Below are 55796 nucleotides of genomic sequence, written 5' to 3' on the forward strand. Positions count from 1 at the left end.
GTCCATCGCGATGTCGGGCGTCGCCCGCTTGCCGTGGGCGACCGCGTCCGGCACGACGCCCTGCTGGTACCACGGCTGGTCGAACAGCACCGACACGCCGCCGCCCGCGCCGTAGGCCCAGTCGCCCGGAGGCGTCGGATCCCAGCTCGTGCCGTCGGCCGAGAGCTTGCTCGTCCCGGTGGCCCATCCCGTCTCGAACAGGTAGTCGTCGTCCTGGCCGACGCCCAGCGACGTGCCGCCGACGGCGGTCACCAGCGGGTCGGTCGACGGGAAGTCCGCGGCGGGCGTGCCGTCGGCGGTCTGGGTGCTGTCGTCCCCCTCGTCGCCCGAGCTGAAGAACATGCCGATGCCCTCCAGGTCGGCCTGGATGAACGTCTGCTGGTAGGCCTTCAGGTAGTCGGCGGGCTCGTCCTCGCCGAGCGACCCCCAGGAGTTGGTCACGATCGTCGCCAGCTTGTTGTCCACGACGGTGTTCAGCGCGCCCTCGAGGTCCCCGTCGTCGCAGGACCGGCCGGCGACGTAGACGACCTTCGCGCCCGGGGCCATCGCGTGCACGGCCTCGACGTCGAGCGTCTCCTCGCCGTACCAGCCCTGCTCGCCGCAGAGGTCGCCGTTCTTCTTGTCGTTGTAGCCGTAGAGGTACTTCTTCGGCGTCACCTGCGAGAACTGGCCCTGGGCGAACGGCGCCTGGCCGTGGGCCTGGGCGTAGGCGTTGGCGTCCTGGAGGATCGTCGGCGCGGCGTACGCGTCGGTGATCGCGACCGTGATGCCGCTGCCGTCCAGGCCCTTGGCGATGGCCTGGTCGTTGCCGTAGGCGCCCTGGAACTGCGCGGGCGTGTAGCCGCACGGCGCGTAGGGCTGCTTGGACCCGTAGGCGTCGGGGAGGTCGGAGGCGATCTTCGCGCCGAAGTACTCCGAGCACGGCGGCGCGTTGACGAACGCGGGCGGCGGCGGGGCGCCCTGGCCGGCCTTCGCGCCGTTGTTGGTGTGCTTGGTGGCCGGAGCGGCGGGCGCGTTGGGCTTGGTGCCCTGGTAGAAGGCGTCGTCGCCGCGCGGCGGGACGCTCGCGGGCCGCGTCAGCGCGCCGGACTGGTCGACGCCGGACACGGCGAGGACCTTGCCCTGCAGCGCGGACGGGATCGTCAGCGGCGCGGTCGGGGCGTTGAGGACCTTGCCGCGGTAGGCGTACCGGTGGACGTCGACGCCGAAGGCCTGCTCGACCTGGGCCAACGAGCCGGAGGCCGCGATGCTGGTGTGGTTGGCGGGGACGTCGCCGACCGAGAGGCCGGCGCCCTTCAGGAACCGCTCGACCTGCGCGACGTCGGCGTCCGACGGCGCGAACCGGGAGCGGAAGTCCTGCGGCGAGAGGTACTGGCCGTAGGCCGCGCTCTGGGGATCCGAGACGTCGTGGACCATCGCCAGCGCCGTGTCGGCGTCGCGCAGCGGGAGGTAGACCTTGATGTCGACCGGGCTGCCGTTGTCGGCCGCGCCCTGGTCGCGGCCGGGCTGCGCCCAGCTCGGGGCGCTGCCATCGATGGTGGCGCGACCCGCGGGGGCCGCGTGGGCGGGGACGGCAGCCGCCGAGAGGGTGGCCGCCGTCGTGGAGGCGAGCAGCGCTCGCTGGAGTACTCGGTGCATGGCGGCGGGCCCGATACCCAGCCTCGCTGAAGGCAGAAACCGGTGAGCGTCGCGATTTGGCGCGATCGGACACCACCGCCGCGCCGATGCTCGGTCGATCGTCGGATCGCGTGCGGACGATTGCCGCGGGCCCTGTCCGGGCACTGACGAGCCATGCTCGCCGCGACCGACGTGCGCCTGAACACGAACGCGTTGGACTTCGCGATCCTGGGCGTCTACTTCATCGTCGTCCTCGGCGTCGGGTTCGTCGCCCGTCGCTACATCAAGACGTCGCTGGACTACTTCCTGTCCGGGCGGACGCTGCCGGCGTGGATCACGGGCCTGGCGTTCGTGTCGGCGAACCTGGGCGCGACCGAGATCCTGGGCATGGGCGCCAACGGCGCGCAGTACGGCGTCGCGACGGTCAACTACTACTGGATCGGCGCGGTCCCGGCGATGGTCTTCCTGGGCCTCGTGATGATGCCCTTCTACTACGGCGCGCGCGTGCGGTCGGTGCCCGAGTACCTGCTGATGCGCTTCGACAAGCGCTCGCACCTGTTCAACTCCTGGACGTTCGCGCTGGCGACCGTGCTGATCGCGGGCGTCAACCTGTTCGCGCTGGCGCTGGTGCTCCAGCTCCTGCTCGGCTGGCCGATCATCGTCGGCATCCTCGTCGCCGCCGTGATCGTGTTGGCGTACATCACGCTCGGCGGCCTGTCCTCGGCGATCTACAACGAGGTGCTGCAGTTCTTCGTGATCGTGGCGGCGCTGCTGCCGCTGACGATCGTCGCGCTGCACGACGCCGGCGGCTGGGGCGGGCTGAAAGGCCACCTCAAGCACTCCAAGATCGGCGAGGCCGGGCTGCACGCGTTGCAGGGCACGGGCGTCGGGAGCGTCACCAACCCGATCGGGTCGACGTGGATCGGGATCGTCTTCGGCCTCGGCTTCGTGCTGTCGTTCGGCTACTGGACGACGAACTTCGCGGAGGTTCAGCGAGCGTTGAGCGCCCGGGACCTGAGCGCCGGCCAGCGGACGCCGCTGATCGGCGCCTACCCGAAGCTGCTGATCCCCGCCATCGTCGTCCTCCCGGGCATGATCGCGCTGTGGAAGATCCCGGGCCTGGGCGGCAGCAACTCGGACCTGGCCTACAACAACGCGATCCCGCTGTTGATGAACGAGTACCTGCCCAACGGCATGCTCGGCATCGCGCTGACGGGCCTGATGGCGTCGTTCATGGCGGGCGTGGCGGCGAACGTGTCGGCGTTCAACACGGTCGTGACGACCGACATCGTCGAGCCGTACATCGCGAAGGACCGGGATGACGCGTTCTACATCAGGGTGGGTCGCTATGTGACGGTCGGCGGGATCGTGGTGGCGATCGGGACCGCGCTGATCGCGTCGGGCTACCAGAACCTGATGAACTACCTGCAGGCGCTGTTCTCGATCTTCAACGCGCCGCTGTTCGCGACGTTCATCATCGCGATGTTCTGGAAGCGGGTGTCGTCGACGGCGGGCCTGCTCGGCCTGGTCTCCGGCACGGTCGCGGCGCTGGTGACCTACGTGGGGTACAAGTGGCTCAACTGGTTCAACTTCGGGTCGGACCTGGACGAGTCGTTCTGGGGCGCGGGCGCGGCGTTCGTGGTCGACGCGATCGTGACGGTCGCCGTGACGCTGGTCACGAAGCCCAAGCCGGTGGAGGAGCTGCAGGGGCTGGTGTGGGGGATGGCCAACGAGGAGGACGCGGCGACGGCGTCGCTGCACCGAAGTTGGTGGGAGTCCCCGAAGCTGCTGGGGTTCGGGGCGATCGCCCTGGGCCTGGTCCTGACGATCATCTTCTTCTAGGGGTTGGTGACGATGAGCGATGAGTCGCGAGACAAGCGAGCGAACGAGTCCGAGGACCAGGGCACCGGGACGCGCGAGGCGCAGGCGGCGAACCTCTTCGACCTGCGCCGGATCATCGGCGGGCTGTTCGTGCTCTACGGCGTCGTGCTGACGATCGTGGGGCTCGGGGACAGCCAGGCGGAGGTCGCCAAGGCGGCGGGCGTGCGCATCAACCTCTGGGCCGGGTTGGGGATGCTCGTGCTCGGGCTGCTGTTCATCGCCTGGTCGCTGTGGCGGCCGCTGGGGCGCCAGCTCCAGGAGGAGGAGCGCAAGCGCGAGGAGCTGGGCGGCTCCTCGTCCTAGAGGAGCCGGGCCCCGGGACCGGGGCGGACCTCGTGCGCGTCGTCCGGGAGGGGCGCGCCGGGCGGGAAGAGCGCCAGGACGTGGCCGCCGAAGCCGCCGCCGACCATGCGGGCGCCGAGGGCGCCGGCGTCTTTGAGTCGCTTCACCGTCTGCTCCACGCGGTCGGTCGAGGCCTCGTAGTCGTCGCGCAGCGACCGGTGCGAGTCGTTCAGCAGCCGCCCGACCTGGGGCAGGTCGCCCGCGGCCAGCGCGGCTACCGTGGCGTCCACGCGCGCGTTCTCGGTCAGCACGTGGCGCACCCGCCGGCGCAGCGGCTCGGGCAAGGCGGCCGCCTGCTCCTCCGTCGCCTCGCTGATCGTCGCCACCCCGAGCCGCTCGGCCGCCTCGTCGCACTCCGCCCGGCGCTCGTTGTAGCCGTTGGCCGCGGAGAGCGAGTGGTGGTCGCCGGAGTCGACGGTGACCAAGACATGGTCCTTGAGATCGAGCGGGACGCTCGTCGTCTCCATGGTGGCGAAGTCGATCCGCAGCGCGTGGCCGTCGGTGGCGAGCAGCGAGGCGGTCTGGTCCAGGAGGCCGGTCTGGGCGCCGACCCAGTTGTTCTCGACGCGGGAGCAGAGCCTGGCCAGCTCGTCGCGGGGGATCTCGCGGTCCTCCAGGCCGAGCAGCGCGAGCGCGAGCGCCACCTCGAGCGCGGCCGAGGACGACAGCCCGGAGCCCTGCGCGAGGTCGCCGCGGATCTCGAGGCGCGCCGCGGTGGCGATCTCCAGCTCCGCCACGATCCCGCGCACGAACGGGCGCCAGCCGTCGGCGCCGCGCGGCGGGTCGGCGACCGGGAACGTGTCGGTCTCGCCGTCGAAGTCGTGGGCGACCGCGGTCACCTCGTCGCCCTCCGCCGCCTCCGCGACGACGGTCACCCCCTCGGCGATCGCGAAGGGGAGGGCGAGACCGCCGTTGTAGTCGGTGTGCTCGCCGATGAGGTTGACGCGGCCGGGCCCGAAGGCGGTGATCCTGGTCATGCCTCGACCTTCCGGTCGCCGCGCACGGCGACGTCCGCGCCGAACGTGACGTCGCCGGTGACCGTGAAGCTGCGGGCCTCGCGGAGGGACGGCGGGCCGTGGGGGAAGCGCTGCTCGAGATCCGACAGCGACTTGTAGAACTCGGGGTCGAGCGAGACGACCGGGGGCGGTCCGTCGAAGGTGGGGCGCATGGTGCCGTCGTCGTGGAGCTCGTAGGCGTCGGAGCGGACGACGAGCAGGTCGTCGGTGGTCTTGACCGGCGCGAAGCGCGAGCGCGGGACGAGGACCGCGCGGGCGCCTTCGATCGCGCCGATCGCCGCGCCCATCGCGGTCTCGAGCTGCAGCACCGGGGTGGATCCGGGGTCGCGCGGGTCGACGGTCTTGCGGTTGACGATCAGCGGGAGGCGCGGGCCGGCGGGGTCTTGTCGTAGGAGTTGCCGGAGCGCGCGGAGATCCACCCAGAGGTTGTTGGTGTTGTAGTAGCGCCACCGCTCGACGTCGGTGAACGAGTCGTCGTCCGGCGGCGTCTGGGCGGTCTCGCGCAGGACGATGCGCCCGTCGTCCCGCCGGCGGGCGACGTGCCCGCCCTTGCGGTCGGCCGGCGTGCCGCGGACGACCTCCATGACGAACGGGACGTCGTGCGCCTGCGCCCACGCCGGGATCCGCGCGTCGGGCGTGGCGCCCAGGTTGTCGCTGTTGGAGATGAACGCCCACGCGACGCCGTCGGCCAGCAGCTCGTCGAGCATCCCGGACGCCGCGAGCGAGACGTACACGTCGCCGTGGCCCGGGGGACACCACTCCAGCGTGGGGTCGGCGGGCCACGCGACCGGGGCGTGGTCGTCCTCGCGCAGCTTCGGCTCGCGCGACTGGAGGAACGTGCGCGCGTCGACGCCGGCGGCGCGGGTCGCCTCGTCGGTCGAGAACGAGTTCATGAGGACCAGCGGACGGCCGGCCGCTTGGCGCGCGATGACGTCGAGGAAGGAGTGGCCGGGCTTGACCTCGATCAGCGACTTCGGGCCGCGCAGGCCCATCGAGGTGCCCAGGCCGCCGTTGAGCTTGAGGACGGCGATGGCGGGCGCGCCGGGGTTGGCGTTGGCGTTGGCGCTGGCGTCTGGGTCGGCGTCGGCGTCCGGGAGATCCTCCAGCGCCGGCACATCCTCCACCGGCTCCAGGTCCGTGCCGCGCATGAACCCGGCCTCGGGATCGTCGAGCTGCGCGAACCGCCGCTCGAACGCGGCGACGACGCCCTCATCCGCGCCATCCGCGCGCAGCTTCTGCACGGCCTGTTCCAGAGCTGTGTCCGACACGTCCGGTGAAGGTACCCTTCAACGCGCGTTGTCCCCCAAGACCCTCGCCATCCTCTCCGTCGGGCTGATCATCCTCGGCTGCGTCATCGCGGCCATCTTCACCTCGACCACCCTCGACTTCATCGGGATCACCATCGGCGGCATCGGCGGCGTCGGCCTCATCTCCGCCGCCTTCTACGCCATCGGCCTCTCCGAGGACCGCGCCCGCGAGCGCGACGCTTCCGGCCCCTACCGCTAACATCCACCGCCCCGTGGCTGGGTAGCTCAGCTGGTTAGAGCGCACGACTCATAATCGTGAGGTCGGGGGTTCGAGTCCCCCCCCAGCTATACGTCGCGCTTGCAGGGCTTTCCGGGCCGCTCGTTCGTCCCGGATCGTCCCGCCTCCGGCCCTCGTCGCAAACGGGGTGCAAACGGGGCGCAAACAGGCCTCTGCCGGACACCGCTCGGCCTCGCGCCCCGGCGGTCACATGTCCGCTTCTCCTGACGGTCTGGCCGTCGTCCTGCCAGACGCCCTCGTAGACGAGCTGGTCGCGCGCATCGCCCGTCCCGCCGCGAGCCCTGAGTCGGCCGTCGCCGTCGCCGCGCATCTCGGACGCCGGCGCCAACCCATCTACGACCTCATCTCCCAGCGCGACCGCCGCGGTCGCCGCATCCCGCACCGCAAGGACGGCTCCCGGCTGTCGTTCCGGCTCTCCGAGATCGACGCACGGCTCGCACCACCGCGTCGAAGAGGCGCCTCCGGCTCGTCCCGACTCCACCAAGGAGATCGAGATGGCTAAGACCACGTTGGTCCACACCGACACGCCCGGCGTCTACAAGCGCGGCAAGAAGTACACCTACGTCTAACGCGTCGAGGGACGCCAGAAGTGGGCACCGCACCGACCCTCGCGGCCGCCCGGAAGGCGAAGCGCCAGGCCGACGCCGACGCCGACCGCGGCCTGATCTTCGACACCGAGGACATCAAGTTCGGCGACGACGCCACAACTGGATCGACAGCTAGCAGGGGAAGACGTCGGGCGGCTTCCGCGAGCCGACCCGCCGCTGGTATCGCCAAGTGCTGGAACAACGGATCATTCCGTACTTCGACTCCCGCCAGATCCTTCCCGGCGACATCCGTCCCACACCATGAACGCCTTCACACCGCGGCTGCTGGAGCAGGAAAGACCAGCGCCGCCCCGGTCGCAAGCTCTCCAAGGCCTCATTCCGACAGCACATCGCCGCGCTGCGCGATGCTCGCTGACGCGTCCGAAGACGACATGATCCGCACCAATCCGGCCAGCGGCGTCCGCGTGGCCGTGCCCGAGGGAGACGGCACCGGGCGCCCGCACTTCGAGGACAAGCGGCGATGACGGTCGTCCAGCTGGGCGCGCCGCTGGACGAGATCCTGCCGGAGCGGCGGCTGTCCTCGGGTTCATGGCCCACCCCGGCCTGCGGATCGGCGAGATGATCGAAGTCCGCCGTAGGCGCGATCTCGTCGTGAGCGCCGCGCCCGTCCTCCGCGTCCGCCGGCAGTTCGCAGACGGCCAGGTCCGGGAGCCGAAGGCCCACGGTAAGCGCGGCATCCCGACCTCTCCGCGCCTCCTCGGACGCCTGCTCGTCCCGGTCAACGCCAACCCGATCGACGGCGATCTCGTCCTCAGGACCAGCACCGGCACTCGCGTCGACCGCCCCAACATCTACGACCACGTCCTCGGTCCCGCCGCCAAACGCGCCGGCTCGACTGGATGACCCTTCCACACGTTCCGCCACACCTACGCCTCGCTCCTCTTCGCGCCGAGGACTGCGGGGGAGGAGAGGAGAGCGTGAAGCAGGTCCAGGCCTGGCTCGGGCACCACTCCGCTGCCTTCACGCTGCATCAGCACGTCCACTTCGTGGACGCCGGGATGGGGGAAACGGACTTCTTCGATGACTTGCTCAGCAGCTAGCAAACGAGCCCGCGCCGAATCCACCAAACCAGCCGACCCAACCGGTAAGGTTGCAGCGACATCCTTAACAAATCGCCCCCGCGCCGTTGGAGCGGCCGGGGGCACGGCCCAAGGAGCCTTACCTCCATGAGCACCCAGCAGCGTAATCGCGCCTGCGTGGTTCGCGTCGACCCGTCCACGGCCGACGTCCTCCGCACCCAGACCCTCGTGGTCCTGGAAGCCAACCACTACTTCTTCGAGGAGATCCTCGAGTTCGGCCCCGAGGCGCAACACGCGCTCTCGGTCATCTACCGCGACGCCTTTGCCGTCCTCGACGCCATCGGCTGGTCTCCGACCCCCGCCGCCGGCTCCATCGACGTCCCGCTGACCGACGGCCACATCGACCAGCTCCGCCGCTGCAGCTACGACCTCCGCGTCACCAACATCAATCGCAGCGACCAACTCGACGCCGTCACCGACCAAGAAGCCGCCGCCATCCGCGACGACCTCGCCGCCAACCTCGCAGCCGTCCACACCCTCGATCACCTCATCTCCAACTACGCCCAAGCCACCTCCGACTGACCCGTAACCCGTCCCACTCAGGCCTCTAGCTGCCGCTCGCCCAGCAGATCTGAACCTCAGGTCCGAGCGAGGCCGACCACCCGCTCTCGCCATCGCTACGAAGTACATGGTGTGAGTGGGTGGTCGGGCTCGCGGAGGGCCTGAGAAACCGTCGATTTGCAGGGCGAGCGGCAGCGCTATCCCTTCAACGGCCGAAGGGGGTGCTGAAGGGATAGAAACACGCCCCGAGGAACGGATAGCCGGCCGATCCCGCCGCCCGCGGTGACGCCCGACCGGCGGGGTCCAGGGGCGCAGCCCCTCTTAGCCGCCCTCACAGCGGAGGCGGTGCTGGTCGGTCAAGGGAAGTCCGTCAGGACCGCGCGAAGCGTGCCCGAAGGGTGACCTTGACGGACCACCACCGCCGGAGCTACAGCGCTCTCGCCAACGAGCTGAATCTCGGCTTGACCTGTTGACGACCAATGTTCTTGGACGCTTGTTGCCCGCGAGCTTTCAGACGAGTTACGGTCGCGCAGGACCGCTTGGCGGTGCCTCACGGAGGAGATAAGCGTTGTACTGCTGCCGCAGTTCCGGTTGTGGCACGATCCACGTGAGCAAACGATCACCGAGATGATCGGAGCAAGATTGGGCGCCTTTAGGCGGACTCAGGCGCTCGAACGAGTCGGGCGGGGCGCCGTAGCGCTCGATCCAGTCCTGGCGATACTTCGCGACAACTGTCGCCTGCTTGACAGGGACCTCGGTGTAGAACCAAACCGAGTCATGGCCGTTCCTTCGCAGTGGTGCGGCCATGTTGGACCATCGCAAATCTATGGACCACTCGCGTGTGTGACCAGGCTCAATCGGGGGGTCGAAAAGCACTAGGCCAGACCAGAATCCGTTGTCGTCGTCTAGTTCGAGCAATACCGCACCGCCTGATACCAGTTGCGGCTGAATCGCGGCTTTCTCGTTAGACGTCGAACCAACACGGATTCGTCGCCACCGGCACCGCTGGGTCCCGGTCGGGGTGGTGACGGCGCGCATCATGTAGTGGTCGGAACCGTCACCCGTGAGGGTCACGACGATCTCCTGTGTTTCCTCGACCTCGACGTCGTCCGCAAAGAAGCTCGTCAGAGCCGCGCGGTACTGCCGGGACGTCGTCAGAGCCGCCTCAGCCTCTTCCTGCTGCTCCTGCAGCCGGCGCAATGTCTCCTCTTGTCGTCGAGCGACCGCCGCCGCCGATCGGCGGACCAGCGACAGTGTCGCGACGGAGAACACTGCTGTCCCACAGGCAATTCCGGCCGTCGCTGACCAGCCGAGCCCGAGGCCAATGAGTGATGTCACCAAACCGATAAAGCCGACGGCGTAGGCAGACGTCTCGACCGGGGAGATCGTTGTGAACCTGCTGATCCGGGTGGCGAGTGTGGTTCTGGGCATGGTTCTGACTAGGTCCTTAACATGACTGGCGCGACGGCGCAGCCAACGACGAAGAAGCTTGGGATCCCGAGGCCGAACGCGACGAACGCCTGGAACATCATCGCGACGATGTACCACGCACGTCGTGCGTCGCCGCCCGCGACTGTGACGACGGCTCCAAGTTGGACAACTATGACGCTCCACGCTGCGGCCTGAGCGACGAGCGGTCTCCAAGAGCGAACCCAACTACTCAGCGCGCTATCTGATCCAGCGAGAATGTGGCTGAACGCTAAGCCATTGCGCCACACACTTGACCGAATCTTGTTCAGACTGGCGAAGAGGTAGACGAAGGACAGTGACGCGATTATTGCCTTGACTGCGGCTGAGGCCGCGGACGGCGACGCGGCCCCTAGAGCACAAAGCGTGACGAATACCCATAGCTCGGCGTCTGCGGTATCCAGGCCTTCCGGAGCATTGTGATACAAGATCGCTAGGCCGCATGACAGCGTCGCACCAGCAGCCGCAGCTGTTGGCCACGTCGGGGCGACGACCGTCCCGAGGGCCGCGACACAGACGAGAAGGCGAGCGCCTGTCGACGTTGGCAACCCAAGACCACGTCGAGCTGCGACGTGTTCCGACTGAATGACGAGAGCGGCAACACCAAGGAGAGCCAGCGAGAGACGCAGTGCGTCTTCAGAGCTGTCCATGTTTCCTTGACCGCGCGATATCGCGCTCGATGTGGTGCATGCGGATTCGGGGCCTGCTCAGGGGCCAGGTTCCGCCTGTCTTGGCCACGGTCCGCGGATCCATCGGCGGGTACCGAATCGCCCCGGGGTTGGGAGAAAAGACGTGTGAGTTCGGGAGTAGCGTCCTAAGCCAACGCGCGCGGAAGTCCCAGTCGAAGACTAGAAGGAGGTGGCGCAGCAGTTGAATTCCGACTAGAAGGCACGCGACACCGCCTCCGGCGTGCGTCACTCGAGGCCGCCGCGGCCGCCACCGCCTCCGCCGCCACCTCCGCCGACCTGACTCGAAGAGTCGGCGAGCGGTCCAACCACTCGCAAGATTGCCCGGCGCAACTTAGAGGTGCCGCCGCCGTCTGTGCCAGCCGGCGGGTTTTGAGACGTGCCTTGTGTCGTGCCCCCGCCGCCACCACCAACCTGATCCATGAGAACCCTCTCGTGTCGAGTGCGCTTCCAATATTACGGTGCAACGATTCTGTATGCGAGAGCGTTTCTGGAGGCGTCGCGGATTCGGTCCCGGTGCTGGCCGCTATCGCTGCGCGAGGCGGTGGTGCGACGCAGGTTCGTTAGCCCGGGCCGGACGCAATCTGAGTCAACGAACTTGGAAGCGGCACATGAGACGCCGCTCCCCAGGTGCTGCACCCATTCGATCAATCGCCGATCTGGCGTGGGGGCTCCTAGGCGCTGATGATCGGGCTTGAGCGGGTCGATTGGTCCGTGCGCACTAGCGAAGGCTGATCATAGTTGACTAGGATGCCGATCGATGGTGGAGACGGTCGAGGTCACAGCGGACCTCATCAGCGATGGGCTGGGGGCTTTCGACGAACTTGAGTTTCTCGGTCGGGGAACCTTCGGGACCACGTTTCGTGCGCTGAGGGGGGAGTCTGAGACGGCGATCAAGGTAATTCACCTTGTCGATATGCCTGCGTACTTGTGGGAACGCGAACTCACCTCGCTGGCTACTGTCGACCATCCTAATGTTGTCGGTCTCATTGGTTCCGGCACGTTCAAGGCCCTGGGGCGAGAGCTGTCGTTTCTTGAATGCGAGTACGTCAGTGGCGGTTCCGTCGAGGCGCGGGTTCGGACCGGAGAGCGACCTAGGAAGGACGAACTTCGAGCGCTACTCACTGGGCTGCTCGCGGGCATTGCGGAGATTCACGACCTGGGAATCATCCATCGCGACATCAAACCCGCCAACGTAGGGCTCCGAGATGGGGAGTGGGGGTCACCCGTGCTGTTGGACTTCGGGGTAGCAAAGGTGCTCGACATGACGTCACACACCGCGGTTGGTCAGATGGTCGGTACGGCTCCATACATGGCGCCCGAGCAACTGCGCGGGCGCCCAGCACGAACGCGTAGCGACCTCTTCGCCGTGGGCCTAGTGGTCTACGAGGCCGGTACTGGTCGACATCCGTTTCGCTCACCCGACGTGCAGACCGTCCAGTCGTTGTACGACCGGATCACCTCAGGACCGCCCGAGGACCCACGGGTCTCCGCTGATTGGCCCGATGACGTGGCTGAGGTCGTTCTTCGGATCCTGTCGGCGGAGCCACATGAACGCCTGAGCGTCGCTCGTGCGCTGAAGGACCTCGGGGCTCGCTGATGCCCACAGTCGCGCATGGATTCTTCATCCAGCCTGGTCAGGAGTCCTGGACCAACGTCAGTGACGTTCTGGCTGATCTAGCTGGTGTCGAGCCGGAATGGCGGATTGGTGCGGCTCTCTTGCTGCCCCGTCGCAAACTGGCCTTTTGGCAGAACGCTGTCGATGAGTGGAGCGGGGCAACGGACTTCATCCTTGCTGACCCGGAGTCCACGAGAATGGACAGGGCATACTCGGAACGCGGGCTCGGGCGGGCCGACTACCGCTACCTGGCAGAGAGTGATCCTGTGGCGAATCCGGAGCGATTCGTCCGCAATGCGCTCCAGGCACAGCAACACGCCGGAGCCACCACGCTTGTCTCGCCTTGGCTCCGGCATGGAGTGACGCAGACGGAACACGAACTGTCCGCAACGATTGCGTTCGCCACGCTTGCAGAAGCTATGGCTGGCGACTTTGACCTGCTCATGGGCGTGGAAGCGACGGAGGGCGTGTTCGGTTCCGACGAGGCGCGTAACGCGATGGTCAACGAGTTGATCGAGGGCCCCGAACTACCCGTGTATCTGAGGATGCACTTCTCAGCCCCCGCAGGGTACGGCCAGTATCGGCAACAGAAGGCGCTCGAAGGTCTGCGTGATGTGGTGCGCGCGCTGGACGCGAACGACCGCCCGGTCGTGATGCCACAGGCGGGAATGCTCGGGCTTCTCATGTCCGGCTTTGGAGCACGCTCTTTTGGCGCGGGGATGGCGGCTTCCCTACAACGCAATACGCCACCGTCCGGTGGCGGCAGCGGTGCTCCTCCGCTGCCGTGGTACTTCGTCCCGCAACTGCTGGGGTTTGTACTCGCGGAGGAACTCCACGACATCGCAGACGTAGAAGGCTTCGAGGTCTGTGACTGTCCCTACTGTGACGGCGCGTTGCCGGCGACGGGCGCTGCATTCGATCGTATGGCCGCCGGGAAGCACTTCCTCTGGACGTGCGCACGCCTTGCGGCAGGCCTCGATGAAAAGGACGCGTTCGGATCCGTCAAAAGGTTGATCGACGGCGCGGTCGACTTTGCTGACGCCGTGGCTGAAGATGGCGTGCCGTTGGATCCCCGCTCGGCGCCAGCGCACTTGACCGTATGGCAGGACGTGATGTCGGATTAGCTCTTTCCGCGGTGGCCTAGGAGAGTGTGGAGGCGTTCGGTGTCTGGTCCCGCAACGATCGGCTCCGAAGCAGCTGACAAACGGTGTCCGTGCGGAAGCCGACGCTCTGGCCGCTCGCTGGCCGGGGACCCTTTGAGGCGCGCGAGGGTACGTTCGCCGATGAGGCCGGCTTCAAGCCGATTTCTCGATCGCCGTGGTCGAGCACGAAGTACTCGCAACCAACGGTCTGGCCATAGTTCCAGCAAGCCGACGCCAAGGCGTTCAAAAGCGGCTGTTTGAGCGACGAACCGACGCTCAAAGCGGGCGTCGAAGGCGACGTATGTCTCGTCGGCCCACGCCCGGTGCCCTCTTGCCTGCGAAATCGCTCCTGTCGGGTCGTCTCGCTTTGCTTCGAATGTGATGACGCGGTCGATGAGGGGCTGCACCGGTGCGAGACGCCGGAACGCGTTAGGGCCACGGCGTTCGGCGTAGCCGTCAGCGACAAGACCTCGCAGCAAGTCTGAGCTGTGCCGCGGCGTGATGCTTAGACGTTGGGCGACTGCGTCGGCGCTGACGTTCCGGTCAGGCCGGAGCAAGCGCATGACCTGCAGCTCCGGCAAGGTCAGCGGCCGATCCCACCCACCGCCCAGACGGCGCTCAACGGATCGGACGTCCAGGCGGACTAATACGAGATCGGCGATTCGGCTATGTAGTTGTTGTTCTTCGAGCAGAACCCATGTGCGCTCCGGGTCCTCTCCGATCCATAGGGCCGCCGCGGCGTGGCGCAGGGTCGCCAGCATGTCTGACTCGGTGTGGAACTCGGCGGTCGTCGGCGCTGGATCTTGCTGCACATCGGTGCTCTTCGGGTGTTCAGTCGTATCAACTGAAGAAGGCAGGAGTGCGCCTGCGACTGTGCGAGCCGCACGCGCGGGAAGCGTGGCAACATCGAGAACACGCTGGCCCAAAGAGAACATCCTGCGGATACTTACAGCTGCCGCCCCGGAGCCCTGCTCGAGCTGAGGGCATCCACACGGAGGCATGCGTGCCCATGGTGTGCCGCTCCGTGGTGTCGTGAGCTAGCGCGGGACGGTGGGGCATGTGAACATCCGCGAACGTAACCCGCCGAGACGAGCCGAGATCGCCTCGTGACGGTGAGCCCGGGAAACCGCCAATTACCGGCGACTTCCCAAACACCACGAGCAACACCTAACTGATCAGGAGTCCCTCACAATCGTGAGGTCCAGGGTCGGGTCCGTCGGCCGTACGCACGGTAGGCCCGCTTCCTACGGGCCCTCGAGTTCTTGGCCTCCGGTCGACACGACGTACTGCGCCGCCCTTGGACGCCGAGAAGGACCGCATCGTCACGCTGGCTCTCGCTCCAGGTCGGGCAGAGATCGTCTACCGACGATCCAGCGAGCACCCGATTGTCTACGCGATCATGTTGCGGGTCAGGAAGAGCGACAGGATGGTCACGGTGGTCAGCATCGACAACAGCCACGAGCGGGCCGGCGTGGACACCCACACCTACACCGCTACCCACCGGAGCCGTTTCCTTTCTCCGTTGCCGACACCAACGACGCCATGAACAAGGCGATCGAATGGCTCGCCGACAGCTGGGAAGAGTTCGCATCATGAGCCCCCGCTACCAGCCCCAGCCGCGCCGCCCTCGAGGCGTTCAAGCAAGCCGTTGCTGAGGACTACGCCGGCGTTTCTCCTCACGGCGATGACTGCATCGTGTTTCCGGCCGACGTCACGTTCCGTGAGTTCGTCGACGCGATCGGCGATCGGCGTCGGCTGACGACGACGGTGGTCTTCGTACGCGAGGACGGAGCCCATCTGGTCGCCCGATGGCGTGAGCCGCGATCGCTGTGGGAGCGCCTGCTGTCCAAGATCGGTCGCTATCCGACCGACATCGAGATCTTGCCGTCGACCGGCGGCACGCTGTACCGCGACACCAACTCGCGCAGCAAGCGCGCGCTCGTGCGGTTCGAGCACCGCGCATTCGCGGGCGTGTCGCTGTAGACCTACACCCGCCCCGTCAGGCGAGCTTGGCCCTCGTCTCCGCGCGATCGGCGGCCATGAGCGCGGCGCGCAAGGATCCGCGGAAGCGCGGACCAGTCCTTGCGCAAATCGGTCGTGGCGCGGATCCTGAAGGCGTGACCCCAGAGACGTCCGCCAAGCCGGCCCGGCGTAGGAAGCCCACCTCCTCGGCGTTCGCCCTTCTCATGGTGATTGGGCTGGTCGCGCTGCTCGTCGCCGTGCCGCTCGTCGTCGTGCCGTACCTCTTCGATCACGCCACGTTCGAGCCGAGCCCGACGCAGCAGCATCCGTAGCGCGCGAGCGGGACGGCGGATCGTGGACGCGGCCACCGTCGCGGGTAGCATCGCGACCGTGACGATCCAGCGGATGGACCATGTTGGTGTGGTTGTCGACGACCTCACCGGCGCGATCGAGTTCTTCGAGGCGTTGGGGCTCCAGGTCGACGGGCAGGTGATGGAGCTTGGCGATGCGCGGGTCGATCGGATCCTGGCGCTGGAAGGCGTGAAGACGAAGGTCGCGTTCCTGCGGACGCCGGATGGGCATGGGGCGCTCGAGGTGATCGAGTACCTGTCGCCGAGGCACGAAGGTGAGGAACGGCGACACCCGGCGAACGTCCCGGGCCTGCGCCACGTGACCTTCGCCGTCGATGACCTCGAAGCCACGAAGGAACGGTTGCTGGCGAAGGGTGGGGAGATGGTGGGCGAGGTCGTCAACTACGACGACAGCTACCTGCTCGGCTACGTCTACGGCCCGAGCGGGATCATCGTGGAGTTGGCCGAGAAGCTCGGCTAGCGGTCCCGCGACCCGAAGGTGAAGGCGTCGGACAGGAGCGCCAGCTCGACGACGAGCAGGAGCGCGGTGGCCGCGATGGCGGTGGCCGCGAAGGCCTTGGCGTCGGCGAGCATGGCGCCGATGGTCGTGGCGCCGCCGAGGACGCCGGTCACGACGAGGGCGGTCATCCAGGAGCCCGGCCGCAGGAGGGCGGTGGGGAGGCGGTGGCCGCGGGAGCCGGCGAGCAGGAGCGCGAGGAGCGCGACGGTGGCCAGGAGCGTCGTGATGGTGGCGGCCGTCCGCACGCGACGTGGTCTACCCGCCGCGGGGCTCCGATACCGCGGCGGCCGCCGCGGAGCGCAGGGCGGCGGCCTGCTCGGCGTCGGCCCACAGCTCCCAGCGGCCCGACGCCGCGCCGCGGGGCTCGTTGAACCGGTACGGCCGGCGCCCGCCGAACCGCATCCGCCGCATCCTCGCCACGCCACCGAGGACCGAGGCGATGCGGCGCCGCGGCCAGCCGAGCGCGTCCTCGATCTCCGGGAACGCGCGGGGCGTGTCGGGCACGCGCGCCAGCTCGTCCAGCAGCGCGGCCATCAAGGGCGAGCACAACTCGCGGAAGGCCGCGATCTCGCCGCGGTCGTCCATCGCGTTGTCGGGCGCGTGCTCGCCTCGCACGCCCGCGAACGCTACCCGGGCAGGACCTGGATGATCGACAGCGGGTCGGACTGCGTCGGGTCGGGCTCGACGCCGGCGTCGAGCATCGCCAGCCGGCGGTAGAACGCCGCGCCCACGCGGTCGGCGTGGCGCTTGGCCTCGTCGGCCACGGGCCCGGAGAACATCGAGTCGACGGTCCCGCGCCACAGCCACAGCCAGCGCTCGAAGTGCGGCGCCTTCAGCCCGGCCTTGCGGTGCAGCGAGGCGTGCACGCCGAACGCGCCGCCGCCGTAGGACCGCGCCCCCAGCAGCATCGTCTCCCAGAACGACGTGATCACCGGGACGTGCGCTTCGAGGTCCAGCTTGGCGACGTCGGTGAACAGGAACCCGATCATCGGGTCGGTCATCGCCTGGTCGTAGAAGGCGCGAACCAGGCGCTCGACGTCGTCGCGGGTCTCGATGTCGGCCACGTTCCTCACTCTAGGACGTGCGCACGCGTAGACGAACGACGGCCGGGAACGTACGCTCGCGGACATGGCCACCATCCCCGCCTCGCACGACGCGCAGCAGGTCGATCGCGCCAACGCCTCCGGGCTCACCCCCGTCGTCTTCATCCACGGGCTCTGGCTGCTGCCCAGCAGCTGGGATCGCTGGGCGGAGGTCTTCGCCGAGGCGGGGCTCACGCCGGTCATGGCGCCGTGGCCCGACGACCCCGAGACCGTCGCCGAGGCCAACGCCAACCCCGAGGTCATGGCCCACAAGACGGTCGGGCAGGTCGCCGACTACATCGGCGACCTCGTCTCCAAGCTCGACAAGAAGCCCGCGATCGTCGGGCACTCCTTCGGCGGCCTGCTGACGCAGATCCTCGCGGGCCGCGGCCTCGGCTTCGCCTCCGTCTCGATCTCCCCGGCGCCCTTCCGCGGCGTCCTGCCGCTGCCGATCTCGGCGCTGAAGTCCGCGTTCCCGGTCCTCGGCAACCCGGCCAACCGCAACCGCGCCGTGCCGCTCACCTACGACCAGTTCCGCTATGCCTTCGCCAACGCGGTCTCCGAGGACGAGGCCAAGGAGCTGTACAACCGCTACGCCGTCCCCGCCGCCGGCATCCCGCTCTTCCAGGCCGCGACCGCCAACCTCAACCCGTGGACCGAGGTGAAGGTCAACTCCAAGAACCCGGAGCGCGGACCGCTGCTGATCGTCTCCGGCGCCCAGGACCACACGGTGCCGCCCGCGATCTCCAACGCGGCCTACAAGAAGCAGAAGAAGAACGACAACCTGACGGAGCTGCTCACGGTCGACGGCCGCGGCCACGCGCTGACGATCGACAGCGGCTGGCGCGAGGTCTGCGACCTCAGCCTCAAGTTCATCCAGCGCTTCCTGTAGGTCCGACGACGACCTCGCTGGGATCGCCGACGAACTCGAAGTGCTCGGTCAGCGCCGCCAGCTGCAGGAACCGCTGAACCGAGTACGAGCCGCGCACCAGCACCAGGCGTCGCCCGCTGCGGCGGGCGCGCCGTCGCGCGGCCAGGATCCTCGACATGCCCGCCGAGTCGATCAGCTCCAGCCCGCGGAGATCGATCACCAGGCACGACGGCGCGTCGCGCTCCGCGTGACGCAGCTCGTCGTCGAACCGGTAGGCATAGGCAAGGTCAAGGGAGCCGTGCAGCGTGACGCTCACCGCTCCCGTCCCCATGTGCTGGACCGTCAACTCGAAGCCGTGCATAGGCACCTCTCCTCCATCGACGTTGCGCGCGGGGTACCCAAAGCGCCTCAGAGCAAACACGGATCGTTCTCACGGGCCGGAACCGGGTGTCCCGCCGCACCCGGGTAGTCTCCGCGCCCGCCCGTGAGCCCGCTGCTGCTCGGCATTCCCAACGTCTCCGAGGGCCGCGACCCGGCGACGGTCGCGGCGGTCGGCGCCGCCTACATGCGCGGGGGCGCGCGGCTGCTGGACACGCACAGCGACCCCGACCACCATCGCTCGGTGCACACGCTGGCGGCGCCGCAGGGCGCGCTGGCCGAGGCGCTCGTCAGCGGGGCGCGGGCGGCGGTCCAGGCCATCGACCTCACGCGCGAGCGCGGGATCCATCCGCACGTCGGCGCGATCGACGTCGCCCCGGTCGTCTTCCTCGACGCGGCCCGGCGCGGCGCGGCGTCCGCCGAAGCGCTCACGGTCGCCGAGCGGCTGGGGGAGGAGCTGCGGCTTCCCGTCTTCCTGTACGGGTTGCTGGCCGGCGGCCGGACGCGGGCCTTCCTGCGGCGCGGCGGGATCGCCGAGCTGGACCGCCGCGTCCACGCCGGCGAGCTGCGGCCCGACTTCGGCCCGCCGCGGCCGCACCCGACCGCGGGGGCCGTGCTGGTCGCCGCGCGCCCGCCGCTGGTGGCGTTCAACGTCGAGCTGGCGCGACCCGCCACGCTGGACGACGCGCGCGCGATCGCGGCGGCCATCCGCGAGGGCGGCGCCGCGGGCCTGCCGGGCGTCCGCGCGCTGGGCCTCGAGCTGACCCGGCAGGGCGGGACCGCCCAGGTCTCGACCAACGTGGAGGACCACCGCGCCGTGCCCCTCGCGCGCGTGGTGGAGGCCGTCGCGCGCCACGCGCGCGTGGCCGCGTGCGAGCTGGTCGGGCTGGCGCCGGAGGCCGCGTTCGACGGGTTCCCGGAGGACATCGAGGTCAAGGGCCGCCGGACCGTCGAAGATGCCCTCGCCGAGGCGGCGTAGATCGGTCTCCAGCGGCTATCGTCCAAGGCCATGGCCCAGACGAAGCGCAAGCGCCGGACCAAGCACCGCGGCAACGCCGCGGGCGTCGTCGAGGTGCGCGGTCGGACGGGCAAGCAGGTCAACCCGACGAGCGGCAGCAAGGGCAAGGGCGCGGTCCGCACCGACCGCCTCGACCGGCCGCCGACCTGGCGCTCGGCCGCCAACCGCTCGGCGATCGCCACCGTCCTGTTCGTGTTGGTCATCGCGCTGCTGCAGAAGAACGTCGCCGCGGCCGTCGCGATCGGCCTCGTGATGTTCTTCGTCTACACGGCGCTGGGCTTCTACACCGACAAGTGGATCTACGAGCGGCGCCAGGCCAAGAAGCGCGCGGGGAAGCTGTAGGCCATGGCGCTCGACGTCCGCATGTTCACGGTCGGCCCGGTCCAGGAGAACAGCTTCCTGATCCGGCGGGCGGGTGGGGGCGAGGACAACCGCGCGCTGCTGGTCGACCCCGGCGAGGAGGCGCCCAAGCTGCTGGGGGCCATCGAGGCGCTCGGCGTCACGCTCGACGCGATCCTGCTCACGCACTGCCACTTCGACCACATCGGGGCGGTCGCGCCCGTCGCGCGGGCGACCGGGGCGCCGGTCTACTGCCCGCAGCTCGAGGTCCCGCTGCTGCAGGACATCATGGCCTACGTCCCGTGGCCGGGCTTCGGGCCGTTCGAGAACCACGACCCCGAGCACACGGTCGCCGGCGGCGAGCGCCTCCAGCTCGCGGGCTTCGACATCGACGTGCTCTTCACGCCCGGCCACTCGCCGGGTCACGTCACCTACGCCTTCGACGGCGAGAGCGCGCTGTTCTCCGGCGACGTGCTGTTCCAGCAGTCGATCGGGCGCACCGACCTGCCCGGCGGCGACCACGCGACGCTGCTGGCGTCGATCGCGACGCTGCTGGAGCGCTTCGACGACGACACGGTCGTCCATCCCGGCCACATGGGGTTGACGACGCTCGGCGCCGAGCGCGCGACCAACCCGTTCCTGGGCGAGCTGTCGCAGTCGTGAGCGAGAAGCCGCAGGCGCCGCGCGGCACGTACGACGTGCTGCCGGAGGACGACGCGGGCCGTCGCGCGGTCGAGGCCGCCGCGAGGTCGATCCTCGGCGGGGCCGGCTACCGCCGGATCGAGACCCCGATCTTCGAGCACACCGAGCTGTTCGCCCGCGGCGTCGGCGCGTCCACCGACATCGTCCAGAAGGAGATGTACACCTTCAAGGACGCGGGCGACCGGTCGCTGACGCTGCGCCCCGAGGGCACCGCGCCGGTGATGCGCAGCTACCACGAGCACGGCATGCACAAGCTGCCGCAGCCCGCCAAGCTCTGGTACCTCGGCCCGTTCTTCCGCCAGGAGAAGCCGCAGGCCGGCCGCTACCGCGAGTTCTGGCAGGTCGGCATCGAGGCGATCGGCTCGTCCGATCCGGCCGTCGACGCCGAGGCCATCACCTTGCTGCACGCGCTGGCGACCGAGCTGGGCGTCACCGGCGTCCGGCTGCGCCTGGCGTCGCTGGGCACGCCCGAGACGCGCGCGGAGTACCGCGAGCTGCTGGTCGCCCACCTGCGCGCGCACGAGGACCAGCTGTCGGAGGAGGTCCGCGCGCGGATCGACCTCAACCCGCTGCGCGCGTTCGACGCCGACCACCCGGGCACCCGCGAGGTCATGCGGGCCGCGCCGCTGCTGATCGACCACCTGACCGACGAGGACCGCGAGCACTTCGCCGAGGTCCGCGCGCGGCTGGACGCGGCCGAGATCGCCTACGAGATCGACCCGACGCTGGTGCGCGGCATCGACTACTACACGCGCACGCTGTTCGAGCTGACCTCCGACGCGCTCGGCGCGCAGTCGGGCGTGGGCGGCGGCGGGCGCTACGACCGCCTCGCCGAGACGCTCGGCCTGCCGGACACGCCGGGGATCGGCTGGGCCGCCGGCGTCGAGCGCCTGCTGCTGGCGGGCGACCATCGTCCGCACCCGGAGCCGGTCTGCGACCTGTACGTCGCGGGCACCGACGTGGCCGCGTTCACGCTGACCGCCGAGGCGCGCCGCGCCGGGCTCAACGTGCAGCTGGAGCTGGCGGGCCGCTCGCGCAAGGGCCAGCTCAAGCAGGCCGACCGCTCGGGCGCGCGTTACGTCGCGATCTTCGGCGACGAAGGGATCAACTTGAAGGACATGGAAAGCGGAGAGCAGGAGACGGTGGCCGCCGACGCGGTCGTCGCACGTGTGCTGCGAGGGAGGCACCTGTCATGAAGCCGATCGTCAACCCCAACGGCTTCCGCGACACGTGGTCGGGCGCGCTGCGCGGGACGGATGCCGGCCGTGACGTCCGCGTCGCCGGCTGGGTGCACCGCCGCCGCGACCACGGCGGCCTGATCTTCATCGACCTCCGCGACCGCTCCGGGATCGTCCAGCTCGTCTTCCACCCCGACACCTCGGGCGAGGCCTTCGCGGCCGCCGAGCGTCTGCGCTCCGAGCACGTGATCTCCGCCCACGGCGCCGTCGTCGAGCGCGAGGAGGGCAACAAGAACCCCAACATCGCGACCGGCGAGATCGAGATCTCGGTCACCGACATGAAGGTCTTGGCCGAGGCCGAGACGCCGCCGTTCCCGGTCGACGAGGACGTCGAGGTCGACGAGACGCTGCGCCTGGCCAACCGCGCGGTCGACCTGCGCCGCGAGGTCATGTTGAAGACCTTGGAGCTGCGCAGCGACATCGTCAAGGCGATGCGCGACGTCCTGGACGAGCGCGACTTCCTCGAGGTCGAGACGCCGATCCTCACGCGCTCCACGCCGGAGGGCGCCCGCGACTTCCTCGTGCCCTCGCGCCTGCAGCCGGGCTCGTGGTACGCGCTGCCGCAGTCGCCGCAGCTGTTCAAGCAGCTGCTGATGATCGCCGGCTACGAGCGCTACTACCAGATCGCGCGCTGCTTCCGCGACGAGGACCTGCGCGGCTTCCGCCAGCCGGAGTTCACCCAGCTCGACGTCGAGATGGCGTTCGTGGAGGAGCGCGACGTCATCGAGATGATGGAGTCGGTCATGACGCGCGTCTTCGGCCTGGTCGACGGCTTCGACGTGCCGCCGGCGCCATGGCCGCACATGACCTACGCCGAGTCGATGCTGAAGTACGGCAACGACAAGCCCGACACGCGCTTCGGGCTGGAGATCCACGACGTGGGCGAGCTGCTGCAGGGCTCCCAGTTCAAGGTCTTCCAGTCGGTGCTGGACAAGGGCGGCGTGATCCGCGCGCTGAACGCGGGCGCGCGCGAGCTGTCGCGCTCGGAGCTGGACGGCCTCAACGACGTGGTGAAGGTCTTCGGCGCCAAGGCCGTCGCGCCGATCTACGTCGGCGGACCCGGACCCACCCACCCCTGGCAGGGCAACCTGGCCAAGTTCTTCACGCGCGAGCAGATCGACGCGGTCAACGCGGAGCTGGAGGCGTCGGAGGGCGACCTGCTGCTGTTCGTCGCCGACACCGAGCCGACGGCGGCCGCCTCGCTGGGCGGGCTGCGCCTGGAGCTGGGCCGGCGCTTCGGGCTGGTGCCCGAGGGTCGCCACGACGTCGTGTGGATCACCGAGTTCCCGATGTTCGAGCCGACCGGCGACGCCGCCCAGCCGTGGACGGCGATCCACCACCCGTTCACCGCGCCGACGTCGACGGACTTCAGCGACCCGGGCGCGCTGGGCTCGCGCGGCTACGACCTCGTGCTCGACGGCGTCGAGATCGGCGGCGGCTCGATCCGCATCCACGAAGAGGCCGTGCAGGAGAAGGTCTTCGAGATCCTCGGCATGGACGCCGCGGAGGCCGAGCGCCGCTTCGGGTTCTTGTTGAAGGCGTTGAAGCAGGGCGCGCCGCCGCACGGCGGCATCGCCATGGGCCTGGACCGCATCGTCGCGATCCTCGCCGGCCGCGAGTCGATCCGCGACGTCATCGCGTTCCCGAAGACCGCCTCGGGCGGCGACCCGCTCACGGGCGCGCCCGCGCCGGTGGACGGCACGCAGCTGCGCGAGCTGTTCGTGGCGTCGACGGCGCCGCCGCCGGCGGCGTCTGAGGGCTGAGCCCGGGCGATGCGGGTCACTGCGGACGTCTCCGTGACGTCGGCAGTGACCCGGATCCCGGCGCGAGGACGCGGGCGACGTCGGCGAGGGCGCGATCGGTCGCGGGACCGTCGCTCATGACGAAGCCGTGCTCGGTGCCGGGCTCGACGCGGTGGGTGACCGGCACGCCGGCGTCGGCCAGCCGGGCGGCGAGCGCGTCGCCCTCGGGGCGCAGGTCGTCGTGCTCGGCGGTCAGCAGGACGGTCGGCGGGAGGCCGGACAGGTCGGGCGCCAGCAGCGGCGAGGCCGCCCGCCGCGCGGCGGCGGTGGGCGCCCAGAGGTGCGCGCCCGCGACGATCTCGGGCCCGGCGACGTCGGCCGTGAGATCCGTGTTGGGGCAGAACATGATCAACGCGGACAACAAGGGCTCGGCCTCGTCGCGCGGCGCGAGCGCCGCCAGCGCGGCGACGCAGCCGCCCGCGCTGTCGCCGCCGATCCCGATCGCGGGCGCGTCGGTCCGCTCGGCGACCCAGCGCACGGCCGCGAGCGCGTCGTCGACGGCCGCGGGGTACCGGTGCTCGGGCGCCAGGCGATAGGCGACGGCCAGGACCTCGACGTCCGTCGCCGCGGCGATCTGCCGGCAGAGGCGGTCGTGGCTCTCCAGGCCGCCGACGATCCACATGCCGCCGTGCAGGTACACCAACAGCGGGCGCGGCTCGTCGACGGTGGGCCGGTAGCGGCGGGCCCGCACGCCGGGCGTGTCGGGCAAGATCAGGTCCGAGACCGACGCCGGCTCAGGTCCGCGCGGACGATCGCGGGCACGGGCCAGGGAGGCGGCGCGGAGGCCGGGGACGTCGACGGGCATCCGGGACAGGATGCCCGAGGCGGCCGGGGGCAACCCCGGCGACGCCCTACTTCTTGGCCGAAGAAGCGGCCTCGCGGCGCGCGTCGCCGACGGCCTGCTGGATCGACGGGGCGTCGACGAAGCCGGTCAGCGCGGTGGCCTTGCGATCGGCGCCGATGACCAGGACCGTCGGCGAGCCGTAGATCTGGACGTCGGTGGTGATCTTCTCGTAGTCGCCGACCTTGCCGATCGGGATGTACGCGGAGACCACGTGCTTGGGGTCGGCCTTGGCGGTCAGGTGGACGGCCCGGCGGGCCTCCTGGTCGTCGGTGCCCTTGCCCTCGAAGAGGACGACCAGCGTCTTGCCCTTGGCCAGGAAGGCCAGGAGGCGGTCGGACGGGTCGACCTTGTCGTCGGCGGCGGTGGCCGCGGTCGTCTTGGCCCTCGCCTTGGCCGGGGCGACGGCCTTGGCCTTGGCCTTGATCGGCGCGGCGGCCTTCTTGGTCGCGGCGACCGACTTGGTGGCCTTGGCCTTGGCCGGCGTGGGGGCGTTGCCCGTGGCCGACTGGATCTTGGCGTTGGTGGCGTCGGACGTGGCCGACGCGGCCTTGGCCTTGTCCACGGCCTTGGTGAGGCCCTTGACGCCCGGGGCGACCTTGGTCGAGGACGACGCCGTGGCGGCGGGCGCCGGGGTGACCGGCGTGTACGACGCGTGGTCGTCGGCGGGCTTGGGCTTGAGCACCGTGAACCACATGCCGGCGAGCAGCACGACGGCCACGAGGGCGATCTGCATGGGGCGACTGACCTGGTCCACGCCCTCGTTGTCGGTCGCTGTGGGCCTGAAGTTGAGCAGCCGGGTGGCCGGATGGACGCGCTCGCGGCTCGTACACTCGGGCGCGTCGCCATGCCCGACGAGCGCTTCGCCGAGCACCTCCAGCATCCCGTGGGCCGCGGCCACGCGCCCGCGGGCGGCAGCATGGGCGCCGGAGCGGCCGGCGGCGCGGCCTGCGGCGACCTCGTCACCGTGCGCGTGGCGGTCGCCGACGGCGTCGTCGTGGACGCCGGCTTCGACGCCTCCGGCTGCGGCGCCGCGCAGGCGGCGGCCAGCGCGGCGGTCGAGCTGGTCCGCGGCGCGACGATCCTGGACGCCGCGCGCGTGGGCAGCGCGGCGATCGCCGACGAGCTGGGCGGGCTCAGCGTCGGCAAACTCCACGCCGCCGACCTGGCGTCCGACGCGCTGCACCAGGCGCTCGGCGGCGCGGTGGCGCGCGCGGAGGTCACCGAGGTCGTGGCCGGCCGCACGCTGGTGGCGATGTCGGGGGGCGTGGACTCCACGGTCGCCGCGCTGCTGCTGGCCCAGGGCGGGGAGGAGGTCGTCGCGGTCACGCTGGAGCTGTGGCGCGACGCCGAGAACGACGCCGAGGCCTCGTGCTGCAGCGCGTCCGCGGTGCGCTCGGCGCGCGCGATCGCCCATCGGATGGGCCTGCCGCACTTCACGCTGGACCTGCGCGACGGCTTCCGCGACGGCGTCGTCTCCCCGTGGCTGGCCGAGCACGCCGCCGGGCTGACGCCGAACCCGTGCGTGCGCTGCAACGGCCATGTGCGCCTCGACGCGATGGTCGACTTCGCCGACCGCGTCGGCGCGACCGCGCTGGCCACCGGCCACTACGCACGGCGCAGCGCCGACGGCCTGCTGCGCGCGGCGGCCGACGACGCCAAGGACCAGACCTACATGTTGGCCGCGCTCGGGCGCCGGACGCTGGCGCGCCTGCGCTTTCCCTTGGGCGACCTCAACAAGCCGGAGGTCCGCGCGATCGCGCGCGAGCACGACCTGCCGGTGGCGTCCAAGCCCGACTCGCAGGACCTCTGCTTCCTGGCCGGCACCGGCCGCGAGCGCTTCCTGGAGCGCCACGGCGGCCTGACCGAGCGGCCCGGGGACGTGCTCGACGCCACCGGCACCGTGCTCGGCACCCACCGCGGGCACTTCCACTACACGGTGGGCCAGCGCCGCGGGCTGCCGGTCCAGCGGCCCGAGCCGCTCTACGTCGTCAGGACCGACGCGCGCGCGAACACGATCACGCTCGGCCCGCGGGCCGCGCTGGACGTCGACCGCGTCGCGCTGCGCGGGATCCGCCTGCACGGCGGGCGCGCGGCCTCCGAGGTCGACGGCGTGCGGCTGCGCTACCACGCGCCCGTCGTCCCGTGTCGGCTCGAACCGGACGGTGTCGCGCTCGCCGAGTCGTTCTCCGCGCCCGCCCCAGGCCAGACGGCCGTGCTCCTCGCGGGGGATGTCGTCATCGGATGTGCGACGATCGGATCGTGACGTCCGACGAGATCCGCGAGTCCTTCCTGTCGTTCTTCGAGAAGCGCGACCACAAGCGCCTGCCGAGCGCCTCGCTGGTCCCGGCCTCGTACGACCCCTCGGTCCTGCTGACCACGGCGGGCATGCACCCGCTCAAGCCCTACTTCCAGGGCCTCGAGGCGCCGCCGCACCATCGCCTCACGTCGTGTCAGAAGTGCTTCCGGACGCCGGACATCGACGTCGTCGGCACGACCACGCGCCACCTGACGTTCTTCGAGATGCTCGGCAACTTCTCGCTGGGCGACTACTTCAAGCAGGGCGCGGCGGAGTTCGCGTGGGAGATGTCGCTGGAGGGCTTCAAGTTCCCGGCGGAGAAGATCTGGGTGACGGTCTTCGAGGGCGACGAGGAGCTGGGCCTCGGCCCCGACGAGGAGGCCATCGACGCGTGGCTGAAGATCGGGGTCCCGCGCGAGCGGATCGTCCTCTGCCCGCGCTCGGAGAACTTCTGGCAGGCCGGGCCGACCGGTCCGTGCGGGCCGTGCAGCGAGCTGTACTACGACCGCGGGCTGGAGTGGGGCAAGGAGGACGACCTGCCCGGCGGCGAGAACGAGCGCTTCCTCGAGTACTGGAACCTGGTCTTCATGCAGTACAACCAGGACCCGGTCAACACGCTCACGCCGCTGCCCAAGCAGAACATCGACACCGGCCTGGGCCTCAACCGCATGGCCTTGATCCAGCAGGGCGTGGACTCGGTCTTCGACACCGACCAGTTCATCCCGCTGATGCAGCTGGGCCGGTCGCTGGCCACGAACGAGGTCGACGAGCGCGCGCTGCGGATCCTGGCCGACCACACGCGCGGCATGACGTTCCTGATCGCCGACGGCGTCGTGCCGTCCAACGAGGACCGCGGCTACGTGCTGCGCCGCCTGATGCGTCGCGCGATCGCCCAGGGCCATCGCCTCGGCATCGAGGGCGAGTTCCTCACCCAGTACGTCGACGTGGTGCAGGAGACGATGGGCGCGGCGTACCCCGAGCTGGGGCGGGAGCGCGACACGATCCTGCGCTGGGTGCGCGCCGAGGAGCAGGGCTTCGGCAGGACGCTGGAGACCGGGCTGTCGATGTTGGACGACCTGCTCGGCCGCGGCGAGGTCTCCGGCGAGGACGCGTTCAAGCTGCACGACACGTTCGGGTTCCCGATCGACCTGACGACCGAGATCGCCGGCGAGCGCGGCGTCGCGGTCGACATCGCGGGCTTCGACGAGCTGATGGAGGAGCAGCGCCTGCGGTCCTCCGCCGGCGCGGGCGCCCAGGAGCGCGTCGGGGCCAAGCAGGAGGTCATCCGCCGGCTCTCCGAGGAGCCGACCGAGTTCACCGGCTACGAGCACCTGGAGGAGCGCACGACGATCTCCGGCGTGATCGAGCAGGGCGGGCGGACGTTCGTCAAGCTCGCGACCTCGCCGTTCTACGCGCAGGGCGGCGGCCAGGTCAGCGACGAGGGCGTCGTCCTGGACGAGTCCGGCGGCGTGGTCGCGACGGTCAACGAGGTGCTCCGCGCGGGCGAGGACCAGGCGGTCGTCCTGGAGGGCGACGTGCCGCAGATCAAGGTGGGGGACACGGTCGTCGCGCGGGTCGACCGCCCGGCGCGCCTCGCGACCCAGGCCAACCACACCGCGACGCACCTGCTGCACGCGGCGCTGCGCCAGACGCTCGGCACGCACGTCCGGCAGGCGGGCTCCTACGTCGGGCCCGACAAGCTGCGCTTCGACTTCACGCACGGCGAGCGGCTGTCGGCGGAGGAGCTGAAGCAGGTCGAGGACCTCGTCAACGGCTGGATCCTGCGCAACGACCCGGTCCGCCCGATCACGACGACGCTCAAGGAGGCCCAGGAGCTGGGCGCCATGGCGCTGTTCGGCGAGAAGTACGGCGACGTCGTGCGGATGGTCCAGATCGGCGAGGGCGACCACTCCCGCGAGCTGTGCGGCGGCACGCACGTGCGGTCGACCGCGGAGATCGGCGTCTTCAAGATCGTGTCGGAGGGCTCCAGCGCCTCGAACGTCCGGCGCATCGAGGCCGTCACCGGCCCCGAGGCGGTCACGCTGCTGCGCAGCCACGACGGGCTGATCCGCGAGGCCGCGGCCGAGCTGCGCACGTCGCCGGAGCAGGTCCCGGCGAAGGTCGCCGACCTGCAGAAGGCGCTCAAGGACGCGTCCAAGAAGAGCGCGGCGTCCAACGGCGCGGTCGACGTCGCGGCGCTGGCCGGCGCGGCGGAGGACGTCGACGGCGCGCGCGTGCTGACCTCGCGGGTCGAGGTCGGCGACGCCAAGGCGCTGCTGGACGCGACCGACCGCGTCAAGAACGCGCTCGGCGACGCCGCGATCGTGCTCGGCGCGGTCACCGAGGGCAAGGTCGCGCTGATCGCGTCGGTCGCGCCGTCGCTGGTGCAGCGCGGGCTGAAGGCCGGCGAGCTGGTCAAGGTCGCCGCGCAGGTCGTGGGCGGCGGCGGTGGCGGCCGCGACACGATGGCCCAGGCCGGCGGCCGCGACCCCGAGAAGCTCGGCGACGCGCTGGCGGCCGCGCGGGCCCACATCGAGGCCACCCTCGCCGGATGACCTCATGAACCTCCACATTCCGGCTCAATCCTCGGCATCGGCCGGACGGCGGGGACGCCGGGCGATCCCCTAGCCTTCATGCGCGTGTTGGCGCTGGACTACGGCTCGGCGCGATGCGGCTGTGCGGTGAGCGACCCGACGGGCACGCTCGCGACGCCCATCGACCACATCGAGCGGCCAGGCACCCGCAAGGGCCTGGTCCGCGTCGCCGACCTCGCACGCGAGCGCGAGGTCGAGCGGATCGTGGTCGGACTGCCGCTCGGCCTGAGCGGTCACGACACGGACCAGACGCGCGAGACGCGCGCGTGGGCGGACAAGCTGCGCGAGCGCGTCAAGCCGATCCCCGTCGAGCTGTACGACGAGCGCTTCACGACCGCGATCGCGTCGCGCTCGGGCGACACGCGCACCTCCGAGGACTCCCGCGCCGCCGCGGTGCTGCTCGAGGACTGGCTGGCGCTGCACGGCGGCACGACCGGAGGCGACATCGCGTGAGCCCGCTGTTCGGCGGTCGCAAGGGCGGAGACTCCGCCAACGATCCCGGGCGGCCGCGCACCGCGGCCGACCGCGAGGCCGCGCGCCTGGAGCGCCAGCGCCGGCGCGCCGGGCGCGAGGGCCGGCCGTCGGAGGCGGCGCCCGAGGCGCCCGAGGCGCCCGCCGGCGAGCCGCTCCTGGACGTCCCGGCGTTCGACCCGGACCCGGAGCCCGCGCCGCGCGCACCCGAGCCGGAGATCCCGCCGGCCGCCGACGAGCCGCCCGCCTACGAGCTGCCGCCGGCCTACGAGGCGCCGGCCGAGCCCGAGTACGAGGTGCCCTTCGAGCCGGTCGACGAGCCCGCCTGGGAGCCCGAGCCCGAGCCGGTCATGGTCCCGGCCGACGATCGCCTCGGCGACGAGCACGACGACACGCGGGTCCACCAGGTCGAGGCGCCGGCCGGCGTGCGACGGGTCGCGTCGGTCTCCGAGCTTCCGGAGGTCGGCGGCCCGCGGCCGACGCCGCCGGGCCCCGTGCGCGGGCCCGCGGGCGACCGGCCCCGGCGGCGCGGCGTGCCGCGCTCGCGATCGCGGCGCGGCGCGGCGCGCGTGATCCCGCTGCTGGCGCTGATCGTGCTGATCGCGATCGGCTACTTCGCCTACCGGGTCTTCCAGCCCGGCCACGACGAGGGCGACGCCTCCAAGCCGGTCGTCGTCACGATCGCCCAGGGCGCGACCGCCGGCGAGATCGCCGACGAGCTGCACAGCAAGGGCGTCGTCGACTCCTCGTTCTTCTTCAACCTGCGCTCGCGCCTGGACGGCCGCCGCTCCGACCTCAAGGCCGGGCGGTTCACGCTCAAGCGCGACATGTCCTACGCCGCCGCGTTGGACGCGCTGACCAAGAACCCCGCCTCGGCGCCGGTCGTCAACGTCACGCTGCCCGAGGGCCGCTCGATCGGCGAGGCCGCCACGCTCGTCAAGCAGTCCGGCGTGTCGGGGTCCTACGTCAAGGCCGCGACCAAGAACCCGCGGTCGGTCAAGGGCTTCAAGGGCTACGGGATCCCGAAGGGCACGCGCTCGCTGGAGGGCTTCCTGTTCCCGGCGACCTACGAGCTGAAGCGGGGCGCCAAGACCGCGACGTCGTCCAAGCTCGTCCGCGAGCAGCTCGCCGCGTTCAAGCAGAACTTCGACGGGCTGGACCGCAAGGCCGCGCACCGCAAGAACCTCAGCGACTACGACGTGCTGATCATCGCCTCGATGATCGAGCGCGAGGCCCAGGTCGCCAAGGACCGCCGCCTGATCTCCGCGGTGATCTACAACCGCCTCAAGGACCACATCCCGCTCGGGATCGACGCGACGCTGCGCTACCGCCTCGACAACTGGACCAAGCCGCTCAAGCAGTCCGAGCTGCAGACGGACTCCGCGTTCAACACCAGGTTGCATCAGGGCCTGCCGCCGACGCCGATCGGCTCGCCCGGCGTGGCGTCGATCAAGGCCGCGCTGAGCCCGGCCAAGGTCGACTACCTGTACTACGTCGTCAAGGCCTGCGGCAACGGCGCGCACGCGTTCTCGTCGACCGACGCGCAGTTCGAGAAGGACGTCGCGGCCTACAACAAGAAGCGCGACCAGCTCGGCGGCAAGGACCCGTCGCACTGCTGATGAAGCGCCTCGGGGTCCTCGGGTGGCCCGTGGCGCACTCCCGGTCGCCGCGCATGCACAACGCCGCGCTGGCCGAGCTGGGCCTCAAGGACTGGCACTACCAGCGCCTGCCGGCGCCGCCGGAGGTCTTCGAGGAGACCGTCCGCGCGCTGCCCGCCTCCGGCTTCGTCGGCGCGAACGTCACGATCCCGCACAAGGAGGCGGCGCTGGCGCTGGCCGACGAGTCGACCGCGGCCGCGCGCGCGATCGGGGCGGCGAACACGCTGACGTTCTCGCACGACGGCGCGATCCACGCCGCCAACACCGACGCGCCGGGCTTCGTCGCCGCGCTGGCCGGCGTCGACGTCGACCCGGCGGGCCGGACCGCGCTGGTGCTCGGCGCGGGCGGCAGCGCCCGCGGGATCGTCTACGCGCTGCGCGAGGCCGGCGCGGCCCGCGTCAGCGTCTGGAACCGGACGCCCGAGCGGGCCGCCGCGCTGGCCGCTGACCTGGGCGTCGAGGCCGCGCATCGGCCAGCAGCGGCGGATCTTCTGGTCAACTGCACGAGTGTCGGGCTGGCCGACGGCGAGTTCAAGGAACTGCCCCTGGACGCCGATGCGCTGGGCACATACGCGACCGTGGCGGACCTGGTCTACAGGGACGGCGGGACCGGGCTGATCGCGCAAGCGCGACGCCGGGGATGCACGGTGGTCGACGGGCTGGAGGTCCTCGTCCGCCAGGGCGCGTTGAGCTTCGAGGCCTGGACGGGCCTCCCAGCGCCTGTTGACGCGATGCGAGACGCCGCTCGCGGAGCGAACCCCGACGCCCATGACCCCGGAACCAGCGACCCATCTGACCGCCGTACCGCCGATGCCCGGCGGCCCGGTCGCTGACCCGAACGCGGCGCCGCCCCTTTCGCCGCTGGCGCCGTCGGCCCCGCCGCCCTCCAACGAACGTCCAGCCGACTGGAACGGCGTCACGCCGCCGCGGCGGACCGGCGGGGGCAGCGCGCGCTTCCTGACCGACGTCATCGTCGAGCTGGGCTTCGTCGACCGCCCGCGGGTCGAGCAGGCCGTCGAGGCCGCGCGCGCGTCCGGCACGACGCCGGAGCAGGTGCTGCTCGACCAGGGCGTGCTCTCCCAGGAGAACCACGCCCGCGCGATCGCCGAGCGCCACGGCCTCGACCACCTGGACCTGACCGTCTACCACGTCGACATGTCGGCGGCCAACCTCATCAACCCGCAGGCCGCCAAGCGCTACGAGGCGATCCCGGTCGCGTTCGCCGGCGAGCGCGGGCTGCTGCTGGCGATGGCCGACCCGGCCAACGTCCTGGCCGTCGACGACATCGCGTTGATGACCGGCTACGAGGTCCGCGTCGCGGTTGCCTCGCGCGAGGACATCCAGGTCCTGATCTCCAAGCAGTCGCGGCTGGAGCACGTCGCGGCGACCGCCGAGATCGACCTGTCCTCCGACGACGACGGGCCCGGCGAGATCGTCGACCTGCGCGAGAGCGCCGACGACGCGCCGGTCATCAAGCTCGTCAACCAGATCATCGCCCAGGCCGCCGAGCAGGGCACGTCGGACATCCACTTCGAGCCCGAGGACGGCTCGATGCGCGTGCGCTTCCGCATCGACGGCGTGCTCGTCGAGACGATGACCGTGCCGCGGCGGATGGTCAGCGGCGTCGTCTCGCGCCTGAAGATCATGTCCGACCTGGACATCGCCGAGCGGCGCCTGCCGCAGGACGGCCGCGTCGGCCTGAACCTCGACGGCCGCCACATCGACCTGCGCGTCGTGACGCTGCCGTCGGTGCACGGCGAGAACATCGTCATCCGCATCCTGGACAAGTCGAACGTCGTCTTCGACTTCGAGAAGCTCGGCATGGGGGACCAGGACGCCGCGCGCTTCACCAAGGCGTTCCACCAGGCCTACGGCGCGGTGCTGGTGACCGGCCCGACGGGCTCGGGCAAGTCCACGTCCTTGTACGCCGCCGTCGGCGAGCTGAACACGCCCGAGAAGAACATCATCACGATCGAGGACCCGGTCGAGTACCAGCTCGAGGGCGTGACGCAGGTGCAGGTCAACAAGAAGGCCGGCCTGACGTTCGCCAACGGCCTGCGCGCGATGATGCGCGCCGATCCCGACATCATCATGGTCGGCGAGATCCGCGACGCCGAGACCGCCAAGATCGCGGTCGAGGCGGCGCTGACCGGCCACCTGGTGTTGAGCACGCTGCACACCAACGACGCGCCGACGTCGATCACGCGCCTGGTCGAGATGGGCATCGAGCCGTTCCTGGTCGCCTCGGCCGTCGACTGCGTCGTCGCCCAGCGCCTCTGCCGCACGCTGTGCTCGCACTGCAAGGAGCGCACGATCATCTCGGCGACGGTCCTGCAGGACCACGGCTTCCGCTCGCCGGTCGACATCGAGGCCTACGACCCCAAGGGCTGCTCGCGCTGCGGCGGCTCGGGCTACAAGGGCCGGATCGGCCTCTACGAGGTGATGACCGTCACCGACGAGATCCGCCGCCTCGCGATCGAGCGCGCGCCCGCCGACCGCATCGCCGAGGTCGCCATGCGCGACGGCATGCGCCGCCTGCGCGACGACGGCCTGGAGAAGGTCAAGCAGGGCCGCACGTCGATCGCCGAAGTGGCGCGCGTGACGGGCACGAACTAGTGTCGTGATTCATTCATTCGCCGGCCGCCTCCGGGCGCTCGCCGCCGCCATGCGGCTGCACGTGCAGCTGATGGTCCCGAGCGGCCGGCCGGCCCGGCACGGCCCGACGACATGGACCGGCCGACCCACACGGTGAAGTTGCCCAAGGCCAAGGCCTAGAGGTCGAGCGCCAGCACCTGGCCGGTCATGGGGATGCCCCAGTCGGCGTGGGGCTCCTCGGCGATCAGACGGAAGCCGCGGCGGTCGTAGAGGCGGCGCGCGGCCGTCAGCGGCGAGTTGGTCCACAGGACGACGCGGCGGTCGCCGTTGGCGCGGGCGTCGGCGACGACGGCGTCGATCAGCGTGCCGCCGACGCCGAGGCCGCGCGCCCACGGCTCGACGAGCAGGAGGCGGAGCTTGGCGTCGCCGGGCTCGTCGCCGCGGACGCTGAGGACGCAGCCGGCGGGCGCGCCGCCGGCGGTCGCGATCCAGGCGCGGTGGCCGGGCGTGGAGGAGGCGGCCGCCTCCGCGTAGTCGGCGACGACGCGCGCGCACAGCGCCTCGAAGCCCAGACCCCAGCCGAACTCGGCGGCGTACACGGCGCCGTGGCGGGCGACGATCCAGCCGAGGTCGCCGGGCTCGGGGTCGCGCAGGACGACCTCCGTCGCGCCCGCGCGGTCGTCGCCGAGGATCTCGCGCACCGCGCCCATCGCGCCGACCAGCCGCGCGCGCTCGCCCTCGCTGAGCGGGTCGAGCAGCTGCGCCCACTCCGTCGCCGAGCCGCGGTCGAGCTTGGCGAACGCACGCCGGCCCTGGGCGGTCAGCCGCAGCACCAGGCGGCGCGCGTCGCGCTCGGCCTTCTCGCGCACGACGAGCCCGTCGTCGTCCAGCCGCGCGAGCAGCCGGCTGAGCTGGCCCGCGTCCATGTCGAGCGTCGCGCGCAGCGCGGCGACCTCCGTCGGCCCGTCGGCGTGCCCCAGCTCGTAGAGCACGCGCGCCTCGGGCAGCGGATGGCGCGAGCCGTGCAGCCCACCGCGCAGGACGCCGATCCTGTTGGTGTAGAACCGGGTGAACTCGCGGGCGGCGTCGACGGTCATGGTCGTGCCAGCGTCCCGCGTTTCCTTGACCAAGTCAAGGAAACCTGCGCGCCTCACGAGCCGGGGCCGTCGAACTACGCCCCCGGCGTCTTCGCCCAGGCGCTGGCGGTGACCGACGTGAAGGGCGGGGAGGTGGTGCGGCTCGTGCAGCGCACCCCGGGCGGGGCCAACGCCATGGGGCCGTCGAAGCCGGCCGTGGTCGGGACGCAGTGGATCTCCAGCCCGGAGTACGACTACCACTACTACTTCGACATCTACACCAACTGGCGCACGGGCGAGGTCCGCCGGGTCAACCCCACCGACGGCACGGTGCCCGACCTCGACGCGGCGAGCGGGGCGGGGCGGCTCTGCGCGCCGTTGAAGCCGGTCGTCTCGCAGGACCGGGTCGACTGGGGCGGCGGGCCGAGCACGCTGCCCGTCACCGCGCGGGGCCGCTGGGCGCTGATCCAGGATCGCGCCGACCCGGAGAAGCCGCACTTCCGCCTCTTCCGCTGCGGCTCGGCCAAGGCGGTCGCGCTCCCCGCCGGCTTCACGCAGCCCGTGCTCGGAGACGGCTGGCTGGCGCAGGCCCGCGGCACGCGCGTCGACCTCCTGCGGCTCGCCGACCGCCGGGCGTTCCGCGTGTCGGCGTCCTCCTGGCCCGACACCCTGCACTTCACCCACGACCGGCTCTACCTGCGGTCGGGCCGCGGCACGCCGTGGCGGACGGTCCAGCTGCCCAACCACTAGCGTGCGGGCCATGCCCCTCCCGCGACGCACGCTCGGACACCATGGCCCCGGGGTCGGCGCGATCGGCTACGGCGCGATGGGGCTCAGCTGGGCGTACGGCAACCGCGAGGGGATGGATCCCGACGCGGTGATCAACCGGGCGATCGACCTCGGATCCACGCTGGTCGACACCGCCGACGTCTACGGCCCGTTCCACAACGAGATCACGGTCGGGCACGCGATCAAGGGCCGCCGCGACGAGGTCGTGCTGGCGACCAAGGGCGGGTTGGTGCTCGACGACCCGGAGGAGCGCACGATCGAGCGCGACGGCCGGCCCGAGCACCTTCGCGAGGCGATCGACGGCTCGCTGCGCCGGCTGGAGGTCGACCACGTCGACCTCTGCTACCTGCACCGCCCGGACCCGGAGGTCCCGATCGAGGAGTCCGTCGGCGTGCTCAAGGAGATCGTCGACCAAGGCAAGGCCAAGCACATCGGCCTCAGCGAGGTCACGGTCTTCGAGCTGGAGAAGGCGGACGCGATCCACCCGATCACCGCCGTGCAGTCCGAGTTGAGCCTCTGGACCCGCGACCCGCTGACCAACGGCGTCAAGGACTGGTGCGCCAAGCACGGCGTCGCGCTGGTCCCGTACTCGCCGCTGGGCCGCGGGTTCCTCACCGGGCGCCTGCGGCACGACCAGCTCGAGGACGACGACGCCCGCCGCCGCTGGCCCCGCTTCCAGCAGGAGGCGATGGACGCCAACCAGCGGATCGTGGACGCGGTGGCCGAGATCGCCGCCCGCCACGAGGTCGCGCCCGGGCAGATCGCGCTCGCGTGGGTCCTGGCCCAGGGCGAGCACGTCGTCCCGATTCCGGGCACCAAGCGCCTGCCGTACCTGGAGGAGAACGTCGCGGCCGCCGGCGTCCTGCTCTCCTCGGAGGACCTCGCACTGCTCGACGACCTGCCCGCGCCGGTCGGCGGACGGTACTGAGCTAAAGGGTCCACCGGGGGGCCATGCGGCTCAAGAACCCGCTGCCACGAACCGACCATCGTGGCGATGCGGATCGACTTCGCCCAGCTTCTGCTCGACGTGCTCGAGCGTCGTGCCTCCGACCTGCACATCACGGCGGGATCGCACCCCAAGATCCGCGTCCGTGGCCGCCTGACGTCGCTGGAGGACTACCCGGTCCTCGACCCGACGGACACCCGGGAGATCGTCTACGGGATCCTCAGCAACGACCAGCGCCAGCGCCTGGAGACCGACTGGCAGCTGGACTTCGCCTACGCGATCCCCGGCACGGCCCGCTTCCGTGTCAACGCCTACCTCCAGCGGTCGGCGATGAGCGCGGCGTTCCGCCTGATCCCGTCGGTCATCACCAAGATCGACGACCTCGGCCTCCCGCCGGTCGTCCACGACTTCTGCAAGAAGCCGCGCGGCCTCGTGCTCGTGACGGGCCCGACGGGCTCCGGCAAGTCGACGTCGCTGGCGGCGATGATCGACGAGATCAACGAGACCCGCGAGGAGCACATCCTCACGATCGAGGACCCGATCGAGTTCCTGCACTCGCACAAGAAGTGCATGGTCAACCAGCGCGAGCTGGGCTCGGACGCCACCGGCTTCGGCGCCGCGCTGAAGGGCGCGCTGCGCCAGGACCCCGACGTCATCCTCGTCGGCGAGATGCGCGACCTCGAGACGATCTCGACCGCGCTGACCGCCGCCGAGACCGGCCACCTCGTCTTCGCGACGCTGCACACCCAGAGCGCGCCGCAGACGATCGACCGCATCATCGACGTCTTCCCGAGCCACCAGCAGGACCAGGTGCGGACGCAGCTGTCGGTCGCGCTGCAGGGCGTGATGACCCAGACGCTGATCCCGACCGCCGACGGCTCGTCGCGCGTCGTGGCCTGCGAGGCGCTGGTCCCGACCCCCGCGGTCCGCAACCTGATCCGCGAGGGCAAGACCCATCAGATCCTCTCGGCGATGCAGACCGGCGGTCAGACCGGCATGCAGACGCTCGACATGGCGCTCGCCTCGCTGGTGCGCGCCGGCCGGATCACCCAGCGCGCGGCCGAGGCGCGGTCGTCGACCCCGGAGGAGCTGAAGCGCCTCTCCGGCGGCATCGGCGGCCTCGGCGGCGGACTCCAGGCGGCATAGCGCGTCATGGCCACCTACGTCTTCAAGGCCATGGACCTCACCGGCGCGAAGGCGACCGGAGAGGTGGAGGCCGAGAGCAAGCAGGTCGTCACCGACCAGCTCAAGCAGCGCGGGCTGATCGTCCTCGACATCGCGGACAAGCACGCGTCCAAAGAGATCGAGATCCCGTTCCTGAACCGGATCAAGCCCGCCGACCTGACGATCATGACCCGCCAGCTGGCGACCATGGTCAACAGCGGCATGACGATCCTGCGCGCGCTCTACGTGCTGGAGGCGCAGACCGAGAACGAGAAGCTGGCGACGACGATCTCCGCGGTCCGCAAGGACGTCGAGGCCGGCCTGCCGCTCAGCGACGCGCTGGAGCGCCACCCCAAGGTCTTCAACCCGCTGTTCGTCGCGATGACCCGCGCCGGCGAGACCGGCGGCGTGCTCGACAGCGCGCTGATCCGGGTCGCCGACCAGCTGGAGTCCGCCGACTCGCTGCGCCGCCAGGTCAAGGCCGCGATGGCCTACCCGATCGTCGTCATGACGTTCGCGTTCAGCGTCCTGATCGCGCTGGTGGTCTTCCTGGTCCCGGTGTTCGTCGGGACGTTCAAGCAGTTCGGCGGCGACCTGCCGACGATCACGAAGTTCACCGTCGGCCTGTCGCACGCGATGACCGGCTACTGGTACGCCTTCATCCTCGGCGGCTTCGGGATCTCCTGGGCCTTCAAGAACTGGAAGCGCACCGACGGCGGGCGCAAGACGTGGGACACGTTCAAGCTCCGCATCCCGATGAAGATCGGTGACATCGTCCAGAAGATCGCGCTCGCGCGCTGGTCGCGGACGCTGAGCGCGCTGGTCAGCGCGGGCGTCCCGCTGATGCAGGCGCTGGAGATCACCGGCCAGACCGCGGGCAACTGGTGCATCGAGAAGGCGATGAGCGACGTCATCGAGTCGGTCCGCCAGGGCGGCACGATCGCCGATCCGCTCAAGGACGCGCCGGTCTTCCCGGGCATGGTCACGCACATGATCGGCGTCGGCGAGGAGACCGGCGCCATGGACACCATGCTGTCCAAGATCGCGGACTTCTACGAGGACCAGGTCGCGGCCGCCGTCAAGCAGCTCGCCTCGATCCTCGAGCCGGTGATGATCATCCTCGTCGGCGGCATGGTCGGCTTCATCGTCATCTCCATGTACATGCCGCTGTTCAAGGTCTACGACGCCATCAAGTAGCGTCGCGGGCCCGGACTTCGGGCCGCTACTCCCGCGGCGCCGTGGCCTGCTCGTGGGAGAAGCGCGCCTGCTCGGCGGCCGCGGCGGTGACGTCGGGGTCGCCGGCGGAGGCGGTGTCCTCGGGCGGCGGGGGCGAGGAGAGCTGGTCGTTGAGGAAGGAGCCGGCGACGCCGGCCGCGACGGCGGCCAGCGCCCAGCCCTTGCCGTGCCAGCCGGGGCTGACCGAGGGCCGCCCGGGGCCGGACTCGGCGAGGACGGCGACGGCGCCGATCAGCACGGCGTTGTACTCCCAGCCGCCCTCGGTGACCCACGGGCCCTTGGGCGCGTGGACCTTGCGGATCGCGGTCGTCATCGCGCCCGTCAGCGCGGCGGCCGCCAGCGGCGTCGCCGCGCCGAGGATCAGCAGCGCGCCGCCTCCGGCCTCGGCGGCGCCGGCCGCGATCGCGTGGCGCTTGCCGGGGCGCAGGCCGAGGCTCTCGAAGTAGCCGCCGGTGCCCTCGGGGCCGTGGCCGCCGAACCAGCCGAAGAGCTTCTGGGTCCCGTGGCCCACGAACAGCGAGCCGATCGTGCCGCGGAGGGCGAGCTTGGCGATGTCCATGACCTCGGCTTTGCCCGACGACGCGCGGAAGTGAACCCCTTTGCCAGACTCCCCGGCCGTGCGCAGACGGGTCATCGTCACGGTCCTCGCCGCTTTCGCGGCCGTCGTCGCGGCGGCCATCGCCACCAAGGCGGGCGACGACAACGACGTGAAGTCCTACGGGACGTTCACCGACTGCGCGTCGTTCGGCAAGCCGGTGGTCGTCGACGACCCGCGCGGCGACCAGCGGACGACCAAGGGGGAGAAGGTCGAGTCCTCGCCCCAAGGCGACCTCGTCCGCCTGCGCCTGGCCAAGGACGGCGGCGGCAACCGCCTGTGCGTGGAGTTCCAGGCGGCGGGCGCGGTCAAGCCCTACGTGGCCTACGTCCTGACGATGCGCCCGCAGGACCGCGAGACGCCGGTGGTCCAGCTGGAGACGACGGTGCTCGGCGGCGAGGCGCCCCGGGCGATGCTCGACACGACCGGCGCCGGCAAGGACTTCCGCCGGATCCCGGCGACGATCGGGATCAAGGGCGACCGCCTGTCGATCGTGGTCTCGCGCTCGGCCTTCGCCGCCCAGGACGCGGGCGCGATCTTCACCTCGTTCCGCTTCCAGGGCCGCTCGGCCGTGGCGGCCAAGGACGAGGGCCGGCTGACCGACTGCCTGCCGGCCTGCCAGTAGTTGGTGCAAACGCTCGCGTTCCCCACAGGCGGGCTGCAGCCCGGCACCGGAAAGCTGTGCAACTTCGCTCCGCCGGTCTCAGGACGGTGGACGCAACGACCGACCACCGGTACGTGGAGCAGCCCCCGGACATCGGCGTCGCGCCCCGCTCGTGGCTGTGCCCCGAGCCGGCCGACCGCGCCCGGGCGCTCGACATGGAGACGCGGCTGCGTCCGCTGCGGCGGCGCTCGTTCGTCGCGCTGGCCGTCGCGCTGCTGCTCTCCGGCCACTGGGTCGGCTGGTGGACGCTGATCCCGCTCGCGGTCGCCGTCGTGGGCTTCCGGCTCGTCGACGGGCGCATGGAGCGCGCGCGGCGGCCCGAGCTGACGATCGCCGCGGCCTGGCTGCTCTCGGAGCTGGCGATCGCCGGCTCGATCGCGCTGACCGGCGGTCCGCGCTCGCCGGCGCTGGCGTGGCTGGTGATCCCGCTCGTGACGCTCCCGGCGCGCTTCAACGCCCGCGCGGTCGCGCTCGGCGTGGCGCTCGTGTCGGTCCTGCTCCTGCTGGTGACCGTCGGCGTCGACGCCGCCTACATCGCCGACCACCCGCAGAGCATCATCATGCCGATCGCGCTGCTGGTCGCCGTCGCGCTGCTGACCTCGGCGCTGATGTCCTCCGACCGCGAGCACCGCAGCTCGTCGGTCATCGACCCGCTGACCGGCATGCTCAACCGCAATGCCTTGCAGACCCGCGTCGCCGAGCTGGCCCAGCAGGCCGCGATCCTGCGCGAGCCGGTCGCGCTGATCGTCGGGGACCTCGACCACTTCAAGGCCGTCAACGACGGCCACGGCCACGCCGTCGGCGACGTCGTCCTCAAGGACGTGGCCTACCGGATGCGCAAGGCGCTGCGCGCCTACGACCTCGCCTACCGCCTCGGCGGCGAGGAGTTCCTGATCGTGTTGCCGGGCGCGGACGCCGCGCAGGCCGCCGAAGTCGCCGAGACGCTGCGCGCGGCGATCGCCCGCGACCCGATCGCCGGGCTGCCGGTCACGATCTCCTTCGGCGTCAGCGCGTCGGCGGCCGGGCGCTTCGAGTACGACGCGGTCTTCGCCGCGGCCGACCTCGCGCTCTACCGCTCCAAGCAGGACGGGCGCGACCGCGTGCGGGTCTGCGGCGGCGGCGCGGTGGTGGCCACGACGAGCGTGGCGCTGGCCGCCTAGTCGGACTCGATCTGCAGCCGGTGGCCGGGCCCGACGCGCAGCGCGCGGCGGCCGTCCAGCAGCTCCAGCAGCTCGGTGCCGACGACCTCGCGCCGCCAGCCCTGCAGCGTGCGCACGTCGGGCTCGCCGGCGCCCTCGCGCACGGCGGTGACGATCTTCTGCAGGTCGGCGCGCGCGGCGATCAGCTCGTAGGCCAGCTCGGACTCCATCGCGCGCGTGCGGACCAGCGCCTCGCCGAGCGCGATCAGCGGCGCGTCCTCGGCGTCGGGCTGGGAGGGCCGGGTGCCCTCGACCGGGATGCCCTCGCGCTCGCGGCCGCGCGCGACCGCCTCGACGATCGACTTGCCGCGGCGGTGCAGCGTCGCGTCGTTGAGGCCGCGGATCTGGCGCAGCCGGTCGACGGACTGCGGACGGCGCTTGGCGATCTCGACCAGCGCGGCGTCGTGCAGGATCGAGGACACCGGCCGGTCGCCGCTGCGCGCGGCGTCCTCGCGCCACTCGACCAGCTCGCGCGCCACGGCGCGCTGGTTGGGGTCCAGGGAGTTGACGCGCGGCAGCTTGCCGAAGACGACGTCGAGGTCGCGGCGGTCGTCGATCTCCTCGAACGCGCGGCACTCCTCGCGGGCCCACTCGAGGCGGCCGAGGTCGGTCAGGCGGTCCTGGAGCGCGGTCGCCAGCTGCAGCAGGTGCAGGACGTCCTCGCGGGCGTAGCCGAGCTGCTCCTCGGTCAGCGGCCGGTCGTCCCAGCGCGTGAACGACGCGGACTTGCGCAGCCGCACGCCGAGCATCTCCTTCAACAACGGCTCGTAGCCGAGCTGGGCGCGCATCCCGGCGAAGCCCGCGGCGACCTGGGTGTCGAAGACGTTGCGGACCGGCAGGCCCCAGTCGCGGCGCAGCAGCGCGACGTCCTGGCGCGCGGCGTGCAGCACGATCTCGATCTCGGGGTCGGCGAGCACGTCGGCCAGCGGCGCCGGGTCGTACTCGTCGGTCAGCGGGTCCAGGACGATGACCTCCGCGCCGCCCTCGCCGTCGTCCAGCGCGATCTGGGCGAGGCAGAGCAGGGGCTGGTAGCGCCCTTCGCCCATGAACTCCGTGTCGATGCCGAGCCGCCCGGTCTCCCGAGCGCGCGCGGCGATGTCGGCGGTCGACCGCGGCATATGGCCGGGCACGCTATCCGGTCCAGAGCCCGGGCAGCGGTCCCGACGGCGGCGGGGCGAAGCGGTCGGGGTCGAAGCGGGCGGCCAGCTCGGCCGGGGAGGGGCGCTCGTCGTCGTCAGCCAGGCCCACCGAGACGGCCAGCCGCGCGCGGACCTCGTCGGCGGTCTCGCCCTGCTCGAGGCGGTCGGCGAGCGTCACCGCGCCGTGGCGCTTGGCCAGGCGCGCGCCGTCGGGGCCGAGCACGAGCGGGACGTGCGCGAACGTCGGGCGGGGGAGGTGGAGGCGGTCGGCCAGCCAGAGCTGCCGGGGCGTCGAGTCCAGGAGGTCGTCGCCGCGGACGATCTCGCCGATCCCCTGGGCGCCGTCGTCGACGACGACCGCCAGGTTGTAGGCGAACGCGCCGTCGTTGCGGCGCACGACGAAGTCGTCGACGAGCCCGCGCTGGGCGCCGTGTAGCCGGTCGACGAACGCGATCTCGGCCGCACCGGAGTCGACGCGCAGCGCCGGCGGGCGGCCGGACGCCTCGCGCTCGGCGCGCTGCGCGGCGGTCAGCCGGCGGCAGGTGCCGGGGTAGTGGCCCTCGGGCAGCGGTCCGTGCGGCGCCGAGGACGCCTCGCGGATCTCGGCCCGCGTGCACCAGCACGGGTAGACGATCCCGTCGGCGTCCAGCCGGGCCAGCGCGTCCTCGTACAGCGCCCGGCGCTCGGACTGGCGCACCGGCGCGCCGTCCCAGTCCAGGCCGAGCGCCGCGAGGTCGGCGAGCTGCTCGCGCTCGAAGCGCTCCCGCACGCGCCCGGTGTCGAGGTCCTCGATCCGCACCAGGAAGGGCGCGCCCTGGGCACGGGCGTAGAGCCACGCCAGCAGCGCGGTGCGCAGGTTGCCGAGGTGCAGCGTGCCCGTCGGCGACGGGGCGAAGCGCCCGGTGGCGTTCAGGCGAAGACCTCCGCGAAGCCGTCGCGCCACGCGCGGGGCGACCAGCCCGGCGCCGCCGCGCGGAAGCGCGCGTCGCGGTTGCCGGGCAGCGTCGTGGCGTAGTGGACGACGACGGGGCCCGCGAGCCGCCGCGCGAGCCACACCGGGGCATGCCGCGGCGCCTTGGCGCCCATCGCGGACGCGGCGGCGGGGATCCAGTCGCGGGCCGGGGCCGGCTCGTCGTTGGTGACGTTGTAGGTGCCGCTCGGAAACGCGCCGTCCAGCGCGCGCACGGTCGCGTCGACGGCGTCGTCTACGTGGACGAACGACGAGCGGCCCTCGCCGGAGCCGACGATCGGATAGCGGCGCTTGCGGATCATGGTGCCCAGGGCCCCGTCGGGCGCGTACCACGTGCCGGGGCCGTAGAAGAACCCATAGCGCATCGCGACGCCCTCGACGTCGCTCGCGTCGCGCACGGCGGCCTCCAGGACCCGCACGCCCTCGACGTTGGTCCGCTGCGACGGCTCGTCGAGCCACAGCGGCGCGTCCTCGTCGTGGACGGGGCGGCCGTCGGGCTTGGTGACGAACGAGATCGACTGCGCGATCACGCGTCGGGCACCGGCCGCGCGGGCCGCGTCCACGAGCGTCGGGACCGTCTCGCGCCGCAGCCGGGCGTTGACCGCGACGGCGGCCGCCATCGCCTTCGGCGTCGGGTCCTGGGGCAGCGCGGTGAGCTGGTGGACGACGACCTCGGGGCGCGCGGCCGCGACCGCGGCGTGCACGGCCGCGGCGTCGAAGGCGTCGACGACGACCGCCTCGGCGCCCTTCGCGCGCAGCGCGTCGGCCCGCGCCGGGTCGCGCGTCGTGCCGACCACCTCGTGGCCGTCGGCCAGCAGCCGGTCGACCAGCGGCCGGCCGATCGCGCCGGTCGCGCCCGCCAGGAACACCCTCACCGCGACGCCTCCCGGTAGAGCCAGCCGATCAGCAGCACGCCGAGCGCCAGCGAGACGAAGTCGAACGGCCCGACCCACGACGGGTCCGCCTTCCCGATGTCCAGCAGGTGGTTGAGCGCGTGCAGCGCGTACTGGAACCCGACCACGGCCAGCACCGGCGCGCGCCACGACGGCCGCCGCGCGGCGATCGCCAGCGCGATCCCCGACGCCAGGAAGTACGTGGAGACGTCGCGCAGGAAGTGGTCGTTGCGGGCGCCGAAGTGGGCCAGCACGTCGTAGAAGCGGCCGGGGAGCGCCGCCTGCCAGAGGCCGAGGAAGAGCTGGACGCCCGCCAGCGACCAGATCCCGGCCTCCAGCGCGGACGCCCGGGCCGCGGGGGAGGAGGAGGCGAAGGGCTGCATGGCGGCGACGCTATCGGCCGATTGGTCCGGCCGACAGGACCACTCCGAGGGGGTCGGACCGGACCGTTGCACGGGTACCGCCGGAGGCCGGACGGGGTTCGGCGACGCGCAGCCGCTACGCTCGCGACCTCGTGAGCGCAGACGAAGAGACCCCGGACGTCGACGAGCCCGTGACCTGCACGGTCTGCCGAGGCACCGGCACGCTCATCTCCAACCTCGGCGGCTCGCCGTCGAACGTGACCTGCTCGTGGTGCGAGGGCACGGGGACCTTCATCCCCGACCACGACGCGCAGGAAGCCGGGCGCCGCCAACGCGGCGAGCCTGCCTCGCCCGACGCCGCCTGAGGCGTCCCCATAGCGCCGAACGGCGCCGTTTCCTCCTGAAGCCGTGCCTCTGGGGTCCTCACCGTAGAACAGAGGTCCAGAGATCGGACATGCAAGCGAAAGCCCGGCCGGGTCACGCCGATCACCCCGACTGTGCGGTGACGGACCACCGGGCAACTGACGGGGCTTGCTGCCAAGACCTTGACCCCGGACGGAACTCCGCAGGGACGTCGGCCCTCCGCACGAGAAGGCCAAACGAACAGATCTCAACAGGAGGGATCGATCTTGCTCAACCGCTTCAAGAACGAGGACGAGGGCTTCACGCTCATCGAGCTCCTCGTCGTCATCCTGATCATCGGCATCCTCGCCGCGATCGCCCTGCCGAGCTTCCTCGGCCAGCAGAAGAAGGCCCAGGACTCCTCGGCCAAGTCCAACGCCCGCAACGCGGTCTCGCAGGTCGAGTCGTGCTACGCGGACTCGCAGGACTACTCGAAGTGCGATTCCAGCAGCACGCCGAAGGTTCTGGCCGGCACCGGTATCCCGACCTCCGGCGACGAGACGGTCACGGTCACGGCGAACGGCACGACGGGCTACACCATCTCGGCCAAGACCAAGAGCAGCACGACCAAGACCTTCGACATCACGAAGGCCGCTGACGGCACCACGACCCGCACCTGCGGCGACGGCTGCACCTGGTAAGCACCTCCCAACGCATCGAGCGTTCCATCGGGGCGGGCCTTCGGGCCCGCCCCGTTGTCGTTCCCGGACCGGCGGACATCGGTCCAGCAGGCCGGCTCATCGCTCAGGATCCCGGGGCGGGCGGCCGATCACCTCGGCGGACCGCGCCTCCGGGACTTGCTGCAACCTGACCTGGACGTCGCCGGCTCCCACGCCTACAACCGACGACCAGCCCAGGAGGGCAGGCACCTTGCAACCTTCGCTTCGCGAGGACGACGGCTTCACGCTGATCGAGCTCCTCGTCGTCATCCTGATCATCGGCATCCTCGCCGCGATCGCCCTGCCGAGCTTCCTCGGCCAGCAGCAGAAGGCCCAGGACACGAGCGCCAAGGCCAACGCGCGGTCGATGGTCACCCACGTCGAGGCCTGCGGGGCGGGCAACGCCGGCGACTACACCAACTGCGGGTCCGACAAGCTCGACCCGACCGGCCTGCCGATCGGCGACGACAAGGGCCAGGTCAACGTCTCGATCACCGACGCGGACGGCTACGTCGTGACCGCCCATTCGAAGTCCGGCGGCACCTTCACGATCACGCGCACGAGCACCTCGCCGCTGGACCGCGGCTGCTCCGGCGGCACGAAGGGCTGCAACGGCGGCCACTGGTAGTCCGGGCGGAGGACGCCCGCCGTCAAGGGCGCGGGGGCTGCTGCCGATCACGGTGGCGACATGGCTCCCGCGCTCGCACCGGCCGCGCTGTTCGGCCTCCTGATCGGCTCGTTCCTCAACGTCGTCGCCTGGCGCCTGCCGCGCGGCGAGTCGTTGGTCAAGCCGCGCTCGAAGTGCCCCGGCTGCGGCACGCAGCTGAAGGCCTACGACAACGTCCCCGTCTTCTCGTGGCTGGTCCTGCGCGGCCGCTGCCGTGGCTGCGGTGAGAAGATCTCCGCGCGCTATCCCGTCGTCGAGGCCATCACCGCGCTGCTGTACGCGGGCGTCGTGGCCGCCGAGCACGACCACGCCCTGAAGTGCGCGCTGGGCCTCGCGCTGGTCACGTTCCTCGTGCCGATCGCGGTCATCGACCTCGACCTCAAGCGGATCCCCAACGCGCTCACCGGCCCGGCCGCGATCGTCGCCGTCGTCATCGGCGCGATCCTCGACCCGTCGTTCCTGCCCGAGCAGCTCATCGCCGGCGCCGCGGCCCTGACGTTCTTCCTCGTGCCCGCGATGCTGTCCAGGAAGGGCATGGGCATGGGCGACGTCAAGCTCGCCGCCGTCCTGGGCCTCTACCTCGGCCGCGCCGTCGCGCCCGCGTTGTTCTTCGCCTTGATCCTCGGCGTCGTCGTCGGCGTCGCGATCATCGCCAACCAGGGCATGACCGAGGGCCGCCGCGTGAAGATCCCGTTCGGCCCGTTCATGGCCGTCGGCGCGGTGATCGCGTTCTTCGTCGGCAGCGGGCTCGTCGACTCCTACACGAGCTCGTTCTAGCCGGACGCCAGGCCCTCGGCGGCGCTCAAGAGCCGCCGCTCTTGGACGAACAACCGAGGGTGTCGGGGCGTGTGCTTCAGGCACCGCCGATCCCCGCCGAACCACTGCCTCGAACATGGCCAAGCGCGCATCCACCATCGTCGGACTCGAGATCGAGCCGTCCGCCGTCCATGCCGCCGCGGTGACCGTCAACGGTCACGTGTCGGTGAGGACCGCGGCGGTCGCCCCGCTGGAGACCGGCGTCGTCCGGGACGGCGAGGTCAACGACGTCGACGCCCTCGCTCAGGCGCTCAAGACGCTCTACCGCGAGAACAAGGGCCTCGACAAGAAGGTCCGCATCGGCATCGCCAACCAGAAGATCGTCGTCCGCGTCCTGGAGCTCCCGCCGCTCGAGGACCGCAAGGAGCTGGAGGCCGCGGTGCGGTTCCAGGCCCAGGACCAGATCCCGATGCCGCTGGACTCGGCGGTCCTCGACTTCCAGCCGCTCGACATCGTCGACAGCGAGAACGGCCCGCGCCAGCGCGTCCTGATCGTCGCCGCCCGGCGCGACATGGTCGAGCGCGTCATGGCCGCCGCCAAGGCCGCCGGGCTCAAGCCCGAGGGCATCGACCTGTCGGCCTTCGCGATGATCCGCGCGCTGCACCGCGCCGAGGCGACGACCGAGGCGGGCACGCCCGAGCCGGTCCTCTACCTCTCGGTCGGTGGCCTCACGAACCTCGCGGTCGCCGAGGGCACGACCTGCCTCTTCACCCGCGTCGTCGGCGGCGGCCTGGAGGCCATCGCCGTCGAGCTCGCCGAGCGCAAGGCGCTCACGCTGGAGCACGCGCGCGGGTGGCTGCGCCACGTCGGGCTCGTCGTCCCGCTCAGCGAGATCGAGTCCGACGACCAGGGCGAGATCGTCGAGGAGGCCCGCACGGTCCTGCTCGACGGCGTGCGCCGCATCGGCGGCGAGGTCCGCAACTCGCTCGACTTCCACCATGCCCAGGAGGGCATGAGCCTGCGCGTCCAGCGGGCCGTCCTCACCGGCGCGGCGGCCGGCATCCCCGGCTTCGACGACGCCCTCGCCGCCGAGCTCGGCCTGCCGGTCGAGGCCGGCGTGGTCGACGGCACGCCCGAGGGCCTGGATCCCTTCCTGCTCACGATCGCGGCCGGCCTGGCCGTCGAGGAGGCCCCGCACGCATGAGGGCTGTCAACCTCATCCCGTCCGACCAGCAGCGCGGCGCCGGCGGCGCGGCGGGCAAGTCCGGCGGCGGTGCCTACATCCTGCTCGGCGCCCTCGCCCTGCTCGTCGTCCTGGCCGCGACCTACGTCGTGTCCAACAAGTCGGTGAGCGACAAGCGCGACCAGCTGGCCGACGTCACCCAGCAGGCCGAGGCCGCCGAGGCCAAGGCCGCGGCGCTGACGAGCTACACGAAGTTCGCGTCGATCCGCCAGAAGCGCGTCGACACGGTCACGCAGCTGGCCGGCAGCCGCTTCGACTGGGCGCACGCGCTGCGCGAGGTCGCCCGCGTGCTCCCGCAGAACGTGTGGCTGACGTCGCTGACCGGCACGACCTCGACGACCGTGCAGCTCTCAAGTAGCGGCGGCGCCGGCGGCGGGTCGCTGCGCGGCTCGCTGAACGTCCCGGCGATCGTCATCAGCGGCTGCACGACCAGCCAGAAGTCGGTCGCCATGCTGATCACGCGCCTGCGCATGATCGACGGCGTCCAGCGCGTGACGCTGGAGGACTCCAGCCGGGCCGCGGACGCCAATCCGTCCGGCAGCTCGGCGACGACGGACTCCGCCGGCGGCAGCGACTGCCGCGGCGGCCACGCCAAGTACCCGATCTTCAACGCCGACGTGTTCTTCGAGCAGAGCGGCGCGGCCGTCAGCACCAGCACCGGCACCGCCGCGACCGCCTCGAGCGTCGCCTCCTCGGCCTCGCCGTCGAGCACCACGACCCCGTCCACGACCGCCTCGTCGACCGCCCCCGCCTCGGGGACGACCGGAGGAGCCTCCCAGTGACCGCGCGCGACCGCATCGTCCTGACCGTCCTCGGCCTGGTGGCCGTCATGGCCGCCTTCTGGTTCCTGGCCATCAGCCCCAAGCGCAAGGACGCCACCGACCTCAGCGGGCAGATCGCCCAGGCGCAGGCGCGCCTGGACACCGCCCAGCAGTCCGCGGCCACGGCGCAGGGCGCCAAGGACCGCTACCGCAGCGACTACGCGACGGTCGCCCGACTGGGCAAGGCCGTTCCGGTCGACGACGAGATGCCGTCGCTGGTCTACCAGCTCGAGCAGACCGCGAAGGCCAACCACGTCACGTTCAACTCCATCAAGCTGACCGGCTCCAGCGACGGCTCGTCCGCCGCGTCCGCGGGCAGCTCGTCGGAGCCGGGCAGCACGGTCGCCGCCGCGCTGCCGCCCGGTGCGACGGTCGGCACCGCGGGCTTCCCGACGATGCCGTTCACGTTCGACTTCACCGGCTCGTTCTTCAACATGCAGCGCTTCGTCAAGGCGCTCGACGACTACACGTCGGTCAACGGCAAGGCGATCAGCGTCAAGGGCCGCCTCCTGACGGTCGACGGCGTCGCGCTGCAGGCCGGGCCGAAGGGCTTCCCGCAGGTCGACGCCTCCGTGGTCGCCACCTCGTACCTGCTGCCGGCCGACGAGGGCCTGACCAACGGCGCCACGGCGACCGCCCCGGCGGGCGCCACCGGCACCAGCACCGCCACCGCGAGCCTGATCGGGAGCGACCGATGAGCTTCTTCAAGAACGTCCTGTCCGACCTGATCGAGAAGCGCCTGTGGCCGGTGGCCATCGCGCTCGTCGCCGCGCTGGTCGCGGTGCCGATCGTCCTCGGCGGCAGCTCGAAGGACGGCACCGGCACGCCGGTCGCGAGCGTCACGAGCACGCCCGGCGGCAGCGGCCCGTCGCAGGCCGAGGTCGTCAGCCTCGAGGAGCAGGCCGCGGGCAAGGTGCAGCGCAAGGGCTCGCTGAAGAACCCGTTCGTCCAGCACCACCAGCCGAGCACGACCACGACGGAGACCGAGACGACGACCTCGCCGGCGGCGAGCACGCCGTCGTCCTCGTCGGACAGCCCCTCGTCGGGCGGCGGCGCGTCCTCGACCGGCGGCACGAGCGACACGCCCGCGCCGACGACCCCGGCGCCGACCACGACGCCGACCGACACGAGCAAGGCCTCCAAGGAGACCTACCGCGTCAACTTCACGTTCGGCCAGGAGGGCTCGATGCGGACGTACGACAACGTCGCGCGCCTGACGCCGCTGCCCTCGTCGGACAACCCGTTCTTCGTCTACCTCGGCCTGGCCGAGGACGGCAAGTCGGCGGTCTTCCTGATCGACGCCACCGCCGAGCCCTCGGGCGACGGCAAGTGCACGCCGTCGCGCGACGACTGCGAGCAGGTCACGCTGAAGGCGGGCGACACCGAGTTCCTGGACATGCCGTCGGGCACCGCCGGCACGGTCGAGTACACGCTGAACGTCAAGTCCATCAAGAAGGCGACGACGTCGAAGGCCGTGGCCGCCAAGGCCCGCGCCCGTGAGTCCAAGGCCGGCCGCGAGGTCCTGCGCCAGCTCGTCTCCGACGACCCGTCGGCGCTCGACAACTGGAACTACTCGCGCTCGCTGGGCCTGCTGGTCAGCAAGGACCCGCAGGCCACGCCGGACGTCGCCAACGTGCCGTCCACGATCGCCGGATCGGCCGCCGGGCAGGCCGTCGGGTCGACCTCGACGGTGCTGACCGTCCCCGGCTCATAGACTTCGGCGCCGCATGGCGCTGAAGCTGATCACCGCAGGAGAGTCCCACGGCCCCGGTCTGACGACGATCGTCGAAGGGCTGCCGGCCGGGCTGGAGCTCGAGCAGGAGGCGATCGACCGCGACATGGCCCGGCGTCAGCTGGGCCACGGTCGTGGCGGGCGCATGAAGATCGAGAAGGACCACGCCAACGTCACGGCGGGCGTCCGGCACGGTCGCACGCTCGGCGGGCCCGTCGCGCTCCAGGTCCCCAACCGCGACTACGCGAACTGGGAGGAGCGGATGAACCCGTGGCCGGTCGAGGCCGACGTGCCCGAGGTGCACCTGCCGCGCCCGGGCCACGCGGACCTCGTCGGCGTGCAGAAGTACCGCTTCAGCGACGTCCGCAACGTGCTGGAGCGCGCGAGCGCCCGCGAGACCGCGGCGCGCGTCGCCGGCGGCGCGCTGTGCAAGGCGTTCCTCGCCGCCGTCGGCGTGGAGATCCGCTCGCACGTCATCCAGATCGGCGACGTGCACGTCGCGCCGCGCGAGACGGCGCTGACCGTGGCGGACTTCGAGGGCGTCGACGACGACAAGGTCCGCTGCCTGGACCCGGTCGCGTCGAAGGCGATGGTCGGGCACATCAACGTGCAGCGCAAGGCCAACGAGTCGATCGGCGGCGTCTTCGAGGTGGTGGCCTTCGGGCTCGTGCCGGGCCTCGGCTCGCACGTCTCCTGGGAGGAGCGCCTGGACGGCCGCATCGGCGGTGCGCTGTCCTCGATCCAGGCGGTCAAGGGCGTGGCCTTCGGCGACGGCTTCGACCTGGCGGGCAAGCCGGGGTCGCAGTCCCACGACGAGATCTTCTGGTCGCCGGAGCGCGGGTACTTCCGCGAGACCAACCACGCGGGTGGCCTGGAGGGCGGCATGACGACCGGCCAGCCGCTCGTCGCGCGCGTCGCGCTGAAGCCGATCCCGACGCTGACCAAGCCCCTGCGGTCGGTCGACATCGAGAGCCACGAGCCCGCGCAGGCGCTGCGCGAGCGCACCGACTCGTGCGTGGTGCCGGCGGGCGGCGTCGTCGGCGAGGCGATGTTGGCCTACGTGTTGGCCGACGCCTACCGGCGCAAGTTCGGCGGCGACCACATCGAGGACGTCCGCGAGGCCGTCGCGCGGTACGTCGAGCGGATCGCGTGGCGCGGCTGACGGTCGTCATCGGCTTCATGGGCGCGGGGAAGACCACCCTCGCCCGGGAGCTGGCGGCCGCGCGCGGGGTGGGGCACGTCGACACCGACGACGTGCTGGTGGAGCGGTTCGGGCGCCCGATCGCCGACGTTTTCGCCACCGACGGCGAGGCCGCGTTCCGCGCGGCCGAGGAGGAGGCCGTCCTGGAGGTCCTGGGCGGCGCGCGCGGCGAGGACGTCGTCGTCTCGCTCGGCGGCGGCGCGGTGCTCAGCGAGCGCGTGCGCGCGGCGCTGGCCGACCACGCCGTCGTGCTGCTCGACGTGCCGCTGGACCTGGCCTGGGAGCGCGCCGCCGGCGCCGACCGGCCGCTGGCCGCCGACCGCGACGGCTTCGCGGCGCGCCACGCCGAGCGCGCCGAGGTGTACGCCGCGCTCGCGCACGCCCACCTGCCGCCGGTCGCGCTGGACCGCCTGGCCGCCCTGGACGCCGCGCTGCGCGTCCTGGAGTCCGCACCCGCGGGCACACGGATGACGTGGGCGAGCGCGGCGTCGGGCGAGTACCCCGTCTTCGTCGGGCCGGGCGTGCTGGCGCTCGCGCCGCTGGTCGGCACGGGCCGCGCGTTCTGCGTCACCGACGAGGCGGTCGCCGAGCACCACCTGCCGTCGCTGCCCGACCTCGCCGGGCTGATCGAGATGCCGCCCGGCGAGGAGCACAAGACGCTGGCCACCGCCGAGCGCATCTGGCACGCGCTCGTCGCCCAGGGCACCACGCGCGCCGACCACCTCGTCGCGCTCGGCGGCGGCGTCGTCGGCGACGTCGCGGGCTTCTGCGCGGCGACCTACCAGCGCGGGATCCCGGTCGTCCAGTGCCCGACGACGATCGTCGCGATGGTCGACTCGGCCTACGGCGGCAAGACCGGGGTGGACCTCCCCGAGGCCAAGAACTACGTCGGCGCCTACCACCAGCCCCTCGCGGTCCTCGTCGACACCACGACGTTGGCGACGCTCCCGGGCGAGGAGTTCGCCGCCGGCTACGCGGAGGTCGTCAAGACCGCGCTGATCGCAGGCGGGCCGCTGTGGGAGCGGGTCGCGTCCGGCGCCCTGCCCGACGACGACATCATCTTCGCCTGCGCCCGGACCAAGCTCGAGGTCGTCGCCGCCGACGAGCGCGACGGCGGACGCCGGCAGGTGCTCAACCTCGGGCACACGATCGGCCACGCGCTGGAGGTCGAGCTGGGCTACGGCACGCTGCGCCACGGCGAGGCCGTCGGCCTCGGGCTGCTGGCCGCGCTGCGGCTGAGCAGGCTGTCGGACCTGCGCGGGCAGGTCTCCGACCTGCTGGCCGCCGCCGGGCTGCCGACGACGCTCGACGCGGCGCTTCCCGGCGCCGACCCGGAGCGGATCCTCGCGGCCACGCGCCGCGACAAGAAGCGCACCGACACCGCGCGCACGCCGTTCGTCCTGGTCCGCGCGCCGGGCGACGTCGTCCACGGCCAGGACGTCAGCGACGACGACGTGGCGCTCGCCGTGCGAGAGTTGATCGCGTGACGACCCGCAATCGCGTCGACGTCATCCACGGCGTCAACCTCGACATGCTCGGCCGCCGCCCGGCGCGGCACTACGGCGACCTCACGTTCGACCAGCTCGAGCAGCAGATCGGGGAGTTCGCGCGCGAGCTGAACCTGGAGGCGCGGTTCTTCCAGACCAACCACGAGGGCGAGCTGGTCGAGCACCTGCACCGCCTGGAGGGCCTGGCCGACGCGGTCGTCATCAACCCCGGCGCCTGGACCCACTACGCGTGGTCGATCCGCGACGCGCTGGAGATCGCCGGCCTGCCCGCCGTCGAGGTCCACCTGTCCGACGTCGACGCCCGTGAGGACTTCCGCAAGGTGTCGGTGATCCGCGACCACTGCTTCCTCACCATCAAGGGCCAGGGCGTGGAGGGCTACCGCGCCGCCCTGACCGCCATCAAGGAGAAGCTGGACCTGTGACCACCATGGAACGTTCGGACCGTGTCAGCGAGACGCTCGCCGAGAAGGGCCTCGACGCGCTGCTGGTCACCAACCTCGTCAACGTCCGCTGGCTCACCGGCTACACCGGCAGCAACGGACTCGCCCTCGTCGGGCCGGGCGACCAGCGCCTCTTCCTGACCGACTTCCGCTACCTGACGCAGGCCGGCGAGCAGCTCGACGCCGGCTGGCGGCGCGAGATCGCCCAGGAGATCCTGCAGGCCGCGACGGCGTTCGTCGGCGGCGACGGCGCGGTCGTCAAGCTCGGCTTCGACGACGCGTCGATGAGCGTCAAGGAGCACGGGTCGCTGGCGGCCAAGGTCGCCGAGGGCGTCGAGCTCGTCCCGGCGGGCGGCCTGATCGAGGGCCTGCGCGCGGTCAAGGACGCCGACGAGCAGGCGAAGATCCGCGCGGCCGCCAAGCTCGCCGACGAGGCGCTGAGCGAGGTGCTCGCGCGCGGCCTGGCCGGGCGCACCGAGCGCGACGTCGCGCTGGACCTCGAGGTCACGATGCGCAAGAAGGGCGCCGAGTCGGTGTCGTTCCCGCCGATCGTCGCCTCCGGCACGCACTCCGCGCTGCCGCACGCCGAGCCGCGCGACGTCGAGATCCCCAAAAACACGCTGGTGACGATCGACTGGGGCGCGCAGCTGGACGGCTACGCCTCGGACTGCACGCGCACCTACGCGACCGGCCCGGACCTCGACCCGCGCGACCGCGAGGTCTACGAGGTCGTGCTGGAGGCGCAGCTGGAGTCGCTGGCCGCGGTTCGCGCGGGCGCTGGCGGGCGCGAGGTCGACGCGATCGCCCGCGACGTCATCACCGCCGCCGGCCACGGCGAGCACTTCGGCCATGGCCTCGGCCACGGCGTCGGCGCCGAGGTCCACGAGGGCCCGCGGCTCTCGCAGCGCTCGGAGGCGACGCTGGAGACCGGGCAGGTCGTCACGGTCGAGCCGGGGATCTACGTGCCGGGCGCGGTCGGCGTGCGGATCGAGGACCTGGCGATCGTCACCGACGACGGCGCCGAGGTGCTCACGAGCCTGCCGAAGGACCTGCAGGTCATCGACTAAAAGACCCGCCGTCAGCGCCGACCACGGTGGCGATGGGGGAAGCAT

59 protein-coding genes and 1 tRNA gene (2 of these 60 running past the window's edge) are annotated in these 55796 nt (G+C 71.4%); 44 read left to right on the plus strand and 16 right to left on the minus strand.

What is annotated here, in order from left to right:
• Nucleotides 1-1638 carry the 5' portion of a S53 family peptidase gene (locus VFG42_RS05655; protein ID WP_324906148.1) on the minus strand. 405 nt of this gene lie to the left of the window's left edge, so the window shows 1638 of its 2043 coding nt (coding positions 1-1638); its start codon is at nucleotides 1636-1638; the stop codon falls past the left edge of the window.
• 153 nt (nucleotides 1639-1791) lie between these two features.
• On the opposite strand from VFG42_RS05655, the gene VFG42_RS05660 reads away from it, so the two are divergent.
• Both VFG42_RS05660 and VFG42_RS05665 read left to right on the plus strand, forming a co-directional pair.
• A complete protein-coding gene (locus VFG42_RS05660) occupies nucleotides 1792-3459 on the plus strand; it encodes a sodium:solute symporter family protein (RefSeq protein ID WP_324906150.1) in 1668 nt (555 codons plus the stop codon).
• A 12-nt stretch (nucleotides 3460-3471) separates the two neighbouring features.
• Nucleotides 3472-3801 (plus strand): hypothetical protein, encoded by a 330-nt coding sequence (locus VFG42_RS05665; protein WP_324906152.1) that lies wholly within the window; start codon nucleotides 3472-3474, stop codon nucleotides 3799-3801.
• On the opposite strand, the gene VFG42_RS05670 is transcribed toward VFG42_RS05665, so the two are convergent.
• On the minus strand, nucleotides 3798-4817 hold the full coding sequence (locus tag VFG42_RS05670; protein ID WP_324906154.1) for a galactokinase: 1020 nt from the start codon (nucleotides 4815-4817) through the stop codon (nucleotides 3798-3800). The genes VFG42_RS05665 and VFG42_RS05670 overlap by 4 nt on opposite strands.
• Nucleotides 4814-6124, minus strand: coding sequence for a UTP--glucose-1-phosphate uridylyltransferase (locus VFG42_RS05675; RefSeq protein WP_324906156.1), 1311 nt, complete (start codon nucleotides 6122-6124; stop codon nucleotides 4814-4816). Before VFG42_RS05675 ends, VFG42_RS05670 begins: the two co-directional genes overlap by 4 nt.
• A 28-nt stretch (nucleotides 6125-6152) precedes the next feature.
• Between VFG42_RS05675 and VFG42_RS05680 the strand changes: the two genes are divergently transcribed.
• The 5 genes from VFG42_RS05680 (at nucleotide 6153) to VFG42_RS05700 (ending at nucleotide 8610) form a co-directional block, all read left to right on the plus strand.
• Nucleotides 6153-6362 (plus strand): hypothetical protein, encoded by a 210-nt coding sequence (locus tag VFG42_RS05680; RefSeq protein WP_324906158.1) that lies wholly within the window; start codon nucleotides 6153-6155, stop codon nucleotides 6360-6362.
• Between the two features lie 15 nt (nucleotides 6363-6377).
• A tRNA-Met gene (locus tag VFG42_RS05685) sits at nucleotides 6378-6451 on the plus strand.
• Between the two features lie 1086 nt (nucleotides 6452-7537).
• Nucleotides 7538-7852, plus strand: coding sequence for a hypothetical protein (locus VFG42_RS05690; protein ID WP_324906160.1), 315 nt, complete (start codon nucleotides 7538-7540; stop codon nucleotides 7850-7852).
• 74 nt (nucleotides 7853-7926) lie between these two features.
• Nucleotides 7927-8049, plus strand: coding sequence for a hypothetical protein (locus VFG42_RS05695; protein WP_324906162.1), 123 nt, complete (start codon nucleotides 7927-7929; stop codon nucleotides 8047-8049).
• Between the two features lie 126 nt (nucleotides 8050-8175).
• On the plus strand, nucleotides 8176-8610 hold the full coding sequence (locus VFG42_RS05700) for a hypothetical protein (RefSeq protein WP_324906164.1): 435 nt from the start codon (nucleotides 8176-8178) through the stop codon (nucleotides 8608-8610).
• 498 nt (nucleotides 8611-9108) lie between these two features.
• Here VFG42_RS05700 and VFG42_RS05705 read toward each other — a convergent pair whose 3' ends face one another.
• Nucleotides 9109-10020: a hypothetical protein gene (locus VFG42_RS05705; protein ID WP_324906166.1), complete on the minus strand. Its 912-nt coding sequence runs from the start codon at nucleotides 10018-10020 to the stop codon at nucleotides 9109-9111.
• A 1482-nt stretch (nucleotides 10021-11502) separates the two neighbouring features.
• Here VFG42_RS05705 and VFG42_RS05710 point away from each other — a divergent pair.
• The 6 genes from VFG42_RS05710 to VFG42_RS05735 all read left to right on the plus strand — a co-directional run bounded on the left by VFG42_RS05710 (nucleotide 11503) and on the right by VFG42_RS05735 (nucleotide 16295).
• Nucleotides 11503-12342: a serine/threonine-protein kinase gene (locus VFG42_RS05710; protein ID WP_324906169.1), complete on the plus strand. Its 840-nt coding sequence runs from the start codon at nucleotides 11503-11505 to the stop codon at nucleotides 12340-12342.
• Nucleotides 12342-13484 carry a hypothetical protein gene (locus tag VFG42_RS05715; protein ID WP_324906172.1) on the plus strand — a complete coding sequence of 381 codons (1143 nt, stop codon included), beginning with the start codon at nucleotides 12342-12344 and terminating at the stop codon, nucleotides 13482-13484. The genes VFG42_RS05710 and VFG42_RS05715 overlap by 1 nt, the downstream gene beginning before the upstream one ends.
• A gap of 1315 nt (nucleotides 13485-14799) precedes the next feature.
• Nucleotides 14800-15048 (plus strand): hypothetical protein, encoded by a 249-nt coding sequence (locus VFG42_RS05720; protein ID WP_324906174.1) that lies wholly within the window; start codon nucleotides 14800-14802, stop codon nucleotides 15046-15048.
• Nucleotides 15049-15197: 149 nt separating this feature from the next.
• A complete protein-coding gene (locus tag VFG42_RS05725) occupies nucleotides 15198-15485 on the plus strand; it encodes a hypothetical protein (protein WP_324906176.1) in 288 nt (95 codons plus the stop codon).
• Between the two features lie 134 nt (nucleotides 15486-15619).
• The gene (locus tag VFG42_RS05730; protein ID WP_324906178.1) at nucleotides 15620-15796 is read left to right on the plus strand and encodes a hypothetical protein; all 177 of its coding nucleotides are present in this window, start codon (nucleotides 15620-15622) and stop codon (nucleotides 15794-15796) included.
• 58 nt (nucleotides 15797-15854) lie between these two features.
• A complete protein-coding gene (locus tag VFG42_RS05735; RefSeq protein ID WP_324906180.1) occupies nucleotides 15855-16295 on the plus strand; it encodes a VOC family protein in 441 nt (146 codons plus the stop codon).
• Here the strand turns inward: VFG42_RS05735 and VFG42_RS05740 are convergent.
• The 3 genes from VFG42_RS05740 to VFG42_RS05750 are packed head-to-tail and all read right to left on the minus strand — an operon-like array spanning nucleotide 16292 to nucleotide 17398.
• A complete protein-coding gene (locus tag VFG42_RS05740; protein WP_324906182.1) occupies nucleotides 16292-16579 on the minus strand; it encodes a hypothetical protein in 288 nt (95 codons plus the stop codon). The two genes, VFG42_RS05735 and VFG42_RS05740, sit on opposite strands and share 4 nt — an antisense overlap.
• Nucleotides 16580-16589: 10 nt before the next feature.
• Nucleotides 16590-16949, minus strand: a complete 360-nt coding sequence (locus VFG42_RS05745; RefSeq protein WP_324906184.1) for a hypothetical protein — start codon at nucleotides 16947-16949, stop codon at nucleotides 16590-16592.
• A gap of 11 nt (nucleotides 16950-16960) precedes the next feature.
• Nucleotides 16961-17398 (minus strand): group III truncated hemoglobin, encoded by a 438-nt coding sequence (locus tag VFG42_RS05750; protein WP_324906186.1) that lies wholly within the window; start codon nucleotides 17396-17398, stop codon nucleotides 16961-16963.
• A 64-nt stretch (nucleotides 17399-17462) separates the two neighbouring features.
• On the opposite strand from VFG42_RS05750, the gene VFG42_RS05755 reads away from it, so the two are divergent.
• A complete protein-coding gene (locus tag VFG42_RS05755) occupies nucleotides 17463-18308 on the plus strand; it encodes an alpha/beta hydrolase (protein ID WP_324906188.1) in 846 nt (281 codons plus the stop codon).
• On the opposite strand, the gene VFG42_RS05760 is transcribed toward VFG42_RS05755, so the two are convergent.
• Nucleotides 18289-18648, minus strand: a complete 360-nt coding sequence (locus VFG42_RS05760; protein WP_324906190.1) for an STAS domain-containing protein — start codon at nucleotides 18646-18648, stop codon at nucleotides 18289-18291. The two genes, VFG42_RS05755 and VFG42_RS05760, sit on opposite strands and share 20 nt — an antisense overlap.
• Before the next feature lie 123 nt (nucleotides 18649-18771).
• Here VFG42_RS05760 and VFG42_RS05765 point away from each other — a divergent pair, with 123 nt between their 5' ends.
• From VFG42_RS05765 to aspS, 5 genes are read left to right on the plus strand one after another with little or no spacing between them, the layout of a single operon-like run.
• A complete protein-coding gene (locus VFG42_RS05765; protein ID WP_324906192.1) occupies nucleotides 18772-19644 on the plus strand; it encodes a hypothetical protein in 873 nt (290 codons plus the stop codon).
• Between the two features lie 30 nt (nucleotides 19645-19674).
• Complete coding sequence (locus VFG42_RS05770; protein WP_324906194.1) at nucleotides 19675-20025, plus strand: hypothetical protein; 351 nt, start codon at nucleotides 19675-19677, stop codon at nucleotides 20023-20025.
• 3 nt (nucleotides 20026-20028) lie between these two features.
• Nucleotides 20029-20685 carry an MBL fold metallo-hydrolase gene (locus VFG42_RS05775; RefSeq protein ID WP_324906196.1) on the plus strand — a complete coding sequence of 219 codons (657 nt, stop codon included), beginning with the start codon at nucleotides 20029-20031 and terminating at the stop codon, nucleotides 20683-20685.
• Nucleotides 20682-21920, plus strand: coding sequence for a histidine--tRNA ligase (gene hisS / locus VFG42_RS05780; protein ID WP_324906198.1), 1239 nt, complete (start codon nucleotides 20682-20684; stop codon nucleotides 21918-21920). The genes VFG42_RS05775 and hisS overlap by 4 nt, the downstream gene beginning before the upstream one ends.
• Nucleotides 21917-23725 (plus strand): aspartate--tRNA ligase, encoded by a 1809-nt coding sequence (aspS, locus tag VFG42_RS05785; RefSeq protein WP_324906200.1) that lies wholly within the window; start codon nucleotides 21917-21919, stop codon nucleotides 23723-23725. The genes hisS and aspS overlap by 4 nt, the downstream gene beginning before the upstream one ends.
• A gap of 16 nt (nucleotides 23726-23741) precedes the next feature.
• Here the strand turns inward: aspS and VFG42_RS05790 are convergent, their stop codons facing one another.
• Entirely contained in the window at nucleotides 23742-24569 is an 828-nt protein-coding gene (locus VFG42_RS05790) for an alpha/beta hydrolase (protein WP_324906202.1), read from the minus strand.
• Between the two features lie 46 nt (nucleotides 24570-24615).
• The gene (locus VFG42_RS05795; RefSeq protein WP_324906204.1) at nucleotides 24616-25341 is read right to left on the minus strand and encodes a hypothetical protein; all 726 of its coding nucleotides are present in this window, start codon (nucleotides 25339-25341) and stop codon (nucleotides 24616-24618) included.
• A 72-nt stretch (nucleotides 25342-25413) separates the two neighbouring features.
• Between VFG42_RS05795 and mnmA the strand changes: the two genes are divergently transcribed.
• From mnmA to VFG42_RS05825, 6 genes are all read left to right on the plus strand, one after another.
• Nucleotides 25414-26871 carry a tRNA 2-thiouridine(34) synthase MnmA gene (gene mnmA / locus VFG42_RS05800; RefSeq protein WP_324906207.1) on the plus strand — a complete coding sequence of 486 codons (1458 nt, stop codon included), beginning with the start codon at nucleotides 25414-25416 and terminating at the stop codon, nucleotides 26869-26871.
• Nucleotides 26868-29459, plus strand: coding sequence for an alanine--tRNA ligase (gene alaS, locus VFG42_RS05805; protein ID WP_324906209.1), 2592 nt, complete (start codon nucleotides 26868-26870; stop codon nucleotides 29457-29459). The genes mnmA and alaS overlap by 4 nt, the downstream gene beginning before the upstream one ends.
• A gap of 78 nt (nucleotides 29460-29537) precedes the next feature.
• Nucleotides 29538-29951 carry a Holliday junction resolvase RuvX gene (ruvX, locus tag VFG42_RS05810; protein WP_324906211.1) on the plus strand — a complete coding sequence of 138 codons (414 nt, stop codon included), beginning with the start codon at nucleotides 29538-29540 and terminating at the stop codon, nucleotides 29949-29951.
• Complete coding sequence (mltG, locus tag VFG42_RS05815; RefSeq protein WP_324906213.1) at nucleotides 29948-31588, plus strand: endolytic transglycosylase MltG; 1641 nt, start codon at nucleotides 29948-29950, stop codon at nucleotides 31586-31588. The genes ruvX and mltG overlap by 4 nt, the downstream gene beginning before the upstream one ends.
• Nucleotides 31588-32460 carry a shikimate dehydrogenase gene (aroE, locus tag VFG42_RS05820; protein ID WP_324906215.1) on the plus strand — a complete coding sequence of 291 codons (873 nt, stop codon included), beginning with the start codon at nucleotides 31588-31590 and terminating at the stop codon, nucleotides 32458-32460. Before mltG ends, aroE begins: the two co-directional genes overlap by 1 nt.
• Complete coding sequence (locus tag VFG42_RS05825) at nucleotides 32438-34243, plus strand: GspE/PulE family protein (protein ID WP_324906217.1); 1806 nt, start codon at nucleotides 32438-32440, stop codon at nucleotides 34241-34243. Before aroE ends, VFG42_RS05825 begins: the two co-directional genes overlap by 23 nt.
• A gap of 155 nt (nucleotides 34244-34398) precedes the next feature.
• Here VFG42_RS05825 and VFG42_RS05830 read toward each other — a convergent pair whose 3' ends face one another.
• On the minus strand, nucleotides 34399-35319 hold the full coding sequence (locus VFG42_RS05830; RefSeq protein ID WP_324906219.1) for a helix-turn-helix domain-containing GNAT family N-acetyltransferase: 921 nt from the start codon (nucleotides 35317-35319) through the stop codon (nucleotides 34399-34401).
• Between the two features lie 108 nt (nucleotides 35320-35427).
• Here VFG42_RS05830 and VFG42_RS05835 point away from each other — a divergent pair, with 108 nt between their 5' ends.
• From VFG42_RS05835 to VFG42_RS05850, 4 genes are all read left to right on the plus strand, one after another.
• Nucleotides 35428-36048 (plus strand): hypothetical protein, encoded by a 621-nt coding sequence (locus tag VFG42_RS05835; RefSeq protein ID WP_324906221.1) that lies wholly within the window; start codon nucleotides 35428-35430, stop codon nucleotides 36046-36048.
• Between the two features lie 10 nt (nucleotides 36049-36058).
• A complete protein-coding gene (locus VFG42_RS05840) occupies nucleotides 36059-37015 on the plus strand; it encodes an aldo/keto reductase (RefSeq protein WP_324906223.1) in 957 nt (318 codons plus the stop codon).
• Nucleotides 37016-37081: 66 nt separating this feature from the next.
• Nucleotides 37082-38179 carry a type IV pilus twitching motility protein PilT gene (locus VFG42_RS05845; RefSeq protein ID WP_324906225.1) on the plus strand — a complete coding sequence of 366 codons (1098 nt, stop codon included), beginning with the start codon at nucleotides 37082-37084 and terminating at the stop codon, nucleotides 38177-38179.
• 6 nt (nucleotides 38180-38185) lie between these two features.
• On the plus strand, nucleotides 38186-39394 hold the full coding sequence (locus VFG42_RS05850) for a type II secretion system F family protein (RefSeq protein WP_324906228.1): 1209 nt from the start codon (nucleotides 38186-38188) through the stop codon (nucleotides 39392-39394).
• A 25-nt stretch (nucleotides 39395-39419) separates the two neighbouring features.
• Here the strand turns inward: VFG42_RS05850 and VFG42_RS05855 are convergent, their stop codons facing one another.
• On the minus strand, nucleotides 39420-39992 hold the full coding sequence (locus VFG42_RS05855; protein WP_324906230.1) for a DoxX family protein: 573 nt from the start codon (nucleotides 39990-39992) through the stop codon (nucleotides 39420-39422).
• 58 nt (nucleotides 39993-40050) lie between these two features.
• Between VFG42_RS05855 and VFG42_RS05860 the strand changes: the two genes are divergently transcribed.
• Both VFG42_RS05860 and VFG42_RS05865 read left to right on the plus strand, forming a co-directional pair.
• A complete protein-coding gene (locus tag VFG42_RS05860; RefSeq protein WP_324906232.1) occupies nucleotides 40051-40653 on the plus strand; it encodes a hypothetical protein in 603 nt (200 codons plus the stop codon).
• A gap of 86 nt (nucleotides 40654-40739) precedes the next feature.
• Nucleotides 40740-41852: a GGDEF domain-containing protein gene (locus tag VFG42_RS05865; protein ID WP_324906234.1), complete on the plus strand. Its 1113-nt coding sequence runs from the start codon at nucleotides 40740-40742 to the stop codon at nucleotides 41850-41852.
• Here VFG42_RS05865 and VFG42_RS05870 read toward each other — a convergent pair.
• Genes VFG42_RS05870 through VFG42_RS05885 form a run of 4 tightly spaced genes read right to left on the minus strand, consistent with a single transcriptional unit; the run spans nucleotide 41849 to nucleotide 45276 of the window.
• Nucleotides 41849-43009, minus strand: a complete 1161-nt coding sequence (locus VFG42_RS05870) for a ribonuclease D (protein ID WP_324906236.1) — start codon at nucleotides 43007-43009, stop codon at nucleotides 41849-41851. The two genes, VFG42_RS05865 and VFG42_RS05870, sit on opposite strands and share 4 nt — an antisense overlap.
• A gap of 13 nt (nucleotides 43010-43022) precedes the next feature.
• On the minus strand, nucleotides 43023-43973 hold the full coding sequence (gluQRS, locus tag VFG42_RS05875) for a tRNA glutamyl-Q(34) synthetase GluQRS (RefSeq protein WP_324906238.1): 951 nt from the start codon (nucleotides 43971-43973) through the stop codon (nucleotides 43023-43025).
• Nucleotides 43940-44875 (minus strand): NAD(P)-dependent oxidoreductase, encoded by a 936-nt coding sequence (locus VFG42_RS05880; protein WP_324906240.1) that lies wholly within the window; start codon nucleotides 44873-44875, stop codon nucleotides 43940-43942. Before VFG42_RS05880 ends, gluQRS begins: the two co-directional genes overlap by 34 nt.
• Entirely contained in the window at nucleotides 44872-45276 is a 405-nt protein-coding gene (locus VFG42_RS05885; protein WP_324906242.1) for a hypothetical protein, read from the minus strand. Before VFG42_RS05885 ends, VFG42_RS05880 begins: the two co-directional genes overlap by 4 nt.
• A 131-nt stretch (nucleotides 45277-45407) precedes the next feature.
• Between VFG42_RS05885 and VFG42_RS05890 the strand changes: the two genes are divergently transcribed.
• From VFG42_RS05890 to VFG42_RS05950, 13 genes are all read left to right on the plus strand, one after another.
• Entirely contained in the window at nucleotides 45408-45620 is a 213-nt protein-coding gene (locus tag VFG42_RS05890; RefSeq protein WP_324906244.1) for a hypothetical protein, read from the plus strand.
• A 264-nt stretch (nucleotides 45621-45884) separates the two neighbouring features.
• Nucleotides 45885-46298, plus strand: coding sequence for a type II secretion system protein (locus VFG42_RS05895; protein WP_324906246.1), 414 nt, complete (start codon nucleotides 45885-45887; stop codon nucleotides 46296-46298).
• A 229-nt stretch (nucleotides 46299-46527) separates the two neighbouring features.
• Complete coding sequence (locus VFG42_RS05900) at nucleotides 46528-46944, plus strand: prepilin-type N-terminal cleavage/methylation domain-containing protein (RefSeq protein ID WP_324906248.1); 417 nt, start codon at nucleotides 46528-46530, stop codon at nucleotides 46942-46944.
• 60 nt (nucleotides 46945-47004) lie between these two features.
• Nucleotides 47005-47760 carry a prepilin peptidase gene (locus VFG42_RS05905; protein WP_324906250.1) on the plus strand — a complete coding sequence of 252 codons (756 nt, stop codon included), beginning with the start codon at nucleotides 47005-47007 and terminating at the stop codon, nucleotides 47758-47760.
• A 115-nt stretch (nucleotides 47761-47875) separates the two neighbouring features.
• Entirely contained in the window at nucleotides 47876-48943 is a 1068-nt protein-coding gene (gene pilM / locus VFG42_RS05910; RefSeq protein ID WP_324906252.1) for a type IV pilus assembly protein PilM, read from the plus strand.
• Nucleotides 48940-49764 carry a PilN domain-containing protein gene (locus tag VFG42_RS05915; RefSeq protein ID WP_324906254.1) on the plus strand — a complete coding sequence of 275 codons (825 nt, stop codon included), beginning with the start codon at nucleotides 48940-48942 and terminating at the stop codon, nucleotides 49762-49764. Before pilM ends, VFG42_RS05915 begins: the two co-directional genes overlap by 4 nt.
• Nucleotides 49761-50501: a type 4a pilus biogenesis protein PilO gene (locus tag VFG42_RS05920; RefSeq protein ID WP_324906256.1), complete on the plus strand. Its 741-nt coding sequence runs from the start codon at nucleotides 49761-49763 to the stop codon at nucleotides 50499-50501. The genes VFG42_RS05915 and VFG42_RS05920 overlap by 4 nt, the downstream gene beginning before the upstream one ends.
• Nucleotides 50498-51517: a hypothetical protein gene (locus VFG42_RS05925; RefSeq protein ID WP_324906258.1), complete on the plus strand. Its 1020-nt coding sequence runs from the start codon at nucleotides 50498-50500 to the stop codon at nucleotides 51515-51517. The genes VFG42_RS05920 and VFG42_RS05925 overlap by 4 nt, the downstream gene beginning before the upstream one ends.
• A 13-nt stretch (nucleotides 51518-51530) precedes the next feature.
• Nucleotides 51531-52697, plus strand: coding sequence for a chorismate synthase (gene aroC / locus VFG42_RS05930; RefSeq protein WP_324906260.1), 1167 nt, complete (start codon nucleotides 51531-51533; stop codon nucleotides 52695-52697).
• On the plus strand, nucleotides 52685-54223 hold the full coding sequence (locus VFG42_RS05935; RefSeq protein ID WP_324906262.1) for a bifunctional shikimate kinase/3-dehydroquinate synthase: 1539 nt from the start codon (nucleotides 52685-52687) through the stop codon (nucleotides 54221-54223). Before aroC ends, VFG42_RS05935 begins: the two co-directional genes overlap by 13 nt.
• A complete protein-coding gene (locus VFG42_RS05940) occupies nucleotides 54220-54666 on the plus strand; it encodes a type II 3-dehydroquinate dehydratase (RefSeq protein ID WP_324906264.1) in 447 nt (148 codons plus the stop codon). The genes VFG42_RS05935 and VFG42_RS05940 overlap by 4 nt, the downstream gene beginning before the upstream one ends.
• A 5-nt stretch (nucleotides 54667-54671) precedes the next feature.
• Entirely contained in the window at nucleotides 54672-55751 is a 1080-nt protein-coding gene (locus tag VFG42_RS05945) for a Xaa-Pro peptidase family protein (RefSeq protein WP_324906266.1), read from the plus strand.
• Nucleotides 55752-55783: 32 nt separating this feature from the next.
• Nucleotides 55784-55796 carry the 5' end (the start) of a diguanylate cyclase gene (locus tag VFG42_RS05950; RefSeq protein WP_324906268.1) on the plus strand. 1991 nt of this gene lie beyond the right edge of the window, so 13 of the gene's 2004 nt are visible here — the first part of the coding sequence; its start codon is at nucleotides 55784-55786; its stop codon lies off the right edge, out of view.

The sequence above is a fragment of the Baekduia sp. genome, from assembly GCF_035685985.1.
Taxonomy (GTDB): Bacteria; Actinomycetota; Thermoleophilia; order Solirubrobacterales; family Solirubrobacteraceae; genus Baekduia.

What these genes read in the sequence shown, in the direction of transcription:
- VFG42_RS05660 (WP_324906150.1), top strand. Translation starts at nt 1,792, where the DNA reads ATGCTCGCCGCGACCGACGTGCGCCTGAACACGAACGCGTTGGACTTC.
- VFG42_RS05665 (WP_324906152.1), top strand. Translation starts at nt 3,472, where the DNA reads ATGAGCGATGAGTCGCGAGACAAGCGAGCGAACGAGTCCGAGGACCAG.
- VFG42_RS05670 (WP_324906154.1), bottom strand. Translation starts at nt 4,817, where the DNA reads ATGACCAGGATCACCGCCTTCGGGCCCGGCCGCGTCAACCTCATCGGC.
- VFG42_RS05690 (WP_324906160.1), top strand. Translation starts at nt 7,538, where the DNA reads ATGGCCCACCCCGGCCTGCGGATCGGCGAGATGATCGAAGTCCGCCGT.
- VFG42_RS05700 (WP_324906164.1), top strand. Translation starts at nt 8,176, where the DNA reads ATGAGCACCCAGCAGCGTAATCGCGCCTGCGTGGTTCGCGTCGACCCG.
- VFG42_RS05705 (WP_324906166.1), bottom strand. Translation starts at nt 10,020, where the DNA reads ATGCCCAGAACCACACTCGCCACCCGGATCAGCAGGTTCACAACGATC.
- VFG42_RS05710 (WP_324906169.1), top strand. Translation starts at nt 11,503, where the DNA reads ATGGTGGAGACGGTCGAGGTCACAGCGGACCTCATCAGCGATGGGCTG.
- VFG42_RS05715 (WP_324906172.1), top strand. Translation starts at nt 12,342, where the DNA reads ATGCCCACAGTCGCGCATGGATTCTTCATCCAGCCTGGTCAGGAGTCC.
- VFG42_RS05755 (WP_324906188.1), top strand. Translation starts at nt 17,463, where the DNA reads ATGGCCACCATCCCCGCCTCGCACGACGCGCAGCAGGTCGATCGCGCC.
- VFG42_RS05760 (WP_324906190.1), bottom strand. Translation starts at nt 18,648, where the DNA reads ATGCACGGCTTCGAGTTGACGGTCCAGCACATGGGGACGGGAGCGGTG.
- VFG42_RS05770 (WP_324906194.1), top strand. Translation starts at nt 19,675, where the DNA reads ATGGCCCAGACGAAGCGCAAGCGCCGGACCAAGCACCGCGGCAACGCC.
- VFG42_RS05775 (WP_324906196.1), top strand. Translation starts at nt 20,029, where the DNA reads ATGGCGCTCGACGTCCGCATGTTCACGGTCGGCCCGGTCCAGGAGAAC.
- aspS (WP_324906200.1), top strand. Translation starts at nt 21,917, where the DNA reads ATGAAGCCGATCGTCAACCCCAACGGCTTCCGCGACACGTGGTCGGGC.
- VFG42_RS05790 (WP_324906202.1), bottom strand. Translation starts at nt 24,569, where the DNA reads ATGCCCGTCGACGTCCCCGGCCTCCGCGCCGCCTCCCTGGCCCGTGCC.
- VFG42_RS05795 (WP_324906204.1), bottom strand. Translation starts at nt 25,341, where the DNA reads ATGCAGATCGCCCTCGTGGCCGTCGTGCTGCTCGCCGGCATGTGGTTC.
- mnmA (WP_324906207.1), top strand. Translation starts at nt 25,414, where the DNA reads ATGGACGCGCTCGCGGCTCGTACACTCGGGCGCGTCGCCATGCCCGAC.
- ruvX (WP_324906211.1), top strand. Translation starts at nt 29,538, where the DNA reads ATGCGCGTGTTGGCGCTGGACTACGGCTCGGCGCGATGCGGCTGTGCG.
- aroE (WP_324906215.1), top strand. Translation starts at nt 31,588, where the DNA reads ATGAAGCGCCTCGGGGTCCTCGGGTGGCCCGTGGCGCACTCCCGGTCG.
- VFG42_RS05825 (WP_324906217.1), top strand. Translation starts at nt 32,438, where the DNA reads ATGCCCGGCGGCCCGGTCGCTGACCCGAACGCGGCGCCGCCCCTTTCG.
- VFG42_RS05830 (WP_324906219.1), bottom strand. Translation starts at nt 35,319, where the DNA reads ATGACCGTCGACGCCGCCCGCGAGTTCACCCGGTTCTACACCAACAGG.
- VFG42_RS05840 (WP_324906223.1), top strand. Translation starts at nt 36,059, where the DNA reads ATGCCCCTCCCGCGACGCACGCTCGGACACCATGGCCCCGGGGTCGGC.
- VFG42_RS05845 (WP_324906225.1), top strand. Translation starts at nt 37,082, where the DNA reads ATGCGGATCGACTTCGCCCAGCTTCTGCTCGACGTGCTCGAGCGTCGT.
- VFG42_RS05850 (WP_324906228.1), top strand. Translation starts at nt 38,186, where the DNA reads ATGGCCACCTACGTCTTCAAGGCCATGGACCTCACCGGCGCGAAGGCG.
- VFG42_RS05855 (WP_324906230.1), bottom strand. Translation starts at nt 39,992, where the DNA reads ATGGACATCGCCAAGCTCGCCCTCCGCGGCACGATCGGCTCGCTGTTC.
- VFG42_RS05870 (WP_324906236.1), bottom strand. Translation starts at nt 43,009, where the DNA reads ATGCCGCGGTCGACCGCCGACATCGCCGCGCGCGCTCGGGAGACCGGG.
- VFG42_RS05885 (WP_324906242.1), bottom strand. Translation starts at nt 45,276, where the DNA reads ATGCAGCCCTTCGCCTCCTCCTCCCCCGCGGCCCGGGCGTCCGCGCTG.
- VFG42_RS05905 (WP_324906250.1), top strand. Translation starts at nt 47,005, where the DNA reads ATGGCTCCCGCGCTCGCACCGGCCGCGCTGTTCGGCCTCCTGATCGGC.
- pilM (WP_324906252.1), top strand. Translation starts at nt 47,876, where the DNA reads ATGGCCAAGCGCGCATCCACCATCGTCGGACTCGAGATCGAGCCGTCC.
- VFG42_RS05915 (WP_324906254.1), top strand. Translation starts at nt 48,940, where the DNA reads ATGAGGGCTGTCAACCTCATCCCGTCCGACCAGCAGCGCGGCGCCGGC.
- VFG42_RS05925 (WP_324906258.1), top strand. Translation starts at nt 50,498, where the DNA reads ATGAGCTTCTTCAAGAACGTCCTGTCCGACCTGATCGAGAAGCGCCTG.
- aroC (WP_324906260.1), top strand. Translation starts at nt 51,531, where the DNA reads ATGGCGCTGAAGCTGATCACCGCAGGAGAGTCCCACGGCCCCGGTCTG.
- VFG42_RS05945 (WP_324906266.1), top strand. Translation starts at nt 54,672, where the DNA reads ATGGAACGTTCGGACCGTGTCAGCGAGACGCTCGCCGAGAAGGGCCTC.